Source organism: Gemmata algarum (assembly GCF_034097035.1).
GTDB classification, from domain to species: domain Bacteria; phylum Planctomycetota; class Planctomycetia; order Gemmatales; family Gemmataceae; genus Gemmata; species Gemmata algarum.
The window spans coordinates 1-47,134 of record NZ_JAXBLV010000208.1 but is presented as its reverse complement, the minus strand read 5'-3'; the positions used below and the strand labels follow the sequence as shown (position 1 = coordinate 47,134).

Genomic DNA, 47,134 nt, shown 5'->3' with positions numbered 1-47,134 from the left:
CACCGGTCACGTGTCCGAGCACGGGTGGCTTTTTACGGCCCGCGCGGGGCGCACGCTTCTAAAGGCAATGTTTGACAGGATCGACAGGATGAACAGGATGAAGACCGATCGATTTTAAATCCTGTTCATCCTGTCGATCCTGTCAAACATTGCCTTCGCATCGCTATCGCGCGTTCGTGCCCCGCTCCCGGGCGGTCGCGGCTCGTCAACAACAGCGGCGCCGCAGGTGGGTTCATGTATAAGGCCTACGCGCCCGGGGCGCCGCCCGGCCCGGGGTCGCAAACCGCGTTCAGTCGCTTGATCGCCGTGTGCCGCTCGGCCGCCTTCGCGAACCGCTCCACGAGCGTGACCTCATCGGCCCCCACGGACAGCCGTTCGAGGAGGTCGCAGGAGGCCTGGTACCCGGCGTCCCGGCCGAGCGCCTTTCCCAGCACCATCAGCGTCGCCCCGCTGAACGCGACGCCGACGAACTCCAGCCGCATCACGAACGACGAGTAGGTGGTGGCGTGCCGGTTCAGGCTGCCCGGTGAGCGGGTGATTTGTTCGACCACCTCGACCGTCGTCCCCCGCCACTCGTTCAGGCGCTCGACGAGGGCCGCCAGGTCGTGCATCAAGAGCGTGTTCATTGTGAGACCGTCCGGGGTGCCGGCCGTGACCGCCGCGGCGGGGCGGTCGCGGTCGCGCCAACCGTGATGGTACGGGACGCCCCTTCGGGCTACCATCACCCCCGCCGGCCCCGCGGCGGGCGCGAACCTGTTCGCCGGCGCTCGTCTCGGAATAGACCGGAGGGGCCGTTTCATCCACGTGCGCGAGCACTTCGGCACGGGATGTTCCACCAAATGAAGCCCGCGTTCGTTACCGCGCATTTGTGTCAGGGGTTTTTAATTTGCGGAGCCGCAGAAGGACGGACGAAGATCGGACGTGAGCCAATGGGGTGCAGATCATGAAGATTGTTTCACTGCTCATTGTGTTCGGCGCCGGCGCGGTGATCGGTTGGGGCGCCCGCCCGAGCGGGTCAGGGCTCGACGGCACCTGCCCGAAACAGGTCCTCGTTCAGCACCCCGATCCGGACCGGGTCGGGCTGAGCATGTGGACCTCCGTCCGTTTGTGCCGGGTCGGCGACACCGACCTGGATGCGTTCCCCCCGCTCACCACGCCGGGCGAGTACTGGGTCTTCACGATCGACGGCGTCCGCTACTGCGGCGTCGGGCGGGAGCAGAAGCGCCTGGTGAACGTCCCGTGAGCCGCCCTTCGGCCCTCATCGTAGCCGCAGCGTTGCTTCCAGTGGCTCTGTAGCCGATGGACTGGTACAGTAACACTACGTAATTTGGGCGTTTGCAAGTGGCGACACGCCAATACGTGAGTGACTGTATCAGGCCGCGGAGTAGTCAATGAGACTGATTTTGGTTTTCGCATTAGCGGCCTTCGCCGGCGTGGCCGTTAATGCCGATGAGAAAGTGGAGAAGATCGACGCCGAAAAACTGATCGGCAAGTGGCAGATAAAGGAAAAGCCCGGGGCCGAGGTTGAATTTGGCAAGGACGGCAAAATGAGGATAACCGCTGATGGGGTCAAGCTGGAGCCCGATGCCCACGAGCGATCGTATAAGGTTGACAATAATAAAATAGTTGCGACCACGGCTGATGGTAAAAAGGACATGACGTACACCGCCATTAAGATTGCTGATAATGAGATTGTGATCACCAACCGCGGCCAGGTGGAGACGCTGATTCGCGTTCAGGAAAAGCCTTAACCGGGGCGCCGGCCGCTCGCGCCACCATCCGGGAATGACGAGCGGCTTACACCCGAGCTTGGACCGTGAACCGCTGAGTGAAGTTTCACCCGCCGGAGTGCCCATCCTTCAATCGAGACACCGGGGGCTCTCCGGGTGTCTGAATAGCTGATGATGTGCCGTCCATGTCATGCACCGTGAACCGTTTGGCACTTGGCTGACGGGACGGCATCGAAAAGGAATTGCGCGCTTTGTGCTGGCAACGGCGACGGCCGCGCTTTTTTGGGAAGGCGTTTGTACCACGCCCCAAAGGGCATAACCCGAAAGCACGTCGGTTGCAACGGCCGAGCGGTGGGGAGTTGAACTCCTCAGCTCCCGTCACTGACGTGACTTTGGCTCGTTTCTGCCTACCCCTGGAAAACGAAGAAAGCCCTGGTTTCCCAGGGCTTTCGCGAGGTGGAGGTGAGGAGAGTTGAACTCCTGACCTCTTGAATGCCATTCAAGCGCTCTACCAACTGAGCTACACCCCCTCGGCTGAAATTAACCTAGTGGCGGAACGGGGCGGCGTCAACCCTCTACCGCCGCGAGTCGTTGAACTAGACGCGAACACCTCCCGGCCGCACAATCATCCCAGTTCCCGACGCGGACCGGAGGCGAGTGGTGAAGAAGCACGCGGCGAAGTGGGTCGTTCCGTTCCTGAAATACGGCGTCGGGTTCGCCCTGCTCGCGTATGTCATTTCGCGGTACTGGGAGCCGAAGACGACCGTCAAGGTCGATCCCCAAACCGGGGTGGAAACCGTCCTCGTCACGCCCGGCATCGGGGAAATGATTCAAGGCCCCATCGCGTTCGAGTGGCTGGCCGGCGCCGCCCTGCTGATGGTCGTGGCCGCGGCGCTGCAAATTTACCGCTGGTACCTGCTGGTTCGCGCGCTCGACCTGCCCTTCGGCGTGCGGAACGCCTACCGGCTCAGCCTCGTGGGGATCTTCTACAACACGTTCATCCCCGGCTCGGTCGGCGGCGACCTCGTGAAGGCGTACTTCATCGCGCACGCCCACCCGGAGCGGAAGTCGCGGGCCGTGGCGTCGGTCATCGCGGACCGCGCGCTCGGGCTGTTCGGGCTCATCCTGTTCGTCGCCGTGCTGGGGTCCGTGGCCTGGGCGACCGGCGACCCGCGCATCTCCCGGAACCCGGACCTCCAGAAGATCGTGAAGCTCATGGCCGCGATCGCGTCCGGGAGCGTGCTCGGGTTCCTGCTCCTGGGGCTGTTGCCGGCGCACCGCGTGGACCGGTTCGCCGGGCGCCTGAAGTGGGTCCCGAAGCTCGGGGCCGCGCTGGCGGAGATGTGGTACGCGGTGTGGGAGTACCGGAAGCGGTTGAGGGTGGTGGCGGTCGGGGTGCTGCTGTCGGCGGTGTCGCACTTCGGGCTGGTGTTCGCCTTCCACTGCGCGTCCCGGGTGTTCCCGCCGGCGGACCCGGCCGCGGAACTGGCCAGCGCGTCCGAGCACATGGTGATCGCGCCGATCGGGTTCATCGCCCAGGCGATCCCGATCACCCCGGGCGCGGTGGGCGTGGCCGAGGGCGTGTTCGCGTGGCTCTACAAGCTGTCCGATCGCCCCGAAAGGCGGGGCATCATCGCCCGGCTCTCGCTCCGGCTCGTGGAGTGGCTCATCGCCCTCACCGGCTACCTGGTGTTCCTGCGGATGCGGGCCGAGGTGCGCGAGATCCAGCACGACATCGAGGTCGAAGGGGAAGCCGGCGGGGCCGAAGCCGCGAACCCCAAGACCTGACACCGTATTCTGTCGTTCCGAGCTGGTGCGGTGCCGGGAGCCGCATCCAGGCCCACTTCGGCCGGATGCGGCCTCACCCCGGGCCGCTGGCCCCGTTCCGGAGCCAGCGGGCGGGCAGGCCGCCGGTGCGGAACACGTCCGTCAGCATCTGGCGGGCGGTGGCGTCGCGCACCGTCGCCTCCATCGCGGCGACCGTCTGTTCGACCGGGTACCCGACCCGCTTCAGTTGCACCTCGTCGCCGTCGATCACCGCGTACGACGCCAGCGGGTTGCCGTCGCGCCCGATCCCGACGCTGCCCGGGTTCACGACCAGCGTCGCGCCCACCTGAAGGGTGTACGGGATGTGGGTGTGGCCCGCGAGCAGGTAGTCCACCTTCAGCCCCGCGAGCCGGGGCTTCCAGAACGCCGGGTCGGGCGGGGCGTACTCGTCCATCGGGTCCCGCGGGGTCGCGTGGACCATCAGGAACCGCTTGCCGCTCAGGGTGAACATCCGCGACGTGGGGAGCTCGGCCAGGTACCGCCGCTGCACCGGCGAGAGGGCCGCGACCGAGAGCGGGCGGGTGACGGCGGTGAGGAACCGGAACCCGCCGGCCCCCTGGATCTCGACGTTCTGCGCCGCCCCGTGGTCGTGGTTCCCGCGGACGCAGTGGGCGGCGTGGCGGCGCACCCAGTCCACGCACCACGCCGGCTCGGGGCCGTAATCGACCAGATCGCCGACGCACAGGCACAGGTCGAACGGCTCGCGGACGGCTTCGAGCGCGGCCCGGTTCCCGTGAATGTCCGCGACCACCAGCACGCGCATGCGTCGGCCCCCTGTCGCGAATTCTAGGGCACGAACGCGGGGCGGGAAGCGACGGGCGGGAGCCGGAAGAGGAGTGGCCACAAAAACGCACAAAAGACGAAGGCAGCAGAGGATTGGCCGCAAAAAAGCACAAAAGGCACAAAAGGGAACCTAAGACGAAGGCGGAAGAGGATTGGCCGCAAAAAAGCACAAAGGGCACAAAAGGGGACATAAGACGAAGGCAGTAGAGTTGTTTTAAAACACTTCTCTTCGTCTTAGGTTTTCTTTTGTGCCCTTTGTGCTTTTTTGCGGCCAATCCTCTTCCGCCTTCCGCCTTCCGGCTTCCGCCCGTGCTCACCTCATCGTGTTCGGATCGAGCGTGACGCGGGTGACGCCCGGCACCTTCCGCACGGCCCCGGCGAAGTCCCAGACGTCCGCGGCCCGCGGGACCGACCCGGACACGAGCACGGCGCCGCCCGGCTTCAGTTCGGCCGTCAGCTTCGCGAACCGCGGGTCGGCGGCGCGGATGGCGGCCACCGCGGCCAGCACGTCGGCGGGCTTCGGGCCGGTGCCGGTCAGCGCGCCGGGGGCGGTGAACCCGCCGGGCGGCAGGTCCGGCGCGCCGCTCGCGCGGGGCAGCACCGGGGCGCCCAGGATGTTGACCGGGGCGTTCAGCGTGCTCGGGTGCTGCACGACGACCGTCTTGCCCGGCTCGGCCGCCACGAGCTCGGCGGACGGCGGCAGCGGCGCATTGGGGGCGAACCCGGCGGGGGCGGCCGGCGGCACCACGACGCCCGGCAGCGCCGCCCCGGCGGGCCGGTTGCCCGGCTTCATTTGGCTCGCGAGCGCCCGCAGCAGCGGGTCGGGGGCCGCGTCCACGAAGCAGGTGTTCTTCACCGACTCGACCCCGGGGACCGCCCGGGCCACCGCCTCGGCGCGCCGCATGACCTCCGCGCTGGCGACCGGCCCGCCGATCACCGCGCCCCGGTCCACGACGCTCACCACGATCGGCACGTTGCGGAGCACCGGGTCGGCGTCGAACGCCACCTGGATCGCGCTGCCCAGCGTCAGCTCGGCGAGCGTGACCGTCTTGACCACCGGGGCCGCGGGCGGGAGCGGGTCCGCGGCGAACAGTTGCCCCGCCGTTGCGGCCCAGGCGAGCGCGGCAACCGTGCGAAGGGGTGTCGATGTCAGCAGGTGCGCAAACATGGTGAACCTCACCGGCCGGGTGCGTTCACGACGGTTGTCGCGAATCGCCGCGCCGCGGGCGTACCTCTATTCTCAGTCACGGTCAGTTGAGGTGAAATTGCGCCGTGTAATTTTTACCGGATGAAGTGGAGCGAATTGTTCCACCCGTACCACGCAGCGAACGGCGTCCGGTCGGCGAAGGCGTTCGGCGTGGGTAAGATGTGCGGCCGGCGGGCTGTCCGGGCGGGCGGGTAACGCCGAACCCGATGAGTCGGTATCCAGGCCGTATTCTGGAGCCGGCCTCTGCGACAGGGCTGTTCCGTGTTTGGGTCCGGGTTGTCGGAGCAAGCCCCCTCCCCCAATGGAAGCGGGGCTCAACGCGCCGGTGTTTTTAAGCCCCTCTCCCCGTGGGGGAGGGGTTGGGGAGGGGTCTTCGTAGCCCGCTCAGGTACATACACGGAACGGCCCTGTCACAGAGGCCGGCTCCGGAACACAGCCTGGATACCGACTCATCGGATTCCAGTCGTTTCAAGTTCGCGCAGCGCGGTTCTGGTTTTGGAGTGTGGTCCGCTCACTCCGTGAGCGGTCGCTCCGCGCGTCCGATTCGCTCCGTGGGCGTGCCGGCTCGGTCGTTGCGTGCCACGCGCATCCGATACCCGGAGCGACCGCTCACGGAGTGAGCGGACCACACTCAACGGCCTGTGGATGGGTCTGCTACACCAACTGGAAACTACTGGATTCCGTATCACTCCTCGGGCGGCGGCAGGGGCATGTGGTGCAGGCCGGTGGCGTCGCCGGCGAACGCGGACTTCATCGGCAAGCGGACGGTGAACTTGCTCCCCTTGTCGGGGACGCTCTGCACGAGGATGTCGCCGCCGTGCTCGCGCACGATCTTGCGGCTCACCGGCAGCCCCAGCCCCGTCCCGCGGCTCCCCTTGGTGCTGACGAAGGGCTTGAAGATGTCCTCGAGCTTGTCCGCCGGGATGCCCGGGCCGTTGTCCATGACGATCACCTTCGCCCAGTCCCCGTCGGGCTCCAGCAGCGCCTGAACGGAGAGCTTCGCGCCGGGCCGGTCCGCCAGGGCGTCGAGCGCGTTGCCCGCGAGGTTCAGCACGGCCCGGTGGATGCCCTCGGCGTCGCACGGCACCGCCGACACGCCGGCGCCGGGGCGCCAGTCGATGGCGACGCCGCGGTCCGCGGCCCGCCCCCGCACCAGCTCGAGCACGTCCGCGCACAGGTGGTTCAGGTCCGTCGGCTCGACGACCGGCTCGCGCTCCTTCGAGTAGCTCAGCATGTCCAGGATCAGGTCGTCGATGCGGTTCTGGTTCCGCTCGACGAGCTTCCACCCCTTGCCGAGCAGGTCCGGGTCGGACTCCTTCATGGCGGTGCGCACCATGTCGGCCCCGAACCGCACGCCCTGCATGATGTTCTTGATGTGGTGCGACAGGGCGGCGATCGTCTGCCCCACGGCGGCGAGCCGCTCGGCGTTCACGAGGGCCTGGTGGTAGCGGCTCTCCTCCACCGCGATGGCGGCCTGGTGCGCGATCGCGCTGGCCAGGTGCAGGTGGTCCTCGGTGAACGTGGTCGCCTCCAGCCCGCGGCTCATCACCCGCTTGAGGGACGACTGGGTGTCGAGGAACAGCACCCCCACCACCTCGCGCCGCCCCTTCATGGGGACGCAGATCGCCTCGCGGATGTTGTGCCGGTGCAGGCTCTCGACCGCGCGGAACCGGTCGTCGGAGTGGACGTCCGACACGAGCACCCCCTGCGCCGCGCGCATCACGTGCTCGACGACGGTGCGGCTGACCGCCAGCTCCTCCTGCCGGTTCGTCCCCTCGCGGTAGCGGACCGCCTTGGGCACCAGCCGCCCGGACTCGTCGCGGAGCACGAAGCACCCGTGGTCCGCCTCCACCGACTTGAACACGAGGTCCATGACGGCGTCGAGGAGCTGGTCCACGTCGAGGATGTGGCTGATGACCGCGGCGGTCTCGTACAGCGCCGCGAGGCTGGCGAGCCGGGCGCGCACCCAGTCCGTCGCCGCCGCCGGGCGGGCCAGGATCTGGCTCCCGGCGTCCGCCGCCACGGTGCGCAGGATCGCGGAGTTCAGGTCCGGCTCGGGGCGGGCGTGGAGCCGGACCCGCTCGGTCAGCTCGCCGCCCGCGGCCGGGGACTCGTTGCGCCCGGCGGTGAACACGAGCACCGACTGGCCGACGGTGATGGCGTCGCCGCTGCGGAGCGGGGCCACCTGCACCGGCTGGCCGTTCAGGAGCGTGCCGTTGCCGCTGCCGAGGTCCCGCAGCTCGTACCCGTGCGGGACCGCCCGCACCTCGAGGTGCCGGCGCGACACCTGGGTGTCGTGCAGCGGCACCGCGTTGGCGGAGTGCCGGCCGACGGTGACGGACGGGCTGGTCAGCTCGAACTGCTTGCCCTCGTCCACGCCGCGGATGACGATCAGTCGTGGCACGCACGTTCCCCCGGATCCAGAGCGACGCTTTAATACCGTAACCGTGCGGGCCGCGTGAGGCAACAGCCTTGAGGTCCGCGGCCCCTCCTCACGCGGCATCCGACAGCGCGCGGTTTCGGCTCACGCAGTAAAATGTCGGAAATACATTAGCCGACGGCTTTTGCGTCCGCCGGTCGGCTTCGATCTCCGCCCCGGCCGCGTCTGTCTGTCCGAGCCGCTCTTGGCGCGAACGCACGCATCAGATTTAATGCTGTCGGTCTAACTGAAGCCGGTCGCGGCGCAGAACCGATCAGACTGAACAGGCGCGCGGGGACACGTCGCCAGTAGCGCGTCCGCCCGCCGCACACGGAGAAGCCCTCATGCCGTCGCCCCGCCCGCAGACCCCGAGCGCCCGCCTCCGCTGCGAGCCGCTGGAGGACCGGCTCACACCCGCGTTCGTGCCCGCCCCGACCACCGGGCCGTCGATCCTCCATTTCGAATATAACGATGCTCCCATCCCGTCCCCGTTCGGCACCCTCGGGGCGCTCGAGGCCCCCGGCTCGTCGCTCACCGTCAACGTGTACCGCGACGGCGGGGCGGACGACGCGGTGTCGGTCAAGGTGACGGCCACCGGCCTCACCGCCACCGCGGGGGCGGACTTCGTCGGCGGGGACTACACGGTCTCGTTCGCCCCGGGGCAGCGGGTCGCCACCGTCCAGATCCCGATCATCGACGACGGGCTGGCCGAATCGACCGAGGAGCTGAGGCTCACGATGTCCGCCCCGACCGGCGGCGCGCAGATCGATTGGGGGGCCGTGACCGCCCGGATCGTGGACGGGGACGCCCCGCTCGTGGCGTCGGCCGAGCTGCCCGCCGCGCCCGGCGGCGAGACCTCCGTGCGCCTGGCCAGCGCGAACCGGTGGGTGCTCCTGCCGGCGGAGCTGACCCCGCGGCTGGTGCCGTTCGCCGGGTACGGCGGCGCGGTGTCCGTGGCGCTCGGGGACGTGAACCGCGACGGCACGTGGGACGTGATCGCCGCGGCCACGAACGGGCACGTGAAGGTGCTGGACGGCCGCACGGGGGCCGAGCTGCGCTCGTTCCTGGCGTACACCGGGTACACGGGCGCGGTGCGGGTGGCGGCCGGGGACGTGGACGGCGACGGGTACGCCGACCTCATCACCGGGGCCACGCTCAACGGCCACGTGAAGGTGTTCAGCGGGGCGACCGGGGCCGAGGCGCGGTCGTTCCTCGCGTACCCGGGCGGGCCGGGGCTCACGGACGTGGCGGCCGGGGACGTGGACGGCGACGGGCGCGCGGACATCATCACCGGCGCCGCGATCAACGGCCACGTGAAGGTGTTCGGCGGGGCGACCGGGACCCTGATCCGCTCGTTCCTGGCGTACGAGGGGTACAACGGCGGGATGTTTCTGGCCGCCGGGGACGTGGACGGCGACGGGTACGCCGACCTCATCACCGGGGCCGCGCTCAACGGCCACGTGAAGGCGTTCGACGGCCGCACCGGGGTGGTGCTGCCGACCATCAGCGTCGTCAACCCGGACGGCGCGATCACGGGCATCGCCGCGACCGACCTGGACAACGACGGCCGGGCCGACATCGCGGCCAGCGAGCCGCGCGGCACCTTCTCGGTCGACGGCGGCCCGGACGGCCTCCTGTCCGACGGCAGCATCACCTCCGGTGTCGCCATCTTTGATTGAGCGGCGCGGGTGCGGTGACCCGCGCAGGGCGCACGCTTCTAAAGGCCGTGTTTGACAGGATCGACAGGATGCACAGGAAGAAGACCGATCGATCTTAAATCCTGTTCATCCTGTCGATCCTGTCAAACATGGCCTTCGCATTCCGGTCGCGCGTTCGTGCCCCGCTCCCGGGCGGTCGCGGCTCGTCAAGAACGCGGCCGTATCGCCGGGCCGTGAACCAGGAACACACCCGATTCCGAGGCGCCGGTGCGAATCGTTTGCGTGTCCGATACCCACGGCCGGCACGAGCTCACGCGCGTGCCCGACGGCGACATCTTGGTCCACGCCGGCGACGTGACGCTGGACGGCTCGCTGGAGGACGTGGAGGAGTTCGACCGCTGGCTCGGGGCGCTCCCGCACAGGCACAAAATCGTCATCTGCGGCAACCACGACTGGTGCTTCCAGCGGGAGCCCGAGGCGGCCCGGGCGCGGATCACCAACGCGGTCTACCTCGAAGATTCGGGGTGCGAGGTCGCGGGGCTGACGTTCTACGGCAGCCCGTGGACGCCCCTGTTCTTCGACTGGGCGTTCATGCGGCCCGACGCCGAACTGTTCGAGACGTGGGAGCGGATCCCCGCGGGCACGGACGTGCTCGTCACCCACGGCCCGCCGCACGGCGTTCTGGACCTGACCAACCGCGACACCCGCGCCGGGAGCCTGTCGCTGTTGCACCGCGTGTACGAGCTGAAGCCGCGGCTGCACGTGTTCGGGCACATCCACGAGGCCGCCGGGCGGGCCGAGGCGGGCGGCACGCGGTTCGTCAACGCCGCCACGCACATGGGCAAGGGCGCGGGCGTGGCCGTCGAGTGGGTGTGAGCGGGGCGGCGCCCCTACAGCTTGCGCTTGCGCGGCTTGTTCTTCTTCTTGCGCGTGACCGGCTGCTTCCGCGCCCACTTGATGAACCCGGCCAGCTCGGGAGCCTTCCGCAGCTGCTCGATGGTCGGGTACACGGCCGCCAGCGTCACGTTCGTGTAGGTCGCGTGAACCATCCCGTGGCACTGCGCGCAGATCAGCGCCACGTCCTCCGCCGTCCCGCCCTTCTCCTTGGGGCGGCAGTGGTGCTGCGTCAGGTCGCGCGGCGGGAACCCGCGGCCGCACAGGCCGCAGGGCGTCGGCTTCGGCTCGTCCATCGGGGGACGCCCCTTCCACTCAGGAGTGCTGGCGGACCGCTCCCCCGGAATGATACACTGGGGGACCAAAGGTTCGCGCCCGCTCCCTCACGAACGAGGATGTCCCGCTCCATGAACGCGCTTCTGCTCACGCTCGCCCTCGCGCCCGCCGCCGAGCCCGACCCCGCCGACTGGAAGGCGGCCGAGGCCGCGCACCTGAAGAACGTCCGGCAGCTCACGACCGACTACGTCCGGGCCGGGGAGGGGTACTTCTCGCCGGACGCGACCAAGATCATCTTCCAGGCCGAGGAGAAGGGGACGGGCAACCCGTTCTACCAGATCTTCATCATGGACCTGCGGACCGGCAAAGCGACCCGCATCAGCCCCGGCGTCGGCCGCACCACCTGCGGGTACTTCCGCCCGGACGGCAAGAAGGTGCTGTTCGCCTCGAGCCACTCGGACCCGGACGCCCGGAAGCACCAGGAGGCCGAGGTGCGGCAGCGCGAGGAGGACCGGAAGAACGGCGTGCGCCGCCGGTACTCGTGGGACTTCGACCCGCACATGAAGATCTACGAGGCCGACCTGGACGGCACCGGGCTCAAGTGCCTCACCCCGGACGCCAAGGTGTACACCGCCGAGGGGAGCTACTCGGCGGACGGCAAGCGGATCGTGTACAGCGCCGGCAACGCCGGGAACGTGCAGCTCTTCACCATGCGCGCCGACGGCACCGACGTGAAGCGCCTCACCGACGTGGCCAACTGCTACAACGGCGGCCCGTTCTTCAGCCCCGACGGCACGAAGGTGGTGTTCCGCGCCGACCGCAAGGAGAAGGACCGGCTCCAGCTCTACGTCATCAACGCCGACGGCACCGGGGAGAAGGCGCTCACGAGCGACGACAAGTGGGTGTACTGGGCGCCGTACTGGTACAAGGACAGCCGGCACATCATCTACACCGGCGCGGACCACTCGAACCCCGTCGCCCCGCCGAACTACGACCTGCACTGGATGGACACCGCGACCGGCAAGAGGACCCGCGTCACGTTCGCCCCGGGCCAGGACGTGCTCCCGGTGTTCAGCCCCGACGGCACGAAGGTGATGTGGACCTCGTCCCGCGAGGGCGGGCGGGGGGCGCAGCTCTACATCGCCGACTTCACCCCGCCGAAGTGACGCCGAACCCGGTTAGGGAGGGGAGCAAAGGCAACCCACCCCCCGGCCCCCTCGTCGTGCTCGCCGGCCCGGTCAGCGGAGCTTCCGTGGGCCGGCGGGAAGGGAGGGGGTGGCGCCGCGCGCGTTAGTCCCGGAGCGGGCAGGGAACGCGGGGCTCCGCGCCTCTGGCACCGTAAGCGGCGCGGCCGGGTGGCTGGAGCGCGGGCGTCCCGCCCGCTCCCGCTCCGCGGATCGTGTCGCGATGCGCACGCCCGCCTCCGGCGCAACATGCACGAAGCGAAGGCGGGCGGGACGCCCGCGCTCCACAGAGGGGCACTGTACGGCCGCCGACGGTAACGCACCCGCGGAGCGGGCGCGGGCGGGACGCCCGCGCTCCAGCACCGCGACCGCCGACGGTAACGCACCCGCGGAGCATGGCGTGTTCCTCCCGCCCCGGGGCCACTCCTCTCGGCGCCACCCCTCCCTTCAGGGAGGGGCCGGGGGTGGGTCTTCGCCCCGCGCACCAATTCCGCCTCCGGGTGCGCGCGGGTTTCGCTCCCCCCCCTTCAGGGAGGGGGGCTAAGCCCCGCGCGCGCCTTCAGCGCCGGGACCACTCCTCTCGGCGTCACCCCCTCCCTTCGAGGTGGTGACGGGGTCCGGGGTCGGCGACCCGCCGGTGGTGAACGTGTACGGCGGCCGGGGCGGCGGGCTGGAGCGGAGCTTCCTGGCGTACCTGGAGGGGTTCGTGGGCGGGGTGCGGATGGGAGTCGAAGAGATCGACGGGCGGGCGATGATCCTGACCGGCGCCGGCCCGGGCGCGGGGCCGCACCTGTGCGCGTTCGAGGCCGCCGGCGGCGAGCCGCCGCTGAGCATGTTCGTCGGCCCGACCCGCATCCACGGCGGCGTGTACGTGGGCTGAGGCTGAGAGTCGCAAGTCCACAAGTCCCAAGTCGGCAAGTCGCGATCCGGGAGGTCGTCCCTGCTTCCTGCGACACATCTATTTCCATCCGTTACTAAATTATAATAACTGACAAAATCCATATCTGCTCCGCGGAGACAAAAACAAAGCGGACATCAACCACCCGCCTTGGCGCGTCCCCTCTTGCTGCGCGCCTCACCGCCCGGCATACTTGACCGGCGTCGGTGAGCTCGGCGTCCGCACATGCCCCGGCCCGACGGGGGGCTCGTCACTCCGAGCGGGCGCCGACAGCCCGGCCGCCGAACGGGGAAATCGCTCACGTGAAGAAGCTGCTGCTTGGGCTGACGGCGTTTTGTTTGTTGGCCACTTGGTGTGTGGGACGCCGCGGGAAGCCGTCCACCGGGACCTATGACCTGATCGTGGGCGACCAGACGACGACGCTGCCGGCCTACGACGACCCCCGGCTCATTCAGAACGACATCCTTGCCCATCTCAAACCGCTCTGGGACAACCTGCAATCCGGGGAATCGGTCACCTTCCACTGCACGCGGACCACGCTCTACCAGCTCGGGGCCAGCGGCAACGAGATCAAGAGCGAACGCCGTGGCGCCATCCCGATGACCGTCACAATGCCTTCGTTCAGGTTCTTCAAGGACAGGCACGGCACGAACGGGTTGGAGCAAGCCGAGCCGGGCCGCCCCCCCTCACCGATGATATCGGGTCCCGACCTCCAGTGGACCGTCGTCGATCAGTACCTTCGGGCTGGGGTACTCAGCCCCCAGAAGGTTCGTGAGCTGCTGCAAGGCGGTTGGGGCGATCCGGCGAACGCGCCCGGCGGCAGGTAGTTGTTCGACGCGCTCACGGCGCAAACGTCGCGCAAGCCCCGCGCCGACCGGAGCCGTCGTTCCGTCTGCCCTTGAGCCATGACTCGATGCGGTGTCATCTCGGCCCGTCCACGGTGTGCGGTGCCATCAGAGAGATAGGGGGCGTGCACGCCGCGCGGCTGTAACGGGGGTTACACCGAAGCCGGTGGAGTCGTGCCTTTGCCGGAGCGCGGGCCTCCGGCCCGCTGGTATGCGCCGGGAGTGAGCTGCGGGTCCACGCGAAGCCGAACCGAACCGCTTACGTGAAGCGGGCGAGACGTCCGCGCTCCAGCAAAGGCCAAAACCGACCGTGGGCCCGCTGGTATGCGCCCGGAGTGTGCCGCGGGTCCACGCGGAGCCGAACCGAACCGCCGACCGTAAGCGGGCCGGAGGTCCGCGCTCCAGCAAACGACGATTCCGGCACCCTTCAACCGGGCCGGCTACTCTGCTCGCGGCACAAGACATCCGACGGGGGCACGACGAGACACCCGCTGGTACCATCGCTGCCGATTCGCTCCCGATCCGCTACCCGTTCGCTGGGCGTGGGGATCAGTTCGGTTGTGCGGCTTCTGCCGTCGGTAATGGTCAATGCCCGGACAGTGCCGCGACCCGGCATCGGATTTAAAACCTGATACCGCAATGACTTTCGACCGTTACCAGAAGGTGAACCGCGCCATGACACCCGTTACCCGACCGCCGAAATGCCCACGCCGGTACCGGAACGGATTCGCGCACACGCGATTTGGTCGTCCGGGTTGCGAATAACAGGGCGGTCGCGCATTCCGCTGGAGTGCCGGGGCCAGCGAGAATGGCGCCGCGACCGGTTCCGGACCGTTTACCGACTGTGAGGAGCGAAGCCATCATGAAGGGCATCGAGCGGCTGGTGTTCGTCGGCCTGAACGGGTACGCGGTGGCACTGGACCGCGAGACCGGCGAAATCGTCTGGTCCAACAACGAACTGAAGTCCGGGTACGTGACCCTGCTGCTGGACGGGGACCGACTGATCGTGTCCACGAACGGGTACATCTTCTGCCTGGACCCGCTTACCGGGCGGGTGCTGTGGAACAACCCCATGAGGGGGTACGGGAGCGGCGCGCCGACGGCGCTCGTGTCGGTGCGCGGGCAGAGTTCGCAGGTGCTAGTCGAGCAGGGCGCGGCGGCGACCGGTGCGCGGGCGGCCGCGACCGCCGGCCACACCAGTCACACCACGTCCAGTTGACGGCCGGACGGGCCGGCGAGCGGGGCGCTTACCGCCCGCCGACGCCACTTACCAGGGACGCGGAACCGACCATGCGGGGTGCGAGAGGTGCCTGATGACGGAAGCGGAATGGCTGGCGTGCATGGACCCGAAACTGTTGCTGATTGCTTTGCAGGGCAAGGCAAGCGACCGAAAGATGCGGTTGTGTGCGTGCGCCATTGTCCGTCGGCAGCCCGGGTACACCTCGGACGAACTCCGGCAGCGAGGGGTGGAACTCGCGGAACGGGTCGCCGACGGGTTAGCGACCGAAGAGGAGCGGGAGGACATGCGCGAGGAACTCCAGGTGCGCAAAGAGAATGAGGTAGCGCAAGGAGAGTTCGACCGGGCGTTCGCCACGCGCAACGCTCAATACTGCCTGGACCGTAACCAGAGATACTTCTTTTGGTTCGATCCGGGGCATCGGGTGCTGCCGCCGGAAGACGCGCTCGTGGTCCGCGACATCTTCGGAAACCCATTCCGCCCCGTTGCCTTCTCCCGCTCCTGGCGCACCGACACTGTCCTGACGCTGGCCGCGCAGATGTACGAGTCCCGCGACTTCGGCGCCATGCCGATCCTCGCGGATGCGCTCCAAGATGCGGGCTGCGACAACGCCGACGTGCTCGACCACTGCCGCGACCCGAAGGGCGTTCACGTCCGCGGGTGCTGGGTGGTCGATTCGGTGCTGGGGAAGGAGTGATGGCCGCTTGCGAAGGTGACGACGGGCGGATACCTTTTGCATGAACATTCATTATCACGCCAATCGTGAATCGATCACGAAGGCGATCTTTCAGGAGCAAGGGTATGTCGTTCGATTCGGATGAGGAACCGCCCGTCCGTCGGCGCTCGCGGCTGTGGTCCGTCGCCGTCGTGTTCCTGCTCGTCGCCGCCGGTGTGGCCCTGTGGGTGTGGCTCCGGGCGGACCCGTACTTCATCAACCGGCCCGACATGAAGGCGTCGAAGGCGCTGCTGGACACGGCCCGGAGCCGGCCCCTCACCGACGAGGAGTTCGAGCAAGCGCTCGCCCTGCTGACCACCCCGACCAAGGCCGCCCAACTGGCCGCGATCGCGACCGTCCAGGCCGACGTGGCCCGCGTGCCCGCCCGGCGCGAGCGGGCGATCGCGGCCCTGGAGCGGTGCCAGGAAGGCGCCCCGCCGGAGATCGCCCGGGCCGCGGCGCAAGCGGTCGCCCGGCTGAAGGAGCCGCCGCCACCGCCCGCCCCGGCCCCTTGACCCGCACGCCCCGCACCCTGCACCGACGAGCCGATTATGAAGCCCCGCGGCATGACGGAAACGGAGTGGCTGACCGACGACGGGGACGACTTCCTGCGCCTCGCCCGGTTCGCGGGTGAGAAGGTGAGCGCCCGCAAGGTGCGGCTGTTTTCGGTGGGCTGCTGCCGGCTGATCTGGCCGCTGGTCACCCGGATGCCGTACCGCGTGGCCGTCGAGACGGCCGAAGCGTTCGCGGACGGCGCGGCGACCAAGAAGGCGCTGACCGCCGCGCGGGTCGCGGCCCGGGCCGCCGCCCAGGCCGAAAAAACGTACGGGAAGATCCAAGTCGCGGCCGCGTGCCTGGACGCGGCGGAGGCGAACGCGGTCAACGGGGCGTTCGGGGTGTCCGTCGACGTGCCGAGCGCCGCCCTTCACCGCAAGTCGGGCGAGTGGGACTACGACGCCATGAAGCTGGCGGTCCTGGCGCGGCTCCGCGACGTGGTCGGCCCGTTACCGTTCCGCCGGGTCGCCTTCTCCCGCTCCTGGCGCACCGACACCGCCGTGGCGCTGGCACAGCAGATGTACGAGTCCCGCGACTTCGGCGCGATGCCGATCCTCGCCGACGCGCTTCAGGATGCCGGGTGCGACAGCGCCGATGTACTCGACCACTGCCGCGACCCCGAGGGCACCCACGCCCGCGGGTGCTGGGTGGTCGATTCGGTGCTGGGCAAGGAGTGAAGACGGGGCGACACGAGCCGCTCCGCAGCGGTTGGTTACAACAGCGGAAACGCTTGTGGATGACAGGTCGGCGAAGCCCGTAACGGGTTCGGCTATTGGAGGTCGGCGCGGATGAGTCGAGTGCTGTTCCCGACGGCGATCACACCGATCGACGGGCCGCTGGTGTTCCTGGCGGGGCCGATCCAGGGCGCCCCGGACTGGCAGGCCGAGGCGATCCGCTGGTTCACCGAACACGCGCCGTGGCTCTCCGTCGCCTCGCCCCGCCGGCTCGACCGGTCCCAGCCGTTCGACTACGCGGCTCAGGTGGACTGGGAGACCCACCACCTGCGCCGGGCCGCCCGGTGCGGCGTGATCCTGTTCTGGCTCGCCCGCGAGGCGGTGCCGGTGCCGGGCCGGGCGTACGCGCAGACCAGCCGGTTCGAGCTGGCCGAGTGGAAGGTGCGGCACGAGCGCGACGGGGTGCGGTTGGCGGTCGGCATTGAGGACGGGTTCAGCGGAGCGCGGTACATCCGCCACCGGTTCGGCCAGGATTGCCCCGGCGTCCCGCTGGCCTCGTCCATGTCGGCCGCGTGCGCCGCGGCGGTGGAGCTGGCGGGCCGCTCGGAGCAGGCCGAACCCGACGCCGCACCGAGCCCTCCTCTCTCGTTAGGCTGACCGCCCGCCACCTCCGCGTTCGTGGTGTCCCGGGTCGCGGTTCACTGTTCACATGGCGCGGGTTGATCATGGCGGGGTGCGGGAGGCGCTTGCGATGACCGAAGCGGAATGGCTGGCCCGGGTAGACGCTCAGCGGATGCTCGAACTGCTCACCTGCGAGTTGCGGTACGCGACGCGACGGGTGCCGGCGTTTGTGGCCGCCTTTGCAGAGTCCGAGCGGGTACGCGCGTTGCTAACCCCGGAACTGCACGAACCGCTCGATGATTACGCCCGCTGGGTTCAAGGCGACGGGCCACACCCGGCCGAACTGCACCCCGGCCTGAACGTCTATACGAGATACCGGAACTTGGATGAGGTGGTCCTACTGCTGGTCACGGTCGGGGCGGTAACGTGGCTCGACGCGTGTGAGCTGGTCCGGGCCGACCTGTCCCAGCGCGTTCGTTTCCGCTTTAGCGAGTTCCTGCAGCCGGTGCCGGACGCCGCCGAGCGGGAACGGCATCACGCGATCCGGCTGCACGACATCGTCGGCCCTTTACCGTTTCGCCCGGTCAATTTCTGCCCATCCTGGCGCACCAGCACCGCAGTTGCGATCGCGCGTCAGATGTACAAAGCACACGACTTCAGCGCGATGCCGATCCTCGCGGACGCGCTTCAGGATGCGGGCTGCGATGATGCCGACGTACTCGACCACTGTCGCGACCCCAACGGCACCCACGCCCGCGGGTGCTGGGTGGTCGATTCGGTGCTGGGCAAGGAGTGACCGGCGACGTGTGCAGAAGGGGCTGGTCTTGAGTGTGGCCCGCTCGCTCCGCGAGCGGTCGCGTTACTGCGGGTGACGATATGAAAAGCTCACCGAGGCGCGAAGCACCGCTCGCGGGGCGAGCGGGCCACACGGGAGGTCGGAACCGGCCCATACCGTTCGCATCACTTCTTATCTTTCTTGGGCTCTTCCTTCTTGGGTTCGGGCTTCTTCGCCTCTTCCTTCTTGGGTTCGGGCTTCTTGGGCTCCTCCTTCTTGGGCTCGGTCACGTCCAGCGTGACCAGCAGCATGACCGCGAAGTCCTTTCCGCCCACCTTGGTCGTCGCGCGGAACGCCAGCGGCGTCGGCCCCGCGGCGGCGCCCGCTTGCACGGTCAAACCGATCTCGCCCTTGGCCTGCCCCTTCGCGACCGGCTTCACGGCGGGCACCACCGTCGGCGGGACGAGCAGCGGCGCGAGCGCGATGTCGCCGTCGGCGCCGGCCCCGCGGGTCACGTCCAGAACGATCTTGCCGGCCTTGCCCTTCTCGAGCGCGGCCGGGTCGAACGTCGCCTTGAGCGCGAACGGCGGCGCGTCGGTCACCCCGACGGCGCACCGGTCGAGCAGCTCGGCCGGCGGGTTCGGGATGCCGCCCAGGTTCGCCTTCACCGCGTCGGTCAGCGTGCCGTAGCGCGTCACGGTCGCGCCGTCGGCGGCGATCGTGCCCTTCACCCGGAACGGGTACGCGCCGGGCTTGGTCCCCGCCTTCACTTCGAGCGGCACGAACGCGACCGTCTGCCCCGCGGGGAGCGTCGCCTTGCCGCCCGCAACCGCGCCGCCGTCGATGCTCAGGTCCACCGGACCGGCGTACCCGTTGAGGCGGGTCACGGTGGCCATCACCGCGGTGGCGCCCCCGGCGGGCGCTTCGGCGCGGTCGAGCGCGAGCGCGACGGCGAAGTCCGGACCGGCGGGCGCGACCGTGAGCAGGTAGACCTCGTTCGGGCCGTGGAGGAAGTTCTGGTGCTCGCAGGCGAGCACGTACTCGCCGTCGGCGGCGGGGGTGAACTCGAACCGGTTGGCCGGCGCCGCCGGGTTGCTCCGGGCCACCTCGGCGCCCTTGGCGTCGAGCACCCGCACCAGCACCTCGGCCGGCGAGTTCACCTCGAACGTGGACACCGACACCGCGAGCTTCTGCCCCTTCTTCCCGGTCACGGCGAAGTGGTCCACGTCGTTCGGCTTGTCGAACCGCCCGGACGCGCCGCCGGGCACCGGCAGCGTGTTCGCCTTCGCGCGGTCGTCGTTCGGCTCCTGCTCGGTGATCTGCGGGTGGTCGGTGACCAGCACCGGGACCGGCCAGCCCGCGTCCTTGCCGGCGGACGGCACTGCGTAGACCGCGCCGCCCGCGTCCTTCGGCACCGCGAGGGCCGTCGCGGGGATCGTTTCGGGGCCGGCGAACCCGATCTTCGCTTCCTTGCCCCGCTCGGCCGCGAGGGGGAACGCGGTGGTGGCGCCGGGGAAGTCGCCGATCCGGAGCCGGTAGAAGTAGTCGCCCCCGCCGCGGTGCGTGGTGTCGCGCACCTCCACGAGCACCTCGCCCGCCTCTTTGAACGTGTGCGCGAGCCGGCAGTCGCCCTGGAGCCCGGGCGTGTCGTCGGCGTACAGGTCGATCAGCTCGCGCCGCGTCTTGGCGTCGTGGAGCACGACGATCGGGTCGAGCGGCGACCCGATGCGCCGGGCCAGCACCTCGAACGCGAGCTTCTGCCCGGCGGCCACCTTCACCTTGTAGAAGTCCGACGTTTCGGCCGCGACGGAGCCGCTGGCCACGCACGGCACCGGCACCGCCTGCGCGGCGTCCTTCGAGCGGTTCGCGCCGCTCGCGGCGACCGGCGGGAGCGGGTCCACCACGAACGGGCGGGCGTTCGAGGCGCCGTGCTTGGTCGCCGCCCGCACGGTGTACAGCCCGGGCGGGCACTGCGGGTCCACCTTCACCTTCACGCGCAGCTTCGCGGCGTCGGTGCCGTTCTTGTTGTCGGCCGGGACGCTCACCTGGGCCGGGCAGCTCAGGAGCACGCCCGCGGGGTCGGCGAGGTTGGTGCCGGTGAGGACGAGCTCCACCTCGTCGCCGGGCCGCGCGCCCAGGTTCGCGGGGGTCGTGAGCGTGGGGGCTTGTGGCGCGGGGGTGACGACGGGCGCTTTCGGCTGCGCCCGCGCGACGCGGCCCTCGGTCGAGAGCATCGCGACCGAACCGGCCACGAACCCGGCGAGCGCGAGCGTCCAGGTGAGACGTCGAGATTGCATACGAAGGGCCTCGGGAGGGATCTCGTGCCCGGTCCGCTGTGCCCGCTTCTTGTGGCACAGACATTCCTGTCTGTGCGGTTCTGGTGCGCCGCACAGACAGGAATGTCTGTGCCACAAGAAACAGAAACCAGGAACAGGCACCGGCAACCGGATCGTGAATCAGGCGGGATGCCGCGATGATACCGGTTCCGGCGCCGCGTGGCGAGTGAGAAGCCGCCGCGGGGCGCGCGACCCGCTACAGTAAGGGCACCATGAGCGACACCCCCGGCAACAGCTACGACGATGTCCCCTACGACAGCTTCGCGTACCCGCACACGCACCCGGCGCGGCTCGCGACCGTCGCCACCCTCTTCGGCCTCGCGCCGCCGGACGTGGCCCGCTGCCGCGTGCTCGAACTCGGCTGCGCCGCGGGCGGCAACATCATCCCGATGGCGGAAGCGTTCCCCCACAGCACCTTCGTGGGGATCGACCTTTCGGGGAGACAGATCGCGGACGGCACCGCCGTGGTGCGCGCGTGCGGGCTGACGAACGTGCGCCTCGAACACGCCAGCATCACGGACCTGGACGGCTCCGACGGCGAGTTCGATTACGTCCTGTGCCACGGGGTGTTTTCGTGGGTGCCGCCGGCGGTGCAGGAGGCGATTTTCGCGGCGTGCGCGCGGCACCTGGCGCCCAACGGGGTCGCGTTCGTGTCGTACAACACGTACCCCGGCTGGCACATGCGCGGGATGATTCGCGACATGATGCGGTACCACGCGCTCCAGTTCGACCGGCCCGACGAGCGCGTCGGCCAGGCCCGCGCGCTGCTCGATTTCCTCGCCCAGACGACGCAGAAAGAGGCCGGCGCCTACGGCGTGCTGCTGCGGTCCGAGCTGGAACTCCTGAAGCACCAGTCCGACCACTACCTCTACCACGAGCAGCTCGAGGAGCACAACCAGCCGCTGTACTTCCACCAGTTCGTCGCCCGGGCCGAGCCGCACGGGCTGCGGTACCTCGGCGAGGCCCTCGTCAACACGATGTTGACGGGCAACTTCGGCCCCGACGTGCAGAAGACGCTGGCCCAGCTCGCGCCGGGGCAGATCCAGACCGAACAGTACCTGGACTTCGTTCGCAACCGCACGTTCCGCGAGACGCTGCTCGTCCGCGCCGACAACGTGCCCAACTGGGAGATGGTCCCGGAGCGCGTGTTCGACCTGCACGTGTCGTGCGGGGCGAAGGCGGTCGGGAAGGCGACGGACCCGGGCACGAAGGCGCCGATGCAGTTCCGGAGCCCCAGCGGGATGGTGCTGTCCGCGAGCAACCCCGTTTTTAAGGCCGCCATGATGGAACTCATCGGCGCGTGGCCCGGGACCATCCACTTCCCCGAGCTGCTCGACCGGAGCGCGGCGCGGCTGGGGCGGCCGGCGTCGGAGGCGGACCGGCAGGCGCTCGCGGCGGGGGTGCTGAACGCGCACGTGTCGTCGGACCTGGTCGAGCTGTCCGCCGCCCCGGTGCGGTTCGCGCGGGTGCCGCCCGAGCGGCCGGTCGCGCTGGTTCACGCGCGGGCGGCGGCGAACGGCGGGCGCACGTCGGTGTCGAACCGGCGGCACGAAACGGTGAAGCTGGACGACCTGAGTTCGCGGCTGCTGCCGCTGCTCGACGGCACCCGCGACCGCGCCGCGCTGGTCGAGGCGCTGGCCGCCCTGGCGAGGGCCGGTGAGCTGACGGTGCAGCGCGGCGGGCTGTCGCTCGCGGACGCCGACGCGATCCGCGCGAGCGTCGCGAACGCGCTGGAGGGCGCGCTCGGCGAACTGGCCCGCGACGCGCTGCTCGCGGAGGCGTGACGTTCATTCGATCCGGTCGTTTCAAGTTCGGGCCGCGTAGCCGTGTACGGGTTTTGAGTGTGGCCCGCTCACTCCGTGAGCGGTTGCTCCGGGTCTCGGATGTGCGTGGAGTCCAACACCGGGGCCGGTAAGTCCGCGGAGCGAATCGGATGGGCGGAGCGCCCGCTCACGGAGTGAGCGGGCCACACTCAAAGGCAGAACTGCGCGGCGCGAACTTGAAACGACTGTAACCCGGTTGATGTGGAGCGGTACTCGAGTGCGCGTGGCGACCCACTCCCTTGGCCCCCTCCCTGCAGGGAGGGGGAGCAAAGCAGTCCGGAACCGCTTTGCACGTTCAATTCGTTTGGCGCTGTCGCAGAACCCCCCTCCCTGCAGGGAGGGGGCCGGGGGGTGGGTCGCCACGCGCACTCGAGCACCGAACCCCACCGCACGGGACGATTACTCCGCAACCGGACCTGTTACCCGGAGCGCCCCGGCGGCGGCTACCGGATCAGGTCCGTGGTCACCTGGAGCACCTGGCTCTCGAGCTGGAGGGCCTGCGTGTTGAACCGGAACGCCTGCTGCGCGACGATCAGGTTGACGAGTTCGTTCGACAGCTCGACGTTCGACTGCTCCAGCCGGCCGCTCTCCACGCTGCCGATCCCGTTCGTGTTCGGCGCCCCGGTGATGGCGTCGCCCGCGGCCGGGGTCGCGGTGTACACGTTGTCGCCGGACCGCGACAGCCCGCCCGGGTTCACGAACCGCGTCAGCGTGACCTGCCCGATCACCTGCGCGGTGCCGTTGTCGAGCGCCGCGCTGACCGTCCCGTCCGGCGCGACCGTGATCGCCGTGGTGTTCGCCGGGACGATCAGGTCGCTCACCAGCCGGTAGCCCTGCGGGGTCACCAGTTGGCCGGTGTTGTCGGTCACGAAGTTGCCGGCCCGCGTGTACCCGGTGCTCCCGTCCGGCAGGATCACCTGGAAGAACCCGTCGCCCTGGATCGCCAGGTCGAACCGCCCGGTCGATTCCAGCGCGGCCCCCTGGGTGAACTTCCCGCTGATGGCGTCCACCGCCACCCCGGAGCCGATCTGCGTGCCGCTGGGCGGGGTCACGCCGGTCGTGGGCGCGCCGACCGGGTCGGCGGTGCGGTACAACTGGTCCTGGAACGTGATCTGGCCCGTCTTGTAGCCCGGGGTGTCCGAGTTCGCAATGTTGTTGCTCGTCACGTCGAGGTACGTCGACGCCGCCCGGATGCCGCTGGCGCTGGAGGTGATGGCACTGGCTAGCATAGTTGATGCGCCGGTTGGGGTGTAATACGATCGTGCCTGTTCAGTCTCGGTCCGCCCGGGCCGCGAACCAAACCCGGGCCGCGAAGTTCGCCGCGCCGCCCGCCGGCCGGGGGCCGACGAACCGCACGACCGCTACGAACCCGCCGCCGGGCCGCGCTGCATCTTACCTCCCCGTTCGGGCCGCCGCCACGAGTACGCGCCGCACGCCCCTCAAAAACTCGGCCGCCGGGAGCGCCGCGCTAACGTTCGCGAACGGTAAACGCGCCAGAGCTGCCCCGCCGGGCCGCCGGCTCGCGCTGTGTTGACCGCCCCGGCGGGTCGCGTCACAATGACACCGCCCCGCTGTTCCGCACCCGTGAGAGGGGCCACGACTGTGGACGAAACGCAACAGAGCGTCGGCGGTTACGCGATCGTCCGGAAGCTGGGCGAGGGCGGGATGGGGGTGGTGTACCTCGCCACCGACCCGCGGCTGGGGCGCCCGGTGGCCCTCAAGACGCTCCGCCGCGACCTGCCCGCCAGCGCCGCCGACCGCGAGCGGTTCCTGCGCGAGGCCCGGGCCGCGGCGGCCGTCGAGCACGACAACATCGTGCCCGTCTACGCGATCGGGGAGGCGGCCGACGGCACCTCGTTCATCGCGATGCCGTACCTCCGCGGCGAGTCGCTGGACGCGCGGCTCCGGCGCGCCCCGGCCGTGCCGCTCGACCTCGTTCTCAAGGTGGCCGACCACGTCGCCAGCGGGCTCGCGGCGGCGCACGAGAAGGGGCTCGTCCACCGCGACATCAAGCCGGCCAACATCTGGCTCGAAGGCGACCCGGCGGCGGCGGAGCCGGCCGAGCAGGCGCGGCGGTGCAAGATCCTCGACTTCGGGCTGGCCCGGCTGGCCGACGCGACGGACGCGCAGATCACCGGCAGCGGGGTGGTCCTCGGCACGCCCGCGTACATGGCGCCCGAGCAGGCCCGCGGCGAGCGGGTCGATCCCCGCGCGGACCTGTTCAGCCTGGGCGTCGTGCTGTACCGGATGGCGACCGGCCGGCCGCCGTTCCGCGGCGACACGCCGCTGTCATTTCTGGTGGCGCTGGCGACCGACACGCCGGCCCCGGCGCGGGCCGTCAACCCGGATCTGCCGCCGGACCTCGCCGCCCTGATCGACCGGCTGCTGAGCAAGGACCCGGACGCACGCCCGCGGTCGGCCGACGAGGTGGCCCGGGCCGCGCGCGACATCCGCGCCCGCCTGTCGCCCGTGGCGGCAAGCACCTCGCTCCCGCAATTGCTGCCGCCCGCGGCCGAGCCGAGCGACTCGGCCACCGTCCCCGTCGCCCCGGCGCGGCCGCCGGCGCGCGGGACGCGGTGGGCCGTCGGCGCCGCCGCGTGCCTGCTCGCGCTGGCCCCGCTGGTGGCGTGGCGCGCGGGCGCGTTCGACGGCCCGGGGTCCGCGGGCACGGTCGCGCAGAACGACGCGCCCCGCACCGAAGAGCCGCCGAAACCGCCAGCCGAACCGAAGGCCGCCCCCGAGAACCCGGCCCCGCCCGGGAAGACGGCCAACGCCCCCGCGGACCCGGACCGCGCCGCCGCGCTGTGGGTGCTGTCCGCGGGCGGGAGCGTTCACGTGAACGGGGACGGGCAGGAGGTCCGGACGGCGGGCGCGCTGCCGCGAGGGCCGTTCGAGCTGACCGACGTACTCCTGACGGCCCCGGTGAAGGACGCAGACCTGGCGGCGCTCGCCGGGTGCCGACACCTCACCGGCGCGTACCTCGTCGGGACCGGCATCACGACCGAGGGGCTGGCGCACCTCAAGGGCTGCACGGAGCTGACGCTGCTGAACCTGTCGGGCACGGCGGTGTGCGACAAGGCGGTGCCGATCATCCGGGGGTTCAAGCGGCTCGCGGACCTGTCGGTGATCCAGAGCGCGGTCACGGAGGCGGGCGTCAAGGAGCTGGCGAAGGCGCTCCCGGGGTGCCGCATCCAGCACAACGGCGGCACCACCGGCCCGGTCGGAAAAGATCGGCCTTGATGGCAAGCAGCGGCGGACATGGGCTCGGGGTGAGCCCGCGTCGCGGGGTGTGATCCGCGCGGTGCATCGGGCTGTGCTGCCCGATCTTGGCTTTGTGGCACAGACATTCCTGTCTGTGCGGCGCGTAAAGGCCGCACAGACAGGAATGTCTGTGCCACAAAAAACAGGCGCTCGCCCCTCGGCGTCAGTGGTTGGTGTTGAACTCGGTGCTGTTCACGAGCGCCCAGAACACGTCCCCCAGCGCGCGGTCGCGGTCGGCCTCGAACGCGCCCTCGATGTGGTCGGTCATGGTCCGCAGCTCCTTCGCCGTCGGTGCGCGCCCCAGGGCCGCGAGGAACAGCGTTTCCACCTTGCCCTTCGTGTCCAGGAACGGCGCGCCCACCACCCCGCCGAGCGTCGGGTTCTTCGCGGGGTCGGCGAGGTCGCTGGTGAGCCGCCCGTTCATCATCGCCAGCGCCTGCGTGACCGACCGCTCGGCGGTCACCGGGCGCTCGACGTGGAACCGCGCCGCGAACCGCTTGCGGGCCTCCAGGCCCAGCCCGCGGTCGGTGTCGGCGCGCTCGGTGGGCAGCCCGGCGGCGGTGCGCAGGCTGTCGTACAGTTGTTCGCCGGTGAGCCCGCGGACCGGCATCCGGGCGAACAGCCGCGGGTCGGAGGGTTGGTCCTCGGCGACCACCGCGGACAACTGGTACGCCTTCGTGAGCACCAGCGCGCGGGTCAGGTACTTCAGGTCGAACCCGCCGTCCGCGAACGCGGTCGCGAGTTCCTTCAACAGGTCAGCGTGGTAGCCGGTGTTGCCCCCGTCGCCCGAGAGGTCGTCGAGCGGCTCCACCAGCGCGGTCCCGTACAGGTGCGCCCACAGCCGGTTCACCGCGTTCCGCGCGAAGTACGGGTTGTCCTTCGCGGTGAGCCAGCCCGCGAGCAGCGCGCGGCCCGTGTCGGGGGCGGGCGCGTCCGGCCACGTCACGGCGGTGCCGTCGAGCAGTTCGGGGCTCAGCGCGCGCTTGGTGTTCGGGATGGTGAGTTCGGGCGGTACGGACTTCCCGGCCTTATCCGTCGTCGGAGGGGCGAAGAACGCGGCGGTCTGCCAGAACTGGTCGCGGGTCCAGCGGGCGAACGGGTGGTCGTGGCACTGCGCGCAGTCCAGGTTCACCCCGAGGAACGCGCGGGTGGCGCTGGCGGCCAGGTTCTCGGGCTTGCTCTCGCTGGCGGCGAAGAACCCGACCGGGCTCACCGGGCCGCGGGCGGTGCGGGCGGCGGGTTGGGTCAGCAGCTCGTGCACCACGCGGTCGTAGGGCGCGCCCTCTTGCAGCCGGGCGCCGACCCACGCCTCGAAGTCGTCCGCGAGGCGGGCGAACTCGGGGGTGTCGGCCTGCGGCACCCAGGTGCGGCGCCAGAACGTCGCCATGTGCCGGGTGTGCCCGCCCGCGGCGGTCAGCCGCGCGACCAGCTTCGCCCGCTTGTCCGGCGCGGCGTCGGCGAGGAACGCGCGCACCTCCGCGGCGGCGGGGACGCGCCCCAGGAGGTCCAGCGAGGCGCGGCGCAGGAAGGTCGCGTCGTCGACCGCCGGCGCGGGCGCGACCCCGGCCTTCTTCCACTCGGCCGCGAGTCGGGCGTCGATGACGGCGGCGAGCGCCGCGGGGTCGCGGGGCGCGGCGGTCAGCGCGGCCGGCACGGCGACGAGGGCGAGCAAACAGCAGGAGTATCGCATGGGTTCCGTGTGCCCTGAGGTCGGGTCGCAAGTCTCAAGTCTTAAGGTCTCAAGTCACAGGGTCGCAAGTCGCAAGTCCCAAGTCGCACGACCTTCGCCGGTGAGTCTTGACGACTTGCGACTTGCGACTTGACGACTTGCGACCCTGTGACTTGAGACTCCGCTAAAAGTCGTTGTGGCTGACCGCGTGGCCGTCGTCGCGGAGCGTCAGGTACGCGAACGTGAGCGGGTCCAGTTTCGGGCCGACGAACTTCACCGACCCGTCGCACATTAGGACGTTCGCGCCGCCGGTGTGGAACCCGTAGACCCCGAACCAGTTGTTGCAGTTGACGGCGCAGTCGGTGGCGTCGCCCCGGCCCGGGCTCTCGCCGGTCGCGGCGTCGGCCGGGCCGAACGCGATCGAGCCCCACCCGGCCCACGCGCCGCGGGCGTTCGGGCTCATCCCGAACTGCCCGTCGCTGTCCTTCTTCTTGCCGTTGCGCCACACGGCCGGGCGGCCCGCCTGCTCGATCAGGAGCAGCGTGGTGGAGGTGCCGTCGGTGATCTTCGACAGCGGGGTCACGTCGTTGTCGCCCATCGGCTGGCGCTGGTTGCCGTTCATCTGGCCGGCGTCGTTGAAGTTCAGCGCGTACCCGCCGCGGGGCAGCAGCACGCCGTTGGAGGCGATGTAGTCGCTGACCGCGGCCGTCACGGTGAACACCGTGTCCTTGTCCGGGTTGGCGGCCTTGGTGGACGCCTGCGACTCGATCCGCACCGCCCGCTCGGCCGGCGCGGCCGGGCACAGGAACGGCTTCACCCGGGTCTCGACGGCCGCCTTGTTGGCCGGGTCGAAGAAGTCGAGCTTGGGGTTGTACTTCTTCGCGGTCGCCTCTTCGCCGAGGTGCGGGAGGATGGCGGCGCCCCACCCGCTGTACGGCTCGCCGTTGTTGAACCCGCCGCGGCGCGGGGGCAGGCCCCCTTGCGCCTTCTCGAACTCCAGGCACGCCTGCCCGAGCTTGCGGAGGTTCTCGGCGCACTGCGCGCGGGCCGCGTCGGCGCGGGCCGCCTGCACGCGCGGCAGCACCAGCCCGGCCGCGGCCAGGCACAGCACCGCGGAGACCGCGAACTCGGTGCGACTCAGCCCGTATCGCATGACTCGTTCCCTGCGAGGAAGTCCAGTAGTTCCAGGTTCCAGGTTCCAAGTCGGAACCCGGCTCGTCACAAGCGCCGGCGATTCGTGTCGCTCGCGACTCCACTTGGAACTTGGAACCTGAAACTACTGGAGCCGGTATCAGATGTCTTCCGACAGGATCTCGCCGCCGTTGCACGTGACGACGGCGAACAGCGTGTTCGGGTTCATGCCCACGCGCATGAACCGCACGCTGCCGTCGCAGAACACCGCCGGCGCGCCGCCGCTGTGGAAGGCGTACACGCCCTGGCTGTTGTTGCAGTTAATGGTACACGGGCCGCCGTCTCCGTCCGCGGTGATCCCGTCGGACCCGAACTGCTGGAGCCGGGTCACCTGATACGCGGCCCACGGCCCCCACTGGTTGTAGGCGGCTTGCTCGGTGTTGCTGGCCTTTTTCACCCCGAGGATGTAGAAGTCCGGCCGCCCGGCCTGCTCCGTCACCAGGAGCGTGTTCGAGGTGCCGTCGGTGATGTCGGTGAACTTGCGGTTCGCGTTGTCGCTCATCGCGGTGCAGGTGTTGTTGCCGCTCAGATTCTGGTTGCCGTACAGCGTGGACTGGAAGCTGTTCGGCCCGAAGTAGTCCCCGGCGGCCCCGGTCGCGGACACTCCGGAGAACGTGACCGTCACCGTGCGCGGGTTGTTGGGGACCGACGGGCAGGTGAAGATCTTCAGCGGCACGATGATGTTGGCCGCGTTCTCGGGCGCGAAGAACTCTTTATCGAGCCGGTAGTTCCCGCCGAGCGCGGCCTGCTCGACGTAGGGGAGGATCGCCGGCCCCCACCCGCGGCGCTGGCCCGTGGTGGTGTTCCGCCGCGGCGGGAGCCCGCCGTTCGCGGACTCGTAGTTGTGCATCGCCAGCCCGATCTGCTTAAGGTTGTTCTGGCAGCTCATGCGCGCGGCGGCCTCGCGCACCTTCTGAACCGCGGGCAGCAGCAGCCCGATCAGAATGGCGATGATGGCGATCACCACCAGCAGCTCGATCAGTGTGAACCCGCGGTGCGTGTGTCGAGCGGTCATGACCCTTTAGTTCTCACGAGTTCCGCAGTGGGGCGTGGTAAACCCTTGTCACCGGGAGGCGGGGCCGGCTGGGGCATTTGCGCCGGTCATTGCGAACGCTGTGCCGAAGGGCATGGGGGCACAAAAGCACCGGCAAAAGAAGCCGATCGCACCGGGAACGGTTATAACCGGCGGAACGCCCTGGCCGCTTCGTTTCCACACGTGAAAACCAGATGGCCAGATCAGACCGCCGACGCCTCCGTGCCGCAGAGGCATCCGCAAACCCGGCTCGCGGGTGCAGAACGTGGGAGATGAGCGAACACCCGCAAGGGCGCCGCGGGACCGTGCTTGTTCGCCCCGATGCCTCATCGCGTGCGTATGGGCATTTTCGCTTGTGCGGCGAACGGGCGGCGGCAAGAGCCTCCACCCACACGAGCCGTTAGAGCGCCCCGCGGCCTCACGCCAAGCCGCACTCGCTACGGGTTCACACTGATCGAACTACTGGGCGTGAGCGCGATCATCGGCATTCGGATCGGGTTGCTGCTGCCTACCGTTCAAAGTGTTTGTTTCCGAGAGCACGGAAAGAAATGTCAGCGCCACAACGGCATCCGTCGCAAGCGGGCACCAACAAGCGGATCGTCAATCAGTTTCCCACACCGCACGCCAAGTACGGGGCCGGGGCACGCACTCGCCCTGTGCTTGGCGTGCGGTGATTGCCGTTTGCCCGAAATTGCTCAGGCCAAGTGACGACGCCTCCGCCCCCAAAAAGAAGTGGTCGCATGTCGCTTACGTTACGTTCTTCCGTTTTGGGAGATCGATTTGCAGGATCGCACACGGCCTGTATTGAAACAACGCGAAAAGCCGGTCAGAACGGCTGGTCATCCCGTTTCCACTGCTGGTCACGCAATATTTTTGCGTCATAAGCCGTGGATATTTAACGAGTTGTGGCGTTCACGAATCTCACACAACGCGATTGGCACATCGCGTGCTTTTTAGTGTGTCGAGTCGGATTGCGAGTCCCGGCTCAGTAAAGATCCTCCCCACCAAACATGGGCACGGGAATAGCGGGGGTATGCGAGTCCCCCCGCCGAATCCCGTGCCCCACTTCTTTTTTATTCGGTCGCTAACTGTCCAAACAATTCCCCACGATTCGATTTCTGCCCCCCTTCCGCCGCGCTCGCGGCCAAGGTGAGCGGGACCGCATTGCGCGGCACGAGAATTCAGGGCCTGCCTGCGAACCGAGTCGAGCGGTTGCGCAGCGGGGGGGCGATCCGTGATCGGGCGCCGGAAGCACCACCTAGGGCGAGCGAACCGCCCTGGGGACGTGACAGGTGTTCCGTAAGTCGCGTGATTCGGGAGTTCGGAACGTACCGTGGTCTTCCGAGCTACCGTCCGGTGACGCGGGTCGCCTGCTCCTCCCGCAACGGGTTCGTCAGGTGGGCCGCCTTCACCTCGGCTTTGAACCGTGCGTCGCCCGCTTGGCCCGCGTCCATTTCGACCGTGAACGTGAGCGCCCGGCCGGGGGACAGTTCCTCGACGGCGGTGAACGTGATGCGCCCGTCCGCGTCGGTGTGGCCCTCGGCGGCACCGGTGCCGCGGACGAACTTCAGTTCGGGTGACGCGGTCGCGGACACTTCGATGTTCCGGGCCGAAACGGTGCCCTGGTTTTTGACGCGGATCTGGTACTTCACCCGTTTACCGGCTTCGACGACGCCCGGGGGCGTGGCCAACTCCAGCGACAGTGCGGCCGTCCCGATGATCGCCACGGCCGCCTCCCCGCGGGCCTCGACCGGCGCGCCGACCGCCTTCCCGTTGCTGACCGCGTCGCCGAGCGCCGACACCGTCACGGCGGTCTGCGGCGCCAACTGGACCGCGCTGGCGTCGAGCGCGAACGACTTCTGTGCCCCCGGCGCCAGTTCTGCGATCTTCCACTGAACGGAGCCGGGGCCGACCGACCCGCCGTCCGCGGCTGTTACCTTCACCTCCGCCGGCACGGCGGCGCGGACGACCACGTTCGACACCGCCGCGTCGCCGCGGTTCGCCACGGTCACGGTCCAAGAGACCTTCTGGTCGAGGTACGCGAGCTTCGACCCGCTCACCGCCACGGCCAGTTCGGCGCGCCGCACCTCGATCGCCACCGGTTCGGCCGTGCCCGAGAGGTTCCCGTCCCCGGTGGCGCTGACGCGGACGCCGAACTTGCCGGCCGCTTTGGCGCGGAGCGGCAGATCGAGCGACTTCGTTTGCCCCGGGCTGAGCGTCCCGGCCGGGAGCTCGATCGGTTTGCCGTCGGCCGCGGGGGCCAACCCGTCGTCCGCCCGCGCCCACACCGTCACGTTTGCCGCCGCCGCCGCTCCGGTGTTGGTGACCAAGACCCGGGCCTCGATCATCTCGCCCGCGAGCGCGATCGTAGGCGCCTCGGTCAGCACCTGGAGCTTGGCCTGCTCGACGCGCACCGTTTCGCTGGTGTCGGCCTGTAACCCGTCCCCGGTGACGGCGTCGGCGCGAACGGTGACCGCGCCGAGCTTCGCGGGCACCACCTGGAGCGTGACCTGCTGCTTGCCCTTCCCGCTCACCGGCGGCAGGTCGAACGTGAGAGCGCCGCTCTTGTCCAGGCCGGTCGGGGGCGGGTCGCTGCGCTTGAGGGTGGCGCCGTCCGAAAGCGCGACGCTGATGCGCGCGTCCCGGCTGTCCACACCGGCCACGTTTTCGAGGGTCACCGTGACCGGGAACGACCCGTTGGGGCCGGCCACCGGCGGGGCGGTCATTTTGAGCTTCACCGAGGGCGCGGCCCATTCGATGGTGGTCTCGCGCCGGCCCACCACGGCGCCCGGCCCCACGCCGCTTTCGGACGGCTTCACCACCTCCACCGCGACCCGCGTTTTGCCGGCCTTGGGGTCGCGCTGGACGAGCCGCACGGTCGCCTCGTTGCTGCCCTCGAGGCTCGCCTCCGCCTCCTTCCCGCCGGACCCGGACAGGGCGACCGTTTCGTTGCCGGCGGCGACCAGCGCGGCCGGCGGCCCTTCGAGCACGCGGTAGCGAACGCGGAAGTTGCCGCCGGCGTCGGTCGCGGTCGGGTTGATGCTGGTCGCGAGCGTGGTCTCCCCGCCGATCCGCACGGTCACCGGCTCGGGGAACTTGAACCGCGCGTCGCCCCACATCACCTTCGTCACGACGCGGCCGTTGTCCCAGTTGAACACCTCCGGCGCGTACGCCGTCACGACCGTCTCGCCCGGGATCGCGGAGCTGAGCACGACGAACGTTTGCCCCGGTTCGACCGCGACGTCGTCCTTCGGGTCGTCGTTGCCCCGGGTGATGGTTTTGGGGACGTAGGACGTGTGCGTGACGGCGCGCTTGTTGTCGATGAGGTACCCGCGCCCGCGGGTGACCCCGGACTCGTCGGCCTCGATGATGTTCCCCGGCCCCTCGACGATCCACTCAACGCGCCGGTCGCGGCGCGGCGTGCCGTCCTTGTCGTACACGGTGGCCACGAGGACGATCTGCGACCCGAGCGGGGCGTTGACGAGCCCGCCCGGTTTGACCTCGAGCCGGTGCGCCTTGGGGTCGAAGTCGCGGAAGTACCCGCGCCCGCCCGGCTTGGCGTGCGTCTGCTGGATCGGCCCCGGCGGGATGAGGTACGGGAAGTACCCCGGGGTGTACGTGCACCCGCCCGCGATCACGGTCGCGGCGAGAGCGATGACAGCGGCGAGGCGTACAGACATCGGTTGCGTTCCTCCCGCTCCGGGGCCGGGCGGCGGGATACGCAAGAGCGGAAAGAAGTGCAAGCCGGAGTGCGGGGGCACATCTCCTGGTTCACGGGGCGGTTGGTCTAAACGAGCCGGCGGCGTGAGCGGCGGCACACCTTGCCCGCCGCTCACGCCGCCGACTCCCGAACCGTCACCGCCCCGGCCGCCCGCTCAGTCGTCGTTGCTGACGCTCATGAAGATGCGGAGCACGTACCAGAACAGCAGCGCCACCGAGGCGAACAGTTGCAGCGAGGCCGACACGTGCTGGTCCGTGCCGTAGTGGTGGATGATGTTCGACGTGTCGTAGATGATGAACCCGCACGCGAGGGCCACCATCGCCACGGCGAACACCAGCCCCAGGCTGAACCCGCCGATCACCGCCGCGATCACCAGCCCCAGCGCGAGCAGCGCCCCCACCCACAGGATCGGGCCGAGGAAGGAGAAGTCCTTACCAGACAGGAACACCGCGGCCGTCAGCCCGGCGAACGCCGCGAGCGTTACGATCCCGGCCTGGAGGGGCAGCGCCTTGCCCGCGTACTGCGGCGCCTGTGTCGCCACGATCAGGATCGGCAGGAAGATCACCACCTCGAGCAGCACGTACAGGGTGAGGCCCGCGTACTGCAACCCGATGGACTGACGCGATCGGGCCATCGCCTGCGCCGCCAGCCCGCCGACCACGAACAGCACCATCAGGCCCAGCCAGGCCATGTTCCCGCCGCCCATGAAGACGGAGCGGACGATGTCCCGGCCGAGGCCCGACTCGAGCAGAACGGCCTCGATCCCGACGAACGCCAGGATCGCGCCGGTCAGGTGGGCGTAGGTGCGGCGGATGAACGCGAGCCGCACGTTCGGCGCCGCAGCCGCGACCGGTTCACTGTGGTAGCCGTCAACGAGGTAACTCATGCCTGCGTCTCCGAGTGGTTACCCCAATTCTACGCAACTGTCGTGCCCCGGCACAAGTTCCGATCGCGATCAGAGGTCGAACACGGCTTCGCCCAGCCCCACGTTCCGCTTCACGTCGCTGAAGCTGTACGCCTCGAACAGGTCGCCGACCGCGGCGCCGGACTTCGGCTGGTCGTAGGCCTCGTACCGGAGCGGCAGCTTCGTTTCCTTGTCGACGTACACGAGCGTGCGGTGGGCGTGGCGGAACGCGTGCGGCCGGCGGGTGAAGATCTCGTAGCGGGTCACGTTGCGGCCGGCGAACTGGAAGTCGCCCGTGTAGACCTCCACCGGGTTGTTCAGCGCCTTCTCGCGGGCCGCGGCGGTCGCGACGCGATCGACGACGGCCGACATCGTCCAGTCCGAGACGGGGTGCCGGTTCTCGGCCAGGAACTTCGCGTCGTCCAGGTCGAGGGTGCGGAACCCCTTCGCGCCGCCGACGCCCGCCGGGCGGTACCGGAACTTGTCGTTCTTGCGGGCCGCGGTGTAAGCGACTTCCATGCCCGCGATCGCGTCCGGGCGGGCGAACCGCACGTACACGCCGCCCGGGTTCAGCCGCACCTTCATCTCCGCGACCTGCTCGGCCGACAGCGCGCCCTTCACCACCTCCTGGCGGGTGAAGGTGCAGGTGTAGTCGCGGGTTTTGCCCAGCGCGCCCTTCGCCTCCGCGATCATGGTCGCGAGCGGGTCGGTGATTTTGGCACCCTCGGGCGCTTTGGGCGCTTCGGTTTTGGGCGCCCCGCCCTTCGGCGGCTGGGCGACCACCGCCCCCACGCCGAGCACCCCGGCAAACGCCACCGCCAGCCACGCCTTCGCGCGCATGTTCGCTCCCCCCGCGGACACCGAATCGGGACACTTTGCGGGCCACATAACAACCGCGCCCGGATCGGGGAAGAGCAGTTCGCGTAAGATTGCTGTCAACGCGCCCCGTCCCCGATTGTGGAAGGCCCCGATGGCGGTCCAGATTCTTACCGTCGAGTCGCAGCCGTTCGCCGAGAACTCGTACCTCGTGTGGAAGGACGGCAGCCCCGAGGCGTTCGTCATCGACCCGGGGTTCGAGCCCGAACTGATCGAAGAGGCGCTCGCCGAGCGCGGGCTGAAGCTGGTCGCGCTCGTCTGCACGCACGGGCACTGCGACCACATCGCCGGCAACGCCGCGCTCAAGCGGGCGCACCCGGAGGTGCCGATCGTCATCGGGGCCGGCGACGCCGCGATGCTGACCGACGCGAACAAGAACCTGAGCGGCCCGTTCGGCTTCGAGGTGCTCAGCCCGCCGGCCGACCGGGTGGTGGGGGAGGGCGAAACGCTGACCGTCGCCGGGGTCGCGCTGGAGGTGTTCGAGGTGCCGGGGCACTCGCCGGGGCACGTGGTGTACGTGATCCGCGAGACGCGACCGGTTACGGTGCTGGGGGGCGACGTGCTGTTCCGCGGGGGCGTGGGCCGCACGGACTTCCCGGGCGGCAGCTTCGAGCAACTGAAGGCCGGCATCCAACGGGTGCTGTGGCCGCTCCCCGCGGACGCGGTGGTGTACCCCGGGCACGGGCCGGTCACCACCATCGGGCACGAGAAGCGCACGAACCCCTTTGTCGCGGACTGAGCGCCCCTCCTGACCACAGGATGAGACGCGCCACTCAGCCGCTTGCGACGGCGCGCGCCATTGCGGCGACGGAATCGTGCCCGAACCGCTTCTGCGTGCGGCGCATCAGCGGATAGCCCAGCCGGGCCAGGGGGTGCGTCGGGCGCGAGAACGCGACGATGTCGTAGCTCACGGACCCGCCGATCCGGTCCCACTCGATCAGGAACCGCTCCTCGCCGGACGCCGCGTGCCCGGGAAGGGTGCCGTACGCGAACCCGAACCGCGCGGCGGTGTCGCTCACCTCGTCCACGGTGTACACGATCCGGCACGCGTTGAGCCACCAGAGGCCCGCGACGCGCGCCAGCACCCCGACGCACGCGCCGGTCGCGAGCGGCGTATCCGCCGGCACCGCCTCGACCCACCCGAGGTCGAACTGCTTCCACCGCCCCAGGGCCGCCCGGGCCGCACGGAACGCGCGCTCGCCTTCACCAACGGCCCCGCGCGCGTGATCGACGGCGTACCCGGCCGGCGGCCCGGTCGCGGTGGCCCCGACGTCCGGGTACGTCGGCACCAGAGGCGCCCGCGCGGTTATGAACGCGCGGACGGCACCGGGCGAAGGCTTGCGGAGCGTCGGCATCGTGTCCCTCACGCCGCTTCGAGTACCGCCCGGTAGCGGCGCGGCACGCCCTCGAACGCCCGCCGGTACGTCGGTTCGAGCGGCACCTCGATGGAGCCCGTTCCGTCGGGCGTCAGGAACAGCGGCACGTTCCGCAGCACGTGCCCGACCGCTACCGGCTCGACGTACGCCGTCTTGACCGATCCGGCCGAGTACGCGGCAAGCGTCCGGTCGGCGTCGCCTGGATGCACGTATGCGGTGCCGTCGAGTTGCTCTCCCAGCGACCCGTGAAACCCGTTCGGATCACGGGGCGTGGGCGGGTGCGCGTCGAGTACGAGCAGGTGGACGCCCTGGCGTAGTGCCGCCAGGGCGTGGGCGGTTGCCGTTTGCCACGCGCACTCGCTCGCCTTGTTCCCGGCCGAAACGATTTCGACCATCGCGACGATCCGGTCCCCGCTCGTGTGACGGATCACCATCCGCCGCTGCTTCGCGGTGTAGAATTCGTGCTCCGACTTTGCGACCAACCGGGTCTGCGGCGGGGCCGTCAGCAGCGCGGTCCCGCCGCCTTCGGTTGGGAACTGGTCGGATGTGTGCCCGTTACCGTTCGGCTCGTGAAGCGTCAGCACGTCCGGGTTCCCGCCGCCCGCGACCTGTTCGGCGAGCGCGTAGTACCCCGACGGGAGCAGCCCACCGTTCAGTTCCCGCCGGATCTCGGCGATCCAGGCGAGGTGAAAGTCGTGGAAGATGCCCGCGTCCACGCGCGTCCAGTCGTGCAGCGGCATTGGTGTGCCTCCCCAAACCTTCACAGGCGCCAGTATATCGCCCCGCGCGCCCGCCACCAGCGCCGGGGCCGAACACCCGGCGCGGCTTGACCGTACTCACCGGAGAACCTAGCGTGACTGAACGCTCGCGCCTGTTATTCGTGCCGTGACGAGGTCGACCCGTGAAGCTGTCCGCTCCGCCGCCCCCACCGCCGCCGCCCAGTGACGGGAACCCCGGTGCCGGCGCGCCCGGCACCCCGGACGAACAGCCCAGCCCCGCCTCCGGCGCGTCCCCGGCGGCCGAACCGCCGACCCCTCCCGCCGCACCAGCGGTCGCACCGGCCGCGGCGAAGCCGCTGACCTGGCCCGCGTGGTACAGCGGGATCGACGCCGCGCTCGCGGGGCTGGTCGTCGCGTTCGCGTTCGCCGCCGCCTCGTTCGTGGCCCGCAACTCGGACGCCTGGCTGCACCTCGCGGCCGGCAAGCGGATGTTCGCCGGCGAGTACGTCCCCGGCGGCAGCGACCCGCTCAGCTACACGGCCCAGGGCCGCACGTGGATCAACCACAGTTGGCTCACCGACGCCGCCGCGTACCTGCTCTACGGCGGCGCCGGGCAGCTCCTCGTCGCCGTCAAGGCGCTGCTCGTCGCGGCGGCGTTCGGGCTCCTGATCGCGATCCGCCGGCCGGCCTTCGCGCTCTGGCCGTGGGCGGCGCTGGCGTGCGTCGGCGTGCTCGCGTGCGCGCCGCAGTTCCTGCTGCGCCCGCTCGTGGCGTCCATGTTCCTGTTCGCGGTCACGCTGTTCGTCCTGTTCCGGATGCCGCGCGGCGCGGCCCACCCGAAGCGGCTCCTGGTCGCCGTCGGGGTGACGTTCTGGGTGTGGGCGAACGCGGACCAGTGGTTCTTCATCGGCCCGCTCGCGCTCGCCCTGGTGCTCGCCGGCGAACTGATCCAGACGTACCTGTTCAACAGCCCCGGCGAGCCGGGCGACACCCCGGACGCCGAGCCCCTGGGCCGGCTGCCGGACGTCGCGACCCTGGCCAAGGCCCTCGGGGTCGGGGTGCTGGCCTGCACGCTGACCCCGCACCACGTGCGGGTCTGGGAGCTGCCGTTCGAGCTGGTCGGCGCGCCCGGGGCCGAACTCGACCCGCGGACGCGCGCCGCGCTGATGGCGCCGACCGACGGCGAGTACATCAAGAACGCGTCCTGGGGGTACAACCTGAACGGGCTCGCCTACGTGGTGCTGTTCACCGGCGGCGCAACGATCTTCGGGCTGGGGCCGGCGCGCATCCGGGTCGGTCACGTCGCGCTGTGGCTCGGGCTGGCGGTGCTGAGCCTGTTCAGCGTTTACGCGATCCCGTTCTTCGCGCTGGTCGCGGTGCCGCTCGTGGCCGCCCAGCTGAACGCGTACAGCCGCGGCGCGCGGCTCCGGACGTGGGGCGACCCGCGGACCCGGCTGCTGGTCATCGGGGCGTCCGGCGGGCGGGTGCTGTCCGTGGTCGCGGTGTGCGCGCTGGGCGTGCTGGCGTACCCCGGGTGGGTCCACCCGGACGTGCCCGACCCGGCGAACGCGAAGCGGCTGGGCTGGGGGGTCGAGCCCGACCCGGCGCTGGCGCAGGCGGCCGAGCAGTTCCAGGCGTGGCGCGCCGACGGCGCGCTGCCGGACGACGCCCGCGGGCTCGTCGCCAGCACCGAACTGGCCAACTACATCGCGTGGTACGCCCCCAAGGAGAAGGTGTTCATCAACGGCCGGTTCCGGCACCACCGGCCCGAACTCGCCGACTACCTCGCCGTGCGCAAGGGGCTCGGTCTGGTCCGGGTGCCCGACGAGGAGCCGGACGCCGGCGCGGCGACCGCGGTGCTGAAGGCCCGCGGCGCCGAGTACCTCGCGCTCCACGGGGCGGCGGCCGAGAGCGGTCAGATGCGGGCGCGGGCCGCGCTCGCGGCGCAGCGGCTGTACCTCCAGTGGGGCCAGTGGTCGGCGTGGTACGTGAACGGCGGCACGGTCGTGTTCGGGTGGCGCGGGGACGGGGCCAAGCCGTCGTTCGCGGCCCTGGCGCTGGACCCGGTGGCGCGGGCGTTCGGGCCGGGGGCGGCGAAGGTGCCGGCCCCGGAGCTGACGCAGCCGCTGCGGCGGGACGCGGACCCGCTGGTCGAGGCGTTCGCCCAGGCCCCCCGCCCGGCCCCGCCCGGGGCGGCCGAGGCGCGGGCGTGGATCGAGTACAAGGAGGCCCTGGTCACCCGGGTGCGCATCCGCCAGCAGATCAGCGTGGAACTGTTCTTCTACGGACCGGCGGTGCAGCACGCGCTGCACTATCCGGTCCTGATCGGGGCCGACGCCCGGGGCATGACCCGGTTCCCGGCCCGCGGCGCGACCCCCGAGACGCAGGCCGAGCTGCGGGCCGAGGCCGACGCGCTCCGCGCGATCCCGCTGCTGGCGGTGCGGGCCGCCCGGCGGGCCATCGCCGAGGACCCGGACCACCCGGACGCCTACTTCGCGCTGGGATCGGCCCTCGCCGACCCCGACCTGCCGCTCTCGGACGGCGAGCGGGCGCTGGCGCAGGTCACCGCGTTCCGCCAGTGCCTGGTCCGGCTCCCCCGGCCGGAGCGGTACAAGCGGGGCCAGTTCGCCGTGAGCGGCACCGAGGCGGCCCTGCGGTTGGCCCAAACGTACCTGGGCCAGCCGCTCGTGTGGCGCGACGCGCGCAACCGGGACGTGGTCGATTACACCGGCTTCCCGGTCACCGGGTTCCCGATCGACGCCGGGCCGCTTCTCGGGCCGCTCGGGCAGCCGCTGTTCCGCGAGCGCACCGGGGCGGTGTCGCGCGGGGAGCCGGCGGACCCGCGCACGGCGGCGGTCATGTTCAACGGCGCCGCGTTCGTCTTGCCCCTCGACCTGGCCCGCGAAACGCTCCAGACGGCCCTGGAGTACGCGCCGCTGGACATCGGGAGCGACGCCGACGAGCGGCTCCGGGAGAGCGTGAAGCAGGTGGAGGCGTTCCGCCGCGAGGTGGAGGACGTGATGATCCGGTACAAGGGCCGGTACGACGCCGGCCGGGCGACGGCGCCGAAGCTCCCGGTGCTGGTGGGCCGGGCGGTCCAGTTGTGCATGCCGGGGGAGGCCCTGCGGCTGCTCAACGATAAGGACACGGACTTCGAGAAGGAGTACGGGCGGGACCAGCTCGGGTTCGCCGGTCAGTTGCTGGTCGCGCTGAACCTGGCCGTCGGGCGCATCGAGGACGCGGCGGAGACGCTGAAGAACCTGTCCGGCACGAGCTCCAACAGCACTCAGCTCCAGGGGCTGAAGTACCAAAAGGCGGTGCTGGCCGGGGAGTACAAGCACGCCGGCGATCTGTGGGAGTCGCTCAACCCGGAGGTCGGCACGCTCGACGCGCTCCCGGCGGCGGGAGCGAACGTTCCCAGAGAGGTTCTGCTGGGGACGATCAAGGCGCTGATCCGGAGCCCGCGCGACGACGACGCCGTCGCGGTGCTGAGGCGCATGATGGTCGCGCCCGTCGGGCTGGTGCCGGAGCCCCTCCAGATCGTTCCGGAGTGGTTCTGGCTCCAGTCGTGGGAGAACCTGCGACAGCTCCTCCAGCAGCGGCTCGCGGGGCAGCTCCGGCTGGACTCGAACTTCTTCACCCGCCGCGGGGTGCTGTACCTGCTGGAGGGGGACGTTCCGGCCGCGAAGGAGCGGTTCAAGAACGCGCCGCGCAAGGCCCCGGCCGGGTGGGGCGTGCCCGACATGAACTCGGCCCAGGCGGACGGGTACTTGAAGCTGATCGAGAAGGCCGCGGGCCGCCCCCCGCGGTAAAACGGTTCGGTCGGCCGGCCCCCGCCGGCCGGCGGACGAGGGGAACCCATGCCGAAGTGGACCGTGGCCGGGGTGCAGATGGACTGCGCCCTGGGCGATACCGTCGCGAACCGGAACGCGCTCGTGGCGAAGCTCCGCGGGGCCGCCGCGGCCGGCGCGCGGCTCGCCGTGTTCCCGGAGTGCGTGCTCTCCGGGTACGGGTTCGAGTCGCGGGCGCACGCGCTCGCCGCGGCGGAACCGGTCCCCGGGCCGAGCACCGACTTCGTGGCCGCCGCGTGCCGCGAGCTGGGCGTGTGGGCCGTCTTCGGGCTCCTCGAAGCGGCCCCGGACGGCAAGCTCTACAACGCCTGCGCGCTGGTCGGGCCGAACGGCCTGGAGGCCAGCTACCGCAAGCTGCACCTGCCGTGCCTGGGCGCCGACCGGTTCACCGACCCCGGCGACCGGCCGCTCGCGGTCCATGACCTCGGCGGGCTGAAGGTCGGGATGAACATCTGCTTCGACGGCAGCTTCCCGGAATCGGCCCGCATCCTCACGCTGCTCGGCGCCGATCTGGTGGTGCTGCCGACCAACTGGGCCACCAACGCGCGCAAGATGGCGGAGCTGGTGTCCGCCGCGCGGGCGTGGGAGAACCACATCTACTACCTGGCGGTGAACCGGGTGGGCACGGAGAGCGGGTTCACGTATCTGGGGCTCAGTTCGGCCGCCGACTACATGGGGAACGTGCTGCACTTCGCCCCGGAAGGTACGGACGCGATGTTCCTGATCGAGGTCGACCCGGAGGCGGCGCGCCAGAAGCGGGTGGTGACCTGCGCCGGCACGTACGAGATCGACCGCGTGAACTGGCGGCGCCCGGAACTGTACGGCCCGCTGGTCGCGAACCCCGGCCAGTTCACCGGGCACTTCAACAAGTGAGCAGGACCGCAGAGGGCAGAAGAGCCGTATTCACCGCAGAGGAGGTTCCCTCCGCGAAGCGGGAGGGGTTCACGAGAGGGCGCAGAGAGAAAGCCAAGAACGGCAGAAAAGGGAAACTTCTTTTGCCTCATTCTCTCTGCGCCCTCTCGTGAACCCCTCCCGCTTCGCGGAGGGAACCTCCTCTGCGGTGAATACGGCTCTTCTGCCCTCTGCGGTGAACACGGCTCTTCTGCCCCTTCACCCTACTTCTTGAACACGTCCCGCAGGATGTTCAGCACCTGCTTGCCGCCCGCGAGCGCCTGGTCGCGGAGCTTGTCGTACTTCCCGGCCCCCGCCTCCGCCTCGAACGCCTTCAGCACCGCCGTGCCGCGGGCGTGGTCGAGGTGGGACACGATCGCCGGCACCAGCCCGTCCGCCACCCCGAACGACTCGTTCTCCAGCCCGCACACCGGGACCACGTCCTTGGTGAACGTGTCGAACTGCTCCCGCGCCACCGCCACGCACTCGCGGATGTTGACCTCCTTGGGCCGGGTGCCGGCCCGCCAGTCGTAGGGCGGCGCCCACTCGGCCTTGGGGCTCAGCAGGTCCACGTGCGACACCGCCACCGCCACCGGCGGCATCTTCAGGTGCGGCTTGTCCGCGAACCACGCCCGCAGCCGGGCCAGCAGGTCCACGTCGTTCTGCCGGCCCGGGACCGTGGCCTGCGTGACCAGCAGGATCAGGTCGGCGTCGCGGGACGCCTCGGCGGCGGCGGCGAAGTCGACATCACTCGGGCCGTCCTGCCCGTACCCGCTGGTGTCGAGGACGCTGACCGGCTGCCCGTCGGGGAGCGTGTAGTCGTACCGCACCCCCGCGGTGACCGGCAGGCGGTCCACCTTGGCCGCCGCGCGGCCGAGCAGGGCGTTCACGAGGCTCGATTTGCCGGCCTTCACGGACCCGAGAACGCCGATCGTGATGGCCTTGGGGCCGGTCGCGGTGTTGGCCGCGGCGGTGACGGTCACGTCGCCGATCTGCGCCGTCGAGGCCGCCGGCCGGGCGGCCGGGTCGTCGGCGGGGGGCGGCTGGCGCTCGGCGAGCAGCTCGCGGTACCGCTTCACCCCCACCCGCAGCCGCCCGCTGTTCAGCTCGATGAGGTACCGGCCCAGGTGGTGAATGAACGCGGTGTGGAACCACAGGATCACGTTGTTCTGGAGCCGGTCCAGCATGGTCCCCAGCGCGGCCTTCGAGGCCAGGTACCGCAGCGCCGTCTGGAGCGGGTCGAGCAGCGCCGCCCCGGCCCAGTAGATGTTCTGCCCCATCTTGTAGTACTCGACCGCTTTCCGCGCCCGCTTCATGTCGCGGATGCGCAGCATGTGCGACCCGGGCACGTACTTCTGCACCAGCTCGTCGAGGTCCGCCGACGCCAGCTCGATGCACGCCAGCACCTCGGGGAGCGTGAGGTGCTCGAACGGGTCGCCCGCCCCGGGGTTGTACTGCTCCGCGACCTGCTTCGCGAGGTCCAGCGCGAGGTCGCTGTAGTGCTTCGGGTCCTCGAGCTGCTTCGGGCTGACGGCCTCGAACGAGTTGGCCTTGGCGACCACCAGCGCCCACGCCGCCTGGTCGCGGTCGGTCCAGTACCCCGGCCGGTCGTCGGTCGGGGGCAGGGTGGTGCGCCGGGTCCAGCGCCACGCGAGGAAGTACGCGAGCGCGATGCACCCCACCATCGGCCACCACGTCCACAGCACCCAGCCGGTGGACCAGAGGTGGTAGCCGCCCGCCCCCATCAGAAACGCGAACGGGGCCGCGAACAGCACGATCAGCAGGGCGATGCGAAACCGGGTCATGCGCGGGTCTCGGGTCGGGGGTCGGTCCGAATCGTTCCGAACGGTCTGCGCCGCGAACACCCGGCGCCGCGGGATCACGCCTTCGTTTCGGCCTTCGGGTGGTCGGCCTTCCACTGCTTCTCGGCGGCGTCGTAGTGCTCGTGGTAGAACTTCCGCAGCGCGTCCGGCGTGGGGACGTGCCCCTCGCACACGGCCTCGAAGTAGAAGCACAGCGCCCGGCCCAGCGCGTAGGTCGAGGCGGCGGCGACGGTCGCGCCCACCGCCGAGCCCACGACCGGGATGAGCTTCACCGCCTGCCGGATGAGCTGCCGCGACAGCATCCCGACCCCGATCGCCGCGGCCAGCTCGCGCAGCCGCTCGGGCGTCAGCGGCTGGCCGTAAATCTGGCCGATGTGGTGCGCCATCCGCGCCTGGATCCCGGGCAGGATCACCATGTCCGCGAACGGGATCGGCACGGCCCCGGCGGTGCCCGCCAGCGACGTGTACCCGAGGATGATCGGCTCCGCGTGCCGCTGGTGGACGCCCTTGAGCGCGTCCGTGGCCTCTTTCAGCCGCAGCAGCGTCTGGCGGTACGCCGCCGGCAGCACCGTGAGCAGCACGCCCTTGAGCTGTTCGCCCCCGTAGTTCGGCTCGGCGAACCCGTCCTCCGGTTTCGTCAGGTCCAGCGGCACGCAGGCGTCGAACAGCCCGGCGAACGCCCGCCGGTGCTCCTCGACGCACTCGCGCATGTGCTGCGGCACCGCTTCCGGTACCGGCGCGCTCGGCTGTGCCGCCAGTGCCTCAAAGGGGTACGGGGTGGGGTGCGGCTTCCGCGGGATCGTCTCGTGCAGGCAGGTGACCGCCAGGATCACCGGGCGCGACGGGCTCGCCGCGCGGATGCGCTCGAGGGCGTGGCGCACGTTGCCCTGGCCGAAGTCGGTCGCCTTCGCGGTGACGACCACGACGTGCGCCTGCCGGTCGAACTGGGCGATGTCCTCGGCCGGGTCGTAGCCCGGTTCGTCCACCCCGCGGGTGTCGAGGAACGTGAGCAGCGGGGCGTCGCTCGTGGGGAACTGGTACAGCCGGGAGGTTTTGGTGCACGGGCGGAACCCGGAGCCGATCGCGGCGTCCTCGGCCCCGGTGAGGAACCGGACCAGCGAGGTCTTGCCCGATTGCGTCTTCCCGAGCAGCCAGAACACCGGCGCCGGCGTCTTGCCGCGCACGGCGTCGAGCGCCTGTTCCAGGTCCGGCGGCGGGCTGGCGTCGCCGGTCACGGTGCGCTTCATCGCGTCCCAGAAACGGCTCATGCGATTCGCCCCCGCGCGCCCGCCGGTACCCGACGCCCGGGCCGCACGATCTCGCTCTTGACCCATTTTTCCCCCACCGCTATCGCGTGACCACATCTGACCCTGCGTTGCTGCGGTGCGCCCCAATGGAGAGCGGGACCGGTAACCTGAAGCTGTTCGCTGGCCCGCCGGAAACGGCGGAGCTGCCGGCCCCGCCGTCGCCCGCCCCGCTCCCGGACCCGCATGTCGCCGCCACCCGCGAGCTGATCCGCCCGCCCGCCGTGCGCCCCGGCCGGCGCGATTGCGAGCCGTACTCCGCCGCCTGGTTCGACGAGCTGGAGCAAAAACGGTACCAGCGGCACGGCCGCTGGCTCCCCAAAGCGCTGGAGTTCGGCCGCCACCCCGGCGAATCGCTCCTGGTCCTCGGGTGCGGTCTCGGCATCGACGCCGCCGCCTACGCCCGCACCGGCACGAGCGTCACCGTCGCAACCGCCCCGGACGAGCGCCCCGACCTGATCCGCGAGAACTTCGACCGCAACGGGCTGACGGGCGAGTTCGTCGCGCTCGCCGGCCCGCGGCTGCCGTTCGCCGACGGGGCGTTCGACGTCGTGACCTGGAACGCCCTGTACGACGCGGCCGAACCGAACCCGCTCCGCATCGACGAGCTGTTCCGCGTGCTGAAGCCGGGCGGCAAGCTCATCGGGCTGTTCCCCGCGCACTACGACACGGCGTTCTGGCAGAGCGTCCTGTTGCCCCTTCAGTGGTTGTACTGGCGGCGCCCCGCGGACCCCACAACCGCCCCGAAGGCCACCGCCCGCGAACTGGTGCGGCTGTTCCGGCAGTTCGGTGAGCACCGGGTGTCGAAGCGGCACCTGCGGCGCGGCGAACTGCCCTACGTCTGGCGCCTGCTCCCGCTGGTGCTCCTCGAACGAATCATGGGGCGGGTGCTGGTGCTGAAGGCGAAGAAGCCGATCCTCGCCGCCCGGCTCCACGCCGCGCAAATCGACATCGGCCGCGTCGCGGCGTGAGTCGCGGTCCGGCTGGTTGTGTCTGTTTCTTGTGGCACAGACATTCCTGTCTGTGCGACCTATCGCGCTGCACAGACATTCCTGTCTGTGCCACAAAGACAAAACCAAAACGGACACCAACAGCCGATTCGTATGTGGGCGGCCCCACCACGGCCCGCCCGGTCCCGGCGTTCCGTTCATCGTAATGCGTCCTGCAACCGGGTGATCTGTTCGGCCATCGGGCGCGGCGCCGCCGGCGTCGGCTTCCCGTGCTCCCCCTGCACCTTCAGCCACACGAACACCGGACCGTTCCCCGCCACCGCCTCGCCCGCGACCGCTTCCCACCCGGCGCGCGAGTCGCACGTGTACACGCGGCCGATCCCGGCGCCCCGCGCGATCGCCCCGAAGTCGGTGCCGCCCGCGTTGGGAACCGCCTGCCCGCCGGTCACCTCGTACAGCCCGTTGTCGATCAGCACGATGTACAGCGGCACCTCGACCTGCGCCACGGTCACGAGACACCCAAGGTTCATCAACAGCCCGCCGTCGCCGGTGAGCACGACCACCCCGCGCCCGGGCTTCGCGAGACACAGCCCGAGCCCGAGCGGCACCCCCTGGCCCATGCTCGACGGCAGGTAGTGGAAGTCGAGCGGCGAGTCGGACAGGTGCGGCCAGATCGCGACCGACCCCATCGTCGTCACGACAACCTGGTCGTTGCGGACCGCGGCCAGCACTTCGAGCGCGTCACGGTGCGTCATCATGGCGTGTCACGTCCGCATCGGGTTGGGTCGTTGTTTCCTGCCGCCGTCACAACAAGATCTGCAATAACATCTTGCGGCGCATCCGCCGAATTTCGCCGGTGTCGCCCGCTGGTCAACCGGTCGGGTTGTGCGGGTTTTACTCGTGCGACTCGGTGGTAGTACCGCACCAGCGAATCGGTAGCGGTCGGGTAGCGGATCGGCGGCCCGAGTACCAGCGGCCGTCTCGTCGCGGTCCCGTCGCCTTCGCTCCGACCGCACTGTAACCCCCGTTACAGCCGCGCGCGGGTGGGACTCCCCCCATCCGACCTGATCCCAAATCCGGCTGATCCGTGTCGGGCCTTATTCTGTAG

At 70.1% G+C, this 47,134-nt stretch carries 39 protein-coding genes and 1 tRNA gene; 21 read left to right on the top strand and 19 right to left on the bottom strand.

All coding sequences use genetic code 11. The annotated features are described in order from the left end of the window. Nucleotides 1–245: 245 nt before the first annotated feature. The gene (locus R5W23_RS23940; RefSeq protein WP_261186027.1) at nucleotides 246–626 is read right to left on the bottom strand and encodes a hypothetical protein; all 381 of its coding nucleotides are present in this window, start codon (nucleotides 624–626) and stop codon (nucleotides 246–248) included. Between the two features lie 317 nt (nucleotides 627–943). On the opposite strand from R5W23_RS23940, the gene R5W23_RS23935 reads away from it, so the two are divergent. Next, entirely contained in the window at nucleotides 944–1,243 is a 300-nt protein-coding gene (locus tag R5W23_RS23935; protein WP_320688487.1) for a hypothetical protein, read from the top strand. A 148-nt stretch (nucleotides 1,244–1,391) separates the two neighbouring features. Continuing rightward, nucleotides 1,392–1,751: a hypothetical protein gene (locus R5W23_RS23930; protein ID WP_320688486.1), complete on the top strand. Its 360-nt coding sequence runs from the start codon at nucleotides 1,392–1,394 to the stop codon at nucleotides 1,749–1,751. A gap of 436 nt (nucleotides 1,752–2,187) precedes the next feature. On the opposite strand, the gene R5W23_RS23925 is transcribed toward R5W23_RS23930, so the two are convergent. Beyond that, nucleotides 2,188–2,260: transfer RNA gene (locus R5W23_RS23925), tRNA-Ala, on the bottom strand. Nucleotides 2,261–2,390: 130 nt separating this feature from the next. Between R5W23_RS23925 and R5W23_RS23920 the strand changes: the two genes are divergently transcribed. Then, entirely contained in the window at nucleotides 2,391–3,518 is a 1,128-nt protein-coding gene (locus tag R5W23_RS23920) for a lysylphosphatidylglycerol synthase transmembrane domain-containing protein (RefSeq protein WP_261186030.1), read from the top strand. A gap of 73 nt (nucleotides 3,519–3,591) precedes the next feature. Here R5W23_RS23920 and R5W23_RS23915 read toward each other — a convergent pair whose 3' ends face one another. The 3 genes from R5W23_RS23915 to R5W23_RS23905 all read right to left on the bottom strand — a co-directional run bounded on the left by R5W23_RS23915 (nucleotide 3,592) and on the right by R5W23_RS23905 (nucleotide 7,951). Beyond that, complete coding sequence (locus R5W23_RS23915) at nucleotides 3,592–4,320, bottom strand: metallophosphoesterase family protein (protein WP_320688485.1); 729 nt, start codon at nucleotides 4,318–4,320, stop codon at nucleotides 3,592–3,594. A 333-nt stretch (nucleotides 4,321–4,653) separates the two neighbouring features. Beyond that, nucleotides 4,654–5,508 (bottom strand): BON domain-containing protein, encoded by an 855-nt coding sequence (locus tag R5W23_RS23910; RefSeq protein WP_320688484.1) that lies wholly within the window; start codon nucleotides 5,506–5,508, stop codon nucleotides 4,654–4,656. 724 nt (nucleotides 5,509–6,232) lie between these two features. Next, nucleotides 6,233–7,951: an ATP-binding protein gene (locus R5W23_RS23905; RefSeq protein ID WP_320688482.1), complete on the bottom strand. Its 1,719-nt coding sequence runs from the start codon at nucleotides 7,949–7,951 to the stop codon at nucleotides 6,233–6,235. Between the two features lie 359 nt (nucleotides 7,952–8,310). Here R5W23_RS23905 and R5W23_RS23900 point away from each other — a divergent pair, with 359 nt between their 5' ends. Continuing rightward, nucleotides 8,311–9,645: an FG-GAP-like repeat-containing protein gene (locus R5W23_RS23900; protein WP_320688481.1), complete on the top strand. Its 1,335-nt coding sequence runs from the start codon at nucleotides 8,311–8,313 to the stop codon at nucleotides 9,643–9,645. A gap of 261 nt (nucleotides 9,646–9,906) precedes the next feature. Further along, nucleotides 9,907–10,500 carry a metallophosphatase domain-containing protein gene (locus R5W23_RS23895; protein ID WP_320688480.1) on the top strand — a complete coding sequence of 198 codons (594 nt, stop codon included), beginning with the start codon at nucleotides 9,907–9,909 and terminating at the stop codon, nucleotides 10,498–10,500. Between the two features lie 14 nt (nucleotides 10,501–10,514). Here the strand turns inward: R5W23_RS23895 and R5W23_RS23890 are convergent, their stop codons facing one another. After that, nucleotides 10,515–10,814 carry an HNH endonuclease gene (locus tag R5W23_RS23890; RefSeq protein WP_261186040.1) on the bottom strand — a complete coding sequence of 100 codons (300 nt, stop codon included), beginning with the start codon at nucleotides 10,812–10,814 and terminating at the stop codon, nucleotides 10,515–10,517. A 111-nt stretch (nucleotides 10,815–10,925) separates the two neighbouring features. Between R5W23_RS23890 and R5W23_RS23885 the strand changes: the two genes are divergently transcribed. The 9 genes from R5W23_RS23885 to R5W23_RS23845 all read left to right on the top strand — a co-directional run bounded on the left by R5W23_RS23885 (nucleotide 10,926) and on the right by R5W23_RS23845 (nucleotide 18,319). Further along, nucleotides 10,926–11,960 carry a TolB family protein gene (locus tag R5W23_RS23885; protein ID WP_261186041.1) on the top strand — a complete coding sequence of 345 codons (1,035 nt, stop codon included), beginning with the start codon at nucleotides 10,926–10,928 and terminating at the stop codon, nucleotides 11,958–11,960. A 625-nt stretch (nucleotides 11,961–12,585) separates the two neighbouring features. Beyond that, the gene (locus R5W23_RS23880) at nucleotides 12,586–12,858 is read left to right on the top strand and encodes a hypothetical protein (RefSeq protein WP_320688479.1); all 273 of its coding nucleotides are present in this window, start codon (nucleotides 12,586–12,588) and stop codon (nucleotides 12,856–12,858) included. Nucleotides 12,859–13,178: 320 nt separating this feature from the next. Then, the gene (locus R5W23_RS23875) at nucleotides 13,179–13,703 is read left to right on the top strand and encodes a hypothetical protein (protein ID WP_320688478.1); all 525 of its coding nucleotides are present in this window, start codon (nucleotides 13,179–13,181) and stop codon (nucleotides 13,701–13,703) included. Between the two features lie 880 nt (nucleotides 13,704–14,583). Next, nucleotides 14,584–14,940 (top strand): outer membrane protein assembly factor BamB family protein, encoded by a 357-nt coding sequence (locus R5W23_RS23870; protein ID WP_320688477.1) that lies wholly within the window; start codon nucleotides 14,584–14,586, stop codon nucleotides 14,938–14,940. 94 nt (nucleotides 14,941–15,034) lie between these two features. After that, nucleotides 15,035–15,655: a hypothetical protein gene (locus R5W23_RS23865; RefSeq protein ID WP_320688476.1), complete on the top strand. Its 621-nt coding sequence runs from the start codon at nucleotides 15,035–15,037 to the stop codon at nucleotides 15,653–15,655. A gap of 104 nt (nucleotides 15,656–15,759) precedes the next feature. Further along, nucleotides 15,760–16,188 (top strand): hypothetical protein, encoded by a 429-nt coding sequence (locus R5W23_RS23860; RefSeq protein WP_320688475.1) that lies wholly within the window; start codon nucleotides 15,760–15,762, stop codon nucleotides 16,186–16,188. Between the two features lie 36 nt (nucleotides 16,189–16,224). Further along, nucleotides 16,225–16,905 carry a hypothetical protein gene (locus R5W23_RS23855; RefSeq protein ID WP_320688474.1) on the top strand — a complete coding sequence of 227 codons (681 nt, stop codon included), beginning with the start codon at nucleotides 16,225–16,227 and terminating at the stop codon, nucleotides 16,903–16,905. 111 nt (nucleotides 16,906–17,016) lie between these two features. Beyond that, entirely contained in the window at nucleotides 17,017–17,559 is a 543-nt protein-coding gene (locus tag R5W23_RS23850; protein ID WP_320688473.1) for a nucleoside 2-deoxyribosyltransferase domain-containing protein, read from the top strand. Nucleotides 17,560–17,653: 94 nt separating this feature from the next. Beyond that, on the top strand, nucleotides 17,654–18,319 hold the full coding sequence (locus tag R5W23_RS23845) for a hypothetical protein (protein WP_320688472.1): 666 nt from the start codon (nucleotides 17,654–17,656) through the stop codon (nucleotides 18,317–18,319). Nucleotides 18,320–18,483: 164 nt separating this feature from the next. Here the strand turns inward: R5W23_RS23845 and R5W23_RS23840 are convergent, their stop codons facing one another. After that, entirely contained in the window at nucleotides 18,484–20,595 is a 2,112-nt protein-coding gene (locus R5W23_RS23840) for a hypothetical protein (RefSeq protein ID WP_320688471.1), read from the bottom strand. A 251-nt stretch (nucleotides 20,596–20,846) separates the two neighbouring features. Here R5W23_RS23840 and R5W23_RS23835 point away from each other — a divergent pair, with 251 nt between their 5' ends. Then, a complete protein-coding gene (locus tag R5W23_RS23835; protein WP_320688470.1) occupies nucleotides 20,847–22,418 on the top strand; it encodes a methyltransferase regulatory domain-containing protein in 1,572 nt (523 codons plus the stop codon). A gap of 482 nt (nucleotides 22,419–22,900) precedes the next feature. Here the strand turns inward: R5W23_RS23835 and flgG are convergent, their stop codons facing one another. Further along, nucleotides 22,901–23,686 (bottom strand): flagellar basal-body rod protein FlgG, encoded by a 786-nt coding sequence (gene flgG, locus R5W23_RS23830; protein WP_320688469.1) that lies wholly within the window; start codon nucleotides 23,684–23,686, stop codon nucleotides 22,901–22,903. A 373-nt stretch (nucleotides 23,687–24,059) separates the two neighbouring features. On the opposite strand from flgG, the gene R5W23_RS23825 reads away from it, so the two are divergent. After that, nucleotides 24,060–25,697 (top strand): serine/threonine-protein kinase, encoded by a 1,638-nt coding sequence (locus tag R5W23_RS23825; RefSeq protein ID WP_320688468.1) that lies wholly within the window; start codon nucleotides 24,060–24,062, stop codon nucleotides 25,695–25,697. Between the two features lie 184 nt (nucleotides 25,698–25,881). Here the strand turns inward: R5W23_RS23825 and R5W23_RS23820 are convergent, their stop codons facing one another. From R5W23_RS23820 to R5W23_RS23810, 3 genes are all read right to left on the bottom strand, one after another. Then, nucleotides 25,882–27,408: a DUF1549 and DUF1553 domain-containing protein gene (locus tag R5W23_RS23820; protein WP_320688467.1), complete on the bottom strand. Its 1,527-nt coding sequence runs from the start codon at nucleotides 27,406–27,408 to the stop codon at nucleotides 25,882–25,884. Nucleotides 27,409–27,571: 163 nt separating this feature from the next. Continuing rightward, the gene (locus R5W23_RS23815; protein WP_320688466.1) at nucleotides 27,572–28,540 is read right to left on the bottom strand and encodes a DUF1559 family PulG-like putative transporter; all 969 of its coding nucleotides are present in this window, start codon (nucleotides 28,538–28,540) and stop codon (nucleotides 27,572–27,574) included. Nucleotides 28,541–28,678: 138 nt separating this feature from the next. Continuing rightward, nucleotides 28,679–29,593 (bottom strand): DUF1559 domain-containing protein, encoded by a 915-nt coding sequence (locus R5W23_RS23810; RefSeq protein WP_320688465.1) that lies wholly within the window; start codon nucleotides 29,591–29,593, stop codon nucleotides 28,679–28,681. Nucleotides 29,594–29,932: 339 nt separating this feature from the next. On the opposite strand from R5W23_RS23810, the gene R5W23_RS32795 reads away from it, so the two are divergent. Continuing rightward, nucleotides 29,933–30,319, top strand: coding sequence for a type II secretion system protein (locus R5W23_RS32795; RefSeq protein ID WP_407936160.1), 387 nt, complete (start codon nucleotides 29,933–29,935; stop codon nucleotides 30,317–30,319). A gap of 638 nt (nucleotides 30,320–30,957) precedes the next feature. Here R5W23_RS32795 and R5W23_RS23805 read toward each other — a convergent pair. From R5W23_RS23805 to R5W23_RS23795, 3 genes are all read right to left on the bottom strand, one after another. Continuing rightward, nucleotides 30,958–33,291, bottom strand: a complete 2,334-nt coding sequence (locus R5W23_RS23805; RefSeq protein WP_320688464.1) for a COG1361 family protein — start codon at nucleotides 33,289–33,291, stop codon at nucleotides 30,958–30,960. A 195-nt stretch (nucleotides 33,292–33,486) separates the two neighbouring features. Beyond that, nucleotides 33,487–34,218 (bottom strand): Bax inhibitor-1/YccA family protein, encoded by a 732-nt coding sequence (locus tag R5W23_RS23800; protein WP_261186055.1) that lies wholly within the window; start codon nucleotides 34,216–34,218, stop codon nucleotides 33,487–33,489. A gap of 69 nt (nucleotides 34,219–34,287) precedes the next feature. Next, nucleotides 34,288–35,076, bottom strand: a complete 789-nt coding sequence (locus tag R5W23_RS23795; RefSeq protein WP_320688463.1) for a DUF1571 domain-containing protein — start codon at nucleotides 35,074–35,076, stop codon at nucleotides 34,288–34,290. 130 nt (nucleotides 35,077–35,206) lie between these two features. Between R5W23_RS23795 and R5W23_RS23790 the strand changes: the two genes are divergently transcribed. Continuing rightward, on the top strand, nucleotides 35,207–35,851 hold the full coding sequence (locus R5W23_RS23790) for an MBL fold metallo-hydrolase (RefSeq protein ID WP_320688462.1): 645 nt from the start codon (nucleotides 35,207–35,209) through the stop codon (nucleotides 35,849–35,851). 34 nt (nucleotides 35,852–35,885) lie between these two features. On the opposite strand, the gene R5W23_RS23785 is transcribed toward R5W23_RS23790, so the two are convergent. Next, nucleotides 35,886–36,467, bottom strand: coding sequence for a DUF1990 family protein (locus tag R5W23_RS23785; RefSeq protein ID WP_320688461.1), 582 nt, complete (start codon nucleotides 36,465–36,467; stop codon nucleotides 35,886–35,888). A gap of 8 nt (nucleotides 36,468–36,475) precedes the next feature. Continuing rightward, entirely contained in the window at nucleotides 36,476–37,228 is a 753-nt protein-coding gene (locus tag R5W23_RS23780) for a DUF4058 domain-containing protein (protein WP_320688460.1), read from the bottom strand. Between the two features lie 161 nt (nucleotides 37,229–37,389). Here R5W23_RS23780 and R5W23_RS23775 point away from each other — a divergent pair, with 161 nt between their 5' ends. Together R5W23_RS23775 and R5W23_RS23770 are read left to right on the top strand one after the other, a co-directional pair. Then, nucleotides 37,390–41,019, top strand: coding sequence for a hypothetical protein (locus tag R5W23_RS23775; protein WP_320688459.1), 3,630 nt, complete (start codon nucleotides 37,390–37,392; stop codon nucleotides 41,017–41,019). Nucleotides 41,020–41,067: 48 nt separating this feature from the next. Beyond that, on the top strand, nucleotides 41,068–41,931 hold the full coding sequence (locus tag R5W23_RS23770; RefSeq protein ID WP_320688458.1) for a carbon-nitrogen hydrolase family protein: 864 nt from the start codon (nucleotides 41,068–41,070) through the stop codon (nucleotides 41,929–41,931). A gap of 242 nt (nucleotides 41,932–42,173) precedes the next feature. Here the strand turns inward: R5W23_RS23770 and R5W23_RS23765 are convergent, their stop codons facing one another. Together R5W23_RS23765 and R5W23_RS23760 are read right to left on the bottom strand one after the other, a co-directional pair. After that, nucleotides 42,174–43,754 carry a GTPase family protein gene (locus tag R5W23_RS23765; RefSeq protein WP_010045771.1) on the bottom strand — a complete coding sequence of 527 codons (1,581 nt, stop codon included), beginning with the start codon at nucleotides 43,752–43,754 and terminating at the stop codon, nucleotides 42,174–42,176. A 74-nt stretch (nucleotides 43,755–43,828) separates the two neighbouring features. Next, nucleotides 43,829–45,040, bottom strand: a complete 1,212-nt coding sequence (locus R5W23_RS23760; protein WP_320688456.1) for a YcjF family protein — start codon at nucleotides 45,038–45,040, stop codon at nucleotides 43,829–43,831. Nucleotides 45,041–45,165: 125 nt separating this feature from the next. On the opposite strand from R5W23_RS23760, the gene R5W23_RS23755 reads away from it, so the two are divergent. Continuing rightward, a complete protein-coding gene (locus R5W23_RS23755) occupies nucleotides 45,166–46,047 on the top strand; it encodes a class I SAM-dependent methyltransferase (RefSeq protein WP_320688455.1) in 882 nt (293 codons plus the stop codon). Between the two features lie 176 nt (nucleotides 46,048–46,223). Here the strand turns inward: R5W23_RS23755 and R5W23_RS23750 are convergent, their stop codons facing one another. Continuing rightward, the gene (locus tag R5W23_RS23750) at nucleotides 46,224–46,784 is read right to left on the bottom strand and encodes a thiamine pyrophosphate-dependent enzyme (protein WP_320688454.1); all 561 of its coding nucleotides are present in this window, start codon (nucleotides 46,782–46,784) and stop codon (nucleotides 46,224–46,226) included. Between the last annotated feature and the right edge of the window lie 350 nt (nucleotides 46,785–47,134).

What these genes read in the sequence shown, in the direction of transcription:
- R5W23_RS23835 (WP_320688470.1), top strand. Translation starts at nt 20,847, where the DNA reads ATGAGCGACACCCCCGGCAACAGCTACGACGATGTCCCCTACGACAGC.
- R5W23_RS23820 (WP_320688467.1), bottom strand. Translation starts at nt 27,408, where the DNA reads ATGCGATACTCCTGCTGTTTGCTCGCCCTCGTCGCCGTGCCGGCCGCG.
- R5W23_RS23770 (WP_320688458.1), top strand. Translation starts at nt 41,068, where the DNA reads ATGCCGAAGTGGACCGTGGCCGGGGTGCAGATGGACTGCGCCCTGGGC.
- R5W23_RS23935 (WP_320688487.1), top strand. Translation starts at nt 944, where the DNA reads ATGAAGATTGTTTCACTGCTCATTGTGTTCGGCGCCGGCGCGGTGATC.
- R5W23_RS23750 (WP_320688454.1), bottom strand. Translation starts at nt 46,784, where the DNA reads ATGATGACGCACCGTGACGCGCTCGAAGTGCTGGCCGCGGTCCGCAAC.
- R5W23_RS23915 (WP_320688485.1), bottom strand. Translation starts at nt 4,320, where the DNA reads ATGCGCGTGCTGGTGGTCGCGGACATTCACGGGAACCGGGCCGCGCTC.
- R5W23_RS23855 (WP_320688474.1), top strand. Translation starts at nt 16,225, where the DNA reads ATGAAGCCCCGCGGCATGACGGAAACGGAGTGGCTGACCGACGACGGG.
- R5W23_RS23845 (WP_320688472.1), top strand. Translation starts at nt 17,654, where the DNA reads ATGACCGAAGCGGAATGGCTGGCCCGGGTAGACGCTCAGCGGATGCTC.
- R5W23_RS23940 (WP_261186027.1), bottom strand. Translation starts at nt 626, where the DNA reads ATGAACACGCTCTTGATGCACGACCTGGCGGCCCTCGTCGAGCGCCTG.
- R5W23_RS23885 (WP_261186041.1), top strand. Translation starts at nt 10,926, where the DNA reads ATGAACGCGCTTCTGCTCACGCTCGCCCTCGCGCCCGCCGCCGAGCCC.
- R5W23_RS23910 (WP_320688484.1), bottom strand. Translation starts at nt 5,508, where the DNA reads ATGTTTGCGCACCTGCTGACATCGACACCCCTTCGCACGGTTGCCGCG.
- R5W23_RS23800 (WP_261186055.1), bottom strand. Translation starts at nt 34,218, where the DNA reads ATGAGTTACCTCGTTGACGGCTACCACAGTGAACCGGTCGCGGCTGCG.
- R5W23_RS23930 (WP_320688486.1), top strand. Translation starts at nt 1,392, where the DNA reads ATGAGACTGATTTTGGTTTTCGCATTAGCGGCCTTCGCCGGCGTGGCC.
- R5W23_RS23765 (WP_010045771.1), bottom strand. Translation starts at nt 43,754, where the DNA reads ATGACCCGGTTTCGCATCGCCCTGCTGATCGTGCTGTTCGCGGCCCCG.
- R5W23_RS23790 (WP_320688462.1), top strand. Translation starts at nt 35,207, where the DNA reads ATGGCGGTCCAGATTCTTACCGTCGAGTCGCAGCCGTTCGCCGAGAAC.
- R5W23_RS23815 (WP_320688466.1), bottom strand. Translation starts at nt 28,540, where the DNA reads ATGCGATACGGGCTGAGTCGCACCGAGTTCGCGGTCTCCGCGGTGCTG.
- R5W23_RS23860 (WP_320688475.1), top strand. Translation starts at nt 15,760, where the DNA reads ATGTCGTTCGATTCGGATGAGGAACCGCCCGTCCGTCGGCGCTCGCGG.
- R5W23_RS23805 (WP_320688464.1), bottom strand. Translation starts at nt 33,291, where the DNA reads ATGTCTGTACGCCTCGCCGCTGTCATCGCTCTCGCCGCGACCGTGATC.
- R5W23_RS23865 (WP_320688476.1), top strand. Translation starts at nt 15,035, where the DNA reads ATGACGGAAGCGGAATGGCTGGCGTGCATGGACCCGAAACTGTTGCTG.
- R5W23_RS23840 (WP_320688471.1), bottom strand. Translation starts at nt 20,595, where the DNA reads ATGCAATCTCGACGTCTCACCTGGACGCTCGCGCTCGCCGGGTTCGTG.
- R5W23_RS23870 (WP_320688477.1), top strand. Translation starts at nt 14,584, where the DNA reads ATGAAGGGCATCGAGCGGCTGGTGTTCGTCGGCCTGAACGGGTACGCG.
- R5W23_RS23755 (WP_320688455.1), top strand. Translation starts at nt 45,166, where the DNA reads ATGGAGAGCGGGACCGGTAACCTGAAGCTGTTCGCTGGCCCGCCGGAA.
- R5W23_RS23795 (WP_320688463.1), bottom strand. Translation starts at nt 35,076, where the DNA reads ATGCGCGCGAAGGCGTGGCTGGCGGTGGCGTTTGCCGGGGTGCTCGGC.
- R5W23_RS23890 (WP_261186040.1), bottom strand. Translation starts at nt 10,814, where the DNA reads ATGGACGAGCCGAAGCCGACGCCCTGCGGCCTGTGCGGCCGCGGGTTC.
- R5W23_RS23760 (WP_320688456.1), bottom strand. Translation starts at nt 45,040, where the DNA reads ATGAGCCGTTTCTGGGACGCGATGAAGCGCACCGTGACCGGCGACGCC.
- R5W23_RS23785 (WP_320688461.1), bottom strand. Translation starts at nt 36,467, where the DNA reads ATGCCGACGCTCCGCAAGCCTTCGCCCGGTGCCGTCCGCGCGTTCATA.
- R5W23_RS23850 (WP_320688473.1), top strand. Translation starts at nt 17,017, where the DNA reads ATGAGTCGAGTGCTGTTCCCGACGGCGATCACACCGATCGACGGGCCG.
- R5W23_RS23900 (WP_320688481.1), top strand. Translation starts at nt 8,311, where the DNA reads ATGCCGTCGCCCCGCCCGCAGACCCCGAGCGCCCGCCTCCGCTGCGAG.
- R5W23_RS23780 (WP_320688460.1), bottom strand. Translation starts at nt 37,228, where the DNA reads ATGCCGCTGCACGACTGGACGCGCGTGGACGCGGGCATCTTCCACGAC.
- R5W23_RS23810 (WP_320688465.1), bottom strand. Translation starts at nt 29,593, where the DNA reads ATGACCGCTCGACACACGCACCGCGGGTTCACACTGATCGAGCTGCTG.
- R5W23_RS32795 (WP_407936160.1), top strand. Translation starts at nt 29,933, where the DNA reads ATGCCTCATCGCGTGCGTATGGGCATTTTCGCTTGTGCGGCGAACGGG.
- flgG (WP_320688469.1), bottom strand. Translation starts at nt 23,686, where the DNA reads ATGCTAGCCAGTGCCATCACCTCCAGCGCCAGCGGCATCCGGGCGGCG.